The organism is Streptomyces sp. NPDC048424, from assembly GCF_040651555.1.
Lineage (GTDB): Bacteria > Actinomycetota > Actinomycetes > Streptomycetales > Streptomycetaceae > Streptomyces.
In genome coordinates this window covers 112,874-168,621 of sequence record NZ_JBEZKE010000011.1, presented here as the reverse complement: position 1 = coordinate 168,621, position 55,748 = coordinate 112,874, and the positions used below count along the sequence as shown (strand labels likewise).

Annotated in this window: 49 protein-coding genes and 4 pseudogenes (1 of these 53 cut by a window edge); 21 read left to right on the top strand and 32 right to left on the bottom strand. The window is 72.4% G+C overall.

What is annotated here, in order from left to right:
* Window positions 1–1,152: the 5' portion of a beta-ketoacyl-[acyl-carrier-protein] synthase family protein gene (locus AB0D29_RS18460; RefSeq protein WP_362855355.1), read on the bottom strand. It extends 72 nt beyond the left edge of the window; only the first 1,152 of its 1,224 coding nucleotides appear in the window; it begins with the start codon at window positions 1,150–1,152; its stop codon lies off the left edge, out of view.
* On the bottom strand, window positions 1,149–1,418 hold the full coding sequence (locus tag AB0D29_RS18455; protein ID WP_362855353.1) for an acyl carrier protein: 270 nt from the start codon (window positions 1,416–1,418) through the stop codon (window positions 1,149–1,151). The genes AB0D29_RS18460 and AB0D29_RS18455 overlap by 4 nt, the downstream gene beginning before the upstream one ends.
* 220 nt (window positions 1,419–1,638) lie before the next feature.
* On the opposite strand from AB0D29_RS18455, the gene AB0D29_RS18450 reads away from it, so the two are divergent.
* The 5 genes and pseudogenes from AB0D29_RS18450 to AB0D29_RS18430 all read left to right on the top strand — a co-directional run.
* Window positions 1,639–2,553, top strand: coding sequence for an alpha/beta hydrolase (locus AB0D29_RS18450; RefSeq protein WP_362855352.1), 915 nt, complete (start codon window positions 1,639–1,641; stop codon window positions 2,551–2,553).
* Window positions 2,550–2,708: pseudogene (locus AB0D29_RS18445) on the top strand (3-hydroxybutyrate dehydrogenase); the annotation flags it as partial. The gene AB0D29_RS18450 and the pseudogene AB0D29_RS18445, both read left to right, overlap by 4 nt.
* Entirely contained in the window at window positions 2,707–2,919 is a 213-nt protein-coding gene (locus tag AB0D29_RS18440; RefSeq protein ID WP_362855475.1) for an SDR family NAD(P)-dependent oxidoreductase, read from the top strand. The pseudogene AB0D29_RS18445 and the gene AB0D29_RS18440, both read left to right, overlap by 2 nt.
* Window positions 2,920–3,024: 105 nt before the next feature.
* Window positions 3,025–3,153, top strand: coding sequence for a hypothetical protein (locus tag AB0D29_RS18435; RefSeq protein WP_362855351.1), 129 nt, complete (start codon window positions 3,025–3,027; stop codon window positions 3,151–3,153).
* Between the two features lie 360 nt (window positions 3,154–3,513).
* A pseudogene (locus tag AB0D29_RS18430) lies at window positions 3,514–3,627 on the top strand (IS5/IS1182 family transposase); the annotation flags it as partial.
* Between the two features lie 36 nt (window positions 3,628–3,663).
* Here AB0D29_RS18430 and AB0D29_RS18425 read toward each other — a convergent pair.
* The 4 genes from AB0D29_RS18425 to AB0D29_RS18410 form a co-directional block, all read right to left on the bottom strand.
* On the bottom strand, window positions 3,664–4,458 hold the full coding sequence (locus tag AB0D29_RS18425; RefSeq protein WP_362855349.1) for a class I SAM-dependent methyltransferase: 795 nt from the start codon (window positions 4,456–4,458) through the stop codon (window positions 3,664–3,666).
* 66 nt (window positions 4,459–4,524) lie between these two features.
* Complete coding sequence (locus AB0D29_RS18420; RefSeq protein ID WP_362855348.1) at window positions 4,525–5,784, bottom strand: SGNH/GDSL hydrolase family protein; 1,260 nt, start codon at window positions 5,782–5,784, stop codon at window positions 4,525–4,527.
* A gap of 196 nt (window positions 5,785–5,980) precedes the next feature.
* Window positions 5,981–6,325: a DoxX family protein gene (locus AB0D29_RS18415; protein ID WP_362855347.1), complete on the bottom strand. Its 345-nt coding sequence runs from the start codon at window positions 6,323–6,325 to the stop codon at window positions 5,981–5,983.
* A 51-nt stretch (window positions 6,326–6,376) separates the two neighbouring features.
* On the bottom strand, window positions 6,377–7,036 hold the full coding sequence (locus tag AB0D29_RS18410) for a hemerythrin domain-containing protein (protein ID WP_362855345.1): 660 nt from the start codon (window positions 7,034–7,036) through the stop codon (window positions 6,377–6,379).
* Between AB0D29_RS18410 and AB0D29_RS18405 the strand changes: the two are divergent.
* Window positions 7,020–7,799: pseudogene (locus AB0D29_RS18405) on the top strand (LysR family transcriptional regulator); the annotation flags it as partial. The gene AB0D29_RS18410 and the pseudogene AB0D29_RS18405 sit on opposite strands and share 17 nt — an antisense overlap.
* A gap of 219 nt (window positions 7,800–8,018) precedes the next feature.
* On the opposite strand, the gene AB0D29_RS18400 reads toward AB0D29_RS18405, so the two are convergent.
* The 4 genes and pseudogenes from AB0D29_RS18400 to AB0D29_RS18385 form a co-directional block, all read right to left on the bottom strand.
* Window positions 8,019–9,299 carry an MFS transporter gene (locus tag AB0D29_RS18400; RefSeq protein ID WP_362855344.1) on the bottom strand — a complete coding sequence of 427 codons (1,281 nt, stop codon included), beginning with the start codon at window positions 9,297–9,299 and terminating at the stop codon, window positions 8,019–8,021.
* Window positions 9,296–9,559 carry a DUF4158 domain-containing protein gene (locus AB0D29_RS18395; protein ID WP_362855343.1) on the bottom strand — a complete coding sequence of 88 codons (264 nt, stop codon included), beginning with the start codon at window positions 9,557–9,559 and terminating at the stop codon, window positions 9,296–9,298. Before AB0D29_RS18395 ends, AB0D29_RS18400 begins: the two co-directional genes overlap by 4 nt.
* Window positions 9,560–9,688: 129 nt before the next feature.
* Window positions 9,689–10,181: pseudogene (locus AB0D29_RS18390) on the bottom strand (leucine zipper domain-containing protein); the annotation flags it as partial.
* Between the two features lie 5 nt (window positions 10,182–10,186).
* Window positions 10,187–11,002 (bottom strand): NAD(P)H-binding protein, encoded by an 816-nt coding sequence (locus tag AB0D29_RS18385; protein WP_362855342.1) that lies wholly within the window; start codon window positions 11,000–11,002, stop codon window positions 10,187–10,189.
* An 87-nt stretch (window positions 11,003–11,089) separates the two neighbouring features.
* Between AB0D29_RS18385 and AB0D29_RS18380 the strand changes: the two genes are divergently transcribed.
* On the top strand, window positions 11,090–11,512 hold the full coding sequence (locus tag AB0D29_RS18380; RefSeq protein ID WP_362855340.1) for a helix-turn-helix domain-containing protein: 423 nt from the start codon (window positions 11,090–11,092) through the stop codon (window positions 11,510–11,512).
* A gap of 290 nt (window positions 11,513–11,802) precedes the next feature.
* On the opposite strand, the gene AB0D29_RS18375 is transcribed toward AB0D29_RS18380, so the two are convergent.
* The 4 genes from AB0D29_RS18375 to AB0D29_RS18360 form a co-directional block, all read right to left on the bottom strand.
* Window positions 11,803–13,326, bottom strand: coding sequence for an aldehyde dehydrogenase family protein (locus AB0D29_RS18375; RefSeq protein WP_362855339.1), 1,524 nt, complete (start codon window positions 13,324–13,326; stop codon window positions 11,803–11,805).
* Window positions 13,327–13,381: 55 nt separating this feature from the next.
* Window positions 13,382–14,707, bottom strand: a complete 1,326-nt coding sequence (locus AB0D29_RS18370) for a GAF domain-containing protein (RefSeq protein WP_362855338.1) — start codon at window positions 14,705–14,707, stop codon at window positions 13,382–13,384.
* A 120-nt stretch (window positions 14,708–14,827) separates the two neighbouring features.
* On the bottom strand, window positions 14,828–16,171 hold the full coding sequence (locus AB0D29_RS18365) for an SWF or SNF family helicase (protein ID WP_362855336.1): 1,344 nt from the start codon (window positions 16,169–16,171) through the stop codon (window positions 14,828–14,830).
* 3 nt (window positions 16,172–16,174) lie between these two features.
* Entirely contained in the window at window positions 16,175–19,228 is a 3,054-nt protein-coding gene (locus tag AB0D29_RS18360; protein ID WP_362855335.1) for a DEAD/DEAH box helicase, read from the bottom strand.
* Between the two features lie 181 nt (window positions 19,229–19,409).
* On the opposite strand from AB0D29_RS18360, the gene AB0D29_RS18355 reads away from it, so the two are divergent.
* A complete protein-coding gene (locus AB0D29_RS18355) occupies window positions 19,410–19,592 on the top strand; it encodes a hypothetical protein (protein ID WP_351286947.1) in 183 nt (60 codons plus the stop codon).
* 136 nt (window positions 19,593–19,728) lie between these two features.
* Here the strand turns inward: AB0D29_RS18355 and AB0D29_RS18350 are convergent, their stop codons facing one another.
* Complete coding sequence (locus AB0D29_RS18350; RefSeq protein WP_362855474.1) at window positions 19,729–20,727, bottom strand: polyprenyl synthetase family protein; 999 nt, start codon at window positions 20,725–20,727, stop codon at window positions 19,729–19,731.
* Window positions 20,728–21,068: 341 nt separating this feature from the next.
* A complete protein-coding gene (locus AB0D29_RS18345) occupies window positions 21,069–21,848 on the bottom strand; it encodes a hypothetical protein (RefSeq protein WP_362855333.1) in 780 nt (259 codons plus the stop codon).
* A 135-nt stretch (window positions 21,849–21,983) separates the two neighbouring features.
* On the opposite strand from AB0D29_RS18345, the gene AB0D29_RS18340 reads away from it, so the two are divergent.
* Window positions 21,984–22,898: an oxygenase MpaB family protein gene (locus tag AB0D29_RS18340; protein WP_362855331.1), complete on the top strand. Its 915-nt coding sequence runs from the start codon at window positions 21,984–21,986 to the stop codon at window positions 22,896–22,898.
* 51 nt (window positions 22,899–22,949) lie between these two features.
* Here the strand turns inward: AB0D29_RS18340 and AB0D29_RS18335 are convergent, their stop codons facing one another.
* Entirely contained in the window at window positions 22,950–23,549 is a 600-nt protein-coding gene (locus AB0D29_RS18335) for a methyltransferase domain-containing protein (protein WP_362855329.1), read from the bottom strand.
* Window positions 23,550–23,734: 185 nt separating this feature from the next.
* Here AB0D29_RS18335 and AB0D29_RS18330 point away from each other — a divergent pair, with 185 nt between their 5' ends.
* From AB0D29_RS18330 to AB0D29_RS18310, 5 genes are all read left to right on the top strand, one after another.
* Window positions 23,735–24,517 (top strand): MHYT domain-containing protein, encoded by a 783-nt coding sequence (locus tag AB0D29_RS18330; protein WP_362855472.1) that lies wholly within the window; start codon window positions 23,735–23,737, stop codon window positions 24,515–24,517.
* 97 nt (window positions 24,518–24,614) lie between these two features.
* Window positions 24,615–27,269, top strand: coding sequence for an ATP-binding protein (locus AB0D29_RS18325; RefSeq protein ID WP_362855328.1), 2,655 nt, complete (start codon window positions 24,615–24,617; stop codon window positions 27,267–27,269).
* Entirely contained in the window at window positions 27,266–27,709 is a 444-nt protein-coding gene (locus AB0D29_RS18320) for a roadblock/LC7 domain-containing protein (protein WP_319733760.1), read from the top strand. Before AB0D29_RS18325 ends, AB0D29_RS18320 begins: the two co-directional genes overlap by 4 nt.
* 17 nt (window positions 27,710–27,726) lie before the next feature.
* Window positions 27,727–28,107 carry a DUF742 domain-containing protein gene (locus AB0D29_RS18315; protein WP_362855326.1) on the top strand — a complete coding sequence of 127 codons (381 nt, stop codon included), beginning with the start codon at window positions 27,727–27,729 and terminating at the stop codon, window positions 28,105–28,107.
* A 71-nt stretch (window positions 28,108–28,178) separates the two neighbouring features.
* Complete coding sequence (locus tag AB0D29_RS18310) at window positions 28,179–28,790, top strand: ATP/GTP-binding protein (RefSeq protein WP_362855471.1); 612 nt, start codon at window positions 28,179–28,181, stop codon at window positions 28,788–28,790.
* 60 nt (window positions 28,791–28,850) lie between these two features.
* On the opposite strand, the gene AB0D29_RS18305 is transcribed toward AB0D29_RS18310, so the two are convergent.
* Complete coding sequence (locus tag AB0D29_RS18305; protein WP_362855325.1) at window positions 28,851–29,288, bottom strand: PPOX class F420-dependent oxidoreductase; 438 nt, start codon at window positions 29,286–29,288, stop codon at window positions 28,851–28,853.
* Between the two features lie 106 nt (window positions 29,289–29,394).
* Between AB0D29_RS18305 and AB0D29_RS18300 the strand changes: the two genes are divergently transcribed.
* Both AB0D29_RS18300 and AB0D29_RS18295 read left to right on the top strand, forming a co-directional pair.
* The gene (locus AB0D29_RS18300) at window positions 29,395–29,793 is read left to right on the top strand and encodes a roadblock/LC7 domain-containing protein (RefSeq protein ID WP_030709095.1); all 399 of its coding nucleotides are present in this window, start codon (window positions 29,395–29,397) and stop codon (window positions 29,791–29,793) included.
* 118 nt (window positions 29,794–29,911) lie between these two features.
* Complete coding sequence (locus tag AB0D29_RS18295; protein ID WP_362855323.1) at window positions 29,912–30,763, top strand: DUF6397 family protein; 852 nt, start codon at window positions 29,912–29,914, stop codon at window positions 30,761–30,763.
* Here AB0D29_RS18295 and AB0D29_RS18290 read toward each other — a convergent pair.
* Genes AB0D29_RS18290 through AB0D29_RS18280 form a run of 3 tightly spaced genes read right to left on the bottom strand, consistent with a single transcriptional unit; the run spans window position 30,727 to window position 34,626 of the window.
* The gene (locus AB0D29_RS18290) at window positions 30,727–31,128 is read right to left on the bottom strand and encodes a YchJ family metal-binding protein (RefSeq protein WP_362855322.1); all 402 of its coding nucleotides are present in this window, start codon (window positions 31,126–31,128) and stop codon (window positions 30,727–30,729) included. The genes AB0D29_RS18295 and AB0D29_RS18290 overlap by 37 nt on opposite strands.
* Before the next feature lie 8 nt (window positions 31,129–31,136).
* On the bottom strand, window positions 31,137–32,051 hold the full coding sequence (locus AB0D29_RS18285) for an acyl-CoA thioesterase II (protein ID WP_362855320.1): 915 nt from the start codon (window positions 32,049–32,051) through the stop codon (window positions 31,137–31,139).
* A 52-nt stretch (window positions 32,052–32,103) separates the two neighbouring features.
* Window positions 32,104–34,626 carry a DUF3516 domain-containing protein gene (locus AB0D29_RS18280; RefSeq protein ID WP_362855318.1) on the bottom strand — a complete coding sequence of 841 codons (2,523 nt, stop codon included), beginning with the start codon at window positions 34,624–34,626 and terminating at the stop codon, window positions 32,104–32,106.
* A gap of 145 nt (window positions 34,627–34,771) precedes the next feature.
* Between AB0D29_RS18280 and AB0D29_RS18275 the strand changes: the two genes are divergently transcribed.
* From AB0D29_RS18275 to AB0D29_RS18265, 3 genes are all read left to right on the top strand, one after another.
* Window positions 34,772–35,563 carry a metal-dependent hydrolase gene (locus AB0D29_RS18275; protein WP_362855316.1) on the top strand — a complete coding sequence of 264 codons (792 nt, stop codon included), beginning with the start codon at window positions 34,772–34,774 and terminating at the stop codon, window positions 35,561–35,563.
* A gap of 114 nt (window positions 35,564–35,677) precedes the next feature.
* Entirely contained in the window at window positions 35,678–37,216 is a 1,539-nt protein-coding gene (locus tag AB0D29_RS18270) for a carboxylesterase family protein (RefSeq protein ID WP_362855315.1), read from the top strand.
* Between the two features lie 174 nt (window positions 37,217–37,390).
* Window positions 37,391–38,779 carry an AMP-binding protein gene (locus AB0D29_RS18265; protein ID WP_362855313.1) on the top strand — a complete coding sequence of 463 codons (1,389 nt, stop codon included), beginning with the start codon at window positions 37,391–37,393 and terminating at the stop codon, window positions 38,777–38,779.
* Between the two features lie 33 nt (window positions 38,780–38,812).
* Here the strand turns inward: AB0D29_RS18265 and AB0D29_RS18260 are convergent, their stop codons facing one another.
* From AB0D29_RS18260 to AB0D29_RS18245, 4 genes are all read right to left on the bottom strand, one after another.
* Entirely contained in the window at window positions 38,813–40,594 is a 1,782-nt protein-coding gene (locus AB0D29_RS18260) for an ABC transporter ATP-binding protein (protein ID WP_362855311.1), read from the bottom strand.
* Entirely contained in the window at window positions 40,591–42,492 is a 1,902-nt protein-coding gene (locus AB0D29_RS18255; RefSeq protein ID WP_362855309.1) for an ABC transporter ATP-binding protein, read from the bottom strand. The genes AB0D29_RS18260 and AB0D29_RS18255 overlap by 4 nt, the downstream gene beginning before the upstream one ends.
* A gap of 159 nt (window positions 42,493–42,651) precedes the next feature.
* Window positions 42,652–45,588 carry an FAD-binding and (Fe-S)-binding domain-containing protein gene (locus AB0D29_RS18250; protein WP_362855307.1) on the bottom strand — a complete coding sequence of 979 codons (2,937 nt, stop codon included), beginning with the start codon at window positions 45,586–45,588 and terminating at the stop codon, window positions 42,652–42,654.
* A gap of 40 nt (window positions 45,589–45,628) precedes the next feature.
* A complete protein-coding gene (locus AB0D29_RS18245) occupies window positions 45,629–46,081 on the bottom strand; it encodes a MarR family transcriptional regulator (protein WP_362855305.1) in 453 nt (150 codons plus the stop codon).
* Between the two features lie 132 nt (window positions 46,082–46,213).
* Between AB0D29_RS18245 and AB0D29_RS18240 the strand changes: the two genes are divergently transcribed.
* Both AB0D29_RS18240 and mltG read left to right on the top strand, forming a co-directional pair.
* Complete coding sequence (locus tag AB0D29_RS18240) at window positions 46,214–48,076, top strand: ABC transporter ATP-binding protein (protein ID WP_362855304.1); 1,863 nt, start codon at window positions 46,214–46,216, stop codon at window positions 48,074–48,076.
* Window positions 48,077–48,139: 63 nt separating this feature from the next.
* Window positions 48,140–49,003, top strand: a complete 864-nt coding sequence (mltG, locus tag AB0D29_RS18235; RefSeq protein WP_362855303.1) for an endolytic transglycosylase MltG — start codon at window positions 48,140–48,142, stop codon at window positions 49,001–49,003.
* Between the two features lie 73 nt (window positions 49,004–49,076).
* On the opposite strand, the gene AB0D29_RS18230 is transcribed toward mltG, so the two are convergent.
* The 7 genes from AB0D29_RS18230 to AB0D29_RS18200 all read right to left on the bottom strand — a co-directional run bounded on the left by AB0D29_RS18230 (window position 49,077) and on the right by AB0D29_RS18200 (window position 55,735).
* Window positions 49,077–50,171 (bottom strand): FAD-dependent oxidoreductase, encoded by a 1,095-nt coding sequence (locus AB0D29_RS18230; RefSeq protein ID WP_362855302.1) that lies wholly within the window; start codon window positions 50,169–50,171, stop codon window positions 49,077–49,079.
* A 60-nt stretch (window positions 50,172–50,231) separates the two neighbouring features.
* On the bottom strand, window positions 50,232–51,326 hold the full coding sequence (locus tag AB0D29_RS18225; RefSeq protein WP_362855300.1) for an LLM class flavin-dependent oxidoreductase: 1,095 nt from the start codon (window positions 51,324–51,326) through the stop codon (window positions 50,232–50,234).
* On the bottom strand, window positions 51,326–52,369 hold the full coding sequence (locus AB0D29_RS18220; protein ID WP_362855298.1) for an ABC transporter substrate-binding protein: 1,044 nt from the start codon (window positions 52,367–52,369) through the stop codon (window positions 51,326–51,328). The genes AB0D29_RS18225 and AB0D29_RS18220 overlap by 1 nt, the downstream gene beginning before the upstream one ends.
* A 38-nt stretch (window positions 52,370–52,407) precedes the next feature.
* Window positions 52,408–53,136 carry an ABC transporter ATP-binding protein gene (locus AB0D29_RS18215; RefSeq protein WP_362855297.1) on the bottom strand — a complete coding sequence of 243 codons (729 nt, stop codon included), beginning with the start codon at window positions 53,134–53,136 and terminating at the stop codon, window positions 52,408–52,410.
* A complete protein-coding gene (locus tag AB0D29_RS18210) occupies window positions 53,109–53,969 on the bottom strand; it encodes an ABC transporter permease (protein ID WP_362855295.1) in 861 nt (286 codons plus the stop codon). Before AB0D29_RS18210 ends, AB0D29_RS18215 begins: the two co-directional genes overlap by 28 nt.
* Before the next feature lie 209 nt (window positions 53,970–54,178).
* Window positions 54,179–54,247, bottom strand: a complete 69-nt coding sequence (locus tag AB0D29_RS18205) for a putative leader peptide (RefSeq protein ID WP_351286961.1) — start codon at window positions 54,245–54,247, stop codon at window positions 54,179–54,181.
* A gap of 111 nt (window positions 54,248–54,358) precedes the next feature.
* A complete protein-coding gene (locus AB0D29_RS18200; RefSeq protein WP_362855294.1) occupies window positions 54,359–55,735 on the bottom strand; it encodes a cytochrome P450 in 1,377 nt (458 codons plus the stop codon).
* Between the last annotated feature and the right edge of the window lie 13 nt (window positions 55,736–55,748).

The window sequence follows — 55,748 nt, the reverse complement described above, 5'->3', positions numbered from 1 at the left end:
GGGCTGGCGCGAAGCTGTCTTGGAGACGAGGTTCAGGTCGATGCCGGGTGCCGGTTCTTGGAGGTTGGCCGTGGGCGGGACGGTGGACTGCCCCATCGCCAGGACCGTCAGCGCCGCCTCGACCGCGCCGGCTGCCCCGAGCATGTGCCCCAGGACGCCTTTGGTGGAGGTGACGAGAGGGCCGTGGGGCAGCATGCGGCTGATGACGCGTGCTTCGACGTGATCGTTCAGCACGGTCGAGGTGCCATGGGCGTTGACGTGGTCGATGTCGTGAGCGGCGAGGTCCGCGTTGCGCAGCGCGGCCTTCAGTGCCTGCGAGGCGCCGACCCCCTCAGGGTGGGGGGCGGTGGGATGGTGGGCTTCGGAGGCGGAGCCACAGCCTGCCAGTAGTGCCCGAGGACGCCGGCCTCGGGCTGCGGCATGCTCCGCCCGCTCCAGCACCAGAACGGCAGCGCCCTCGGCCATCACGAACCCGTCCCGGTCGGCATCGAAGGGCCTGGACGCGCGTGCCGGGTCCCCGCACCGCTGCGACAGGGTTCCCAGGTTCGCGAACGCCGACACCGTCAGCGGCGTGTTCGCCGCCTCCGTGCCCCCGGTGATCACGATGTCGCACTGCCCGGAGGCGAGCAGGTCGCGGGCCACCACGATCGCGGTCGCTCCGGACGCGCAGGCAGTGGACACCACCATGCTCGGCCCCTTCACGCCCAGTGCCAAGGCGACCTCGCCCGCGACGGAACTCGGCGTCACCATCGGGATCATCAGCGGAGAGACGCCTTGCGGTCCCTGTTCCACGAGTCGGCGGAGCTGTTTCTCCCACGTGGTGACACCACCCATCCCGCAACCGATCACCACACCCACCCGGGGGCCGTCCCATTCGGCCGCGGACAGCCCGGCGTCGGTCACCGCCTCGTGCGCCGCCGCCAGCATGAACTGGACGAACCGGTCCAGCCGATAGAGGTTGCGTCGTCCCACCGCACTGGTGTCGAACTCGCCGACCGATGCGCAGAAGTCGACCGGCATGCCCACGAGCCCGGGATGAGGGGCCGCCTCCGTGGTACCGCCCTCACACACCCTGCGCCAGGTCTCGTCCACGCAGGACCCGGCCGGGGTGACCATCCCCAGCCCGGTCACCGCGATCTGTCGCCCCGTCACTGACGTGCCGCGCCCGCAGATGCCGGCAGGGCGCCGATCCGGTTGTCGATCAGTTCTGCCAACTCGCGCAGTGCCGACCCCTTGCCGACGTCCTCACCCGTGATCCTCACCGCGAACTGCTCCTGCACGATCGCGGAGAGCTCGGCCACCGCCAGAGAATCCAGCTCCATGTCGGCCAAGGTGGCATCGGGGCGGATCATCTCCGGCTCCACCTGAAACGTCTCGTCCAGGATGCCTGCCAGCGTGTCGTAAACGGTGCTCGTCATCGTTCGCCTTCCACTCGGAGCCGGCGTGATGATCATGGTCCGTGGAGAGCCGCTCCGCCTGCTAGAAAGGGATCGCGGCGGCCGCCTACGACGTTGACGGGTGTCCGCTTCCTCGTTATCCGGGCTGTGCCCCAGCCACCTTCGAGCGGCGTCGGCACCCTCTCCCGGCATGCTCTGAACCGACCGACCCCGTACGGCCGTAATGAGGAACGGAACACTTATGGAGCAGCGCGACATCACCACCCGAACGATCCGCACGCGCGGGCTGGTCTTCGAGGCCGAGACCCTCAAGAGTCCTTCTCCGCGCGTCGCCCCCGTTTTGGCCGTCCGGGCGGGCGGCGAGGGCGAATCCACCATCCGCCCGCAGGCGGAGGCCCTGCTGCCGTTGGCCGACGTCATCGGCGTGCGCATCGCCGGTGTGTCCAACCCCGGCTTCCTTCCCCCGCATTGTTGCGTGGGTGATGTGGCGGACGGCTTCGCCGCGGTCCTGGACGAGCTCGACGTACCCCGGGTGAACGTCCTCGGCACCTCCCACGCGGGAGAGATGGCGTACCGCTTCGCGACCGCTCACCCCGACCGAACCGATCGCGTCGTCCTCACCGGCGCGACCGGCCACCGCCCTCACCTGCCCCCCGGTTCCACCGCCGCCAGCATCGCTGCCCGGGTGCAAGACCCGGAGCAGGACGTGGCCGACGAAGTCATCTCCCAGGTGCTGTGCCTGGATCCGGACCGGCCCATTCGCGGACGCACGGCTCTGAAGTGGATCCTCAAAGACCTCTTCCACAGTGCGGACAAGGACCACCTTCGCCAGTGGACCGACTGCATGCAGATGCTGTGCGAGGCGCCCCCGCCCACCGGATTGACGGTTCCCCTCCTCATGGTCACCGGAGAGCACGACATCGCCATCCTCCCCGGCGACAGCCGCGCGCTGGCCACGATGTCGAGCCAGGCCGTGCTCGCCACGGTGCGAGAGGGCGACCACTGGTTCTTCCTCACCCACACCCGTGAACACCTCGACATGACGTGCAGGTTCCTTCTCGACGAGCCGCTGGATCACCTGCCCTACCTCGCCTCGCTCGAATACTTCCCCCAGCCGCGCGTCTCCGATCCGCTACCCGCCGCCTACGCCCCATGACCAGGTCCGCGATCAGCCGCCGTTCGCCGGGCTTGGACGAGACCGAGCTTCTTGGAAAGGTTGCCGCAGTCACCGGCGCAGCCTCGGGAATCCGACGTGCGCTCGCGGTCGAGCTGGCAGGCCGCGGCGCTGCTCTCGCCGTCTGTGACGTCGATGCCGCTGGTCTCGCCGAGACCGTCGCGAGGTGCCAGAGTCTTCGGCCTCATCAGCATCCCGACGCAGTCCGCCTACGCGGCCAAGTTCGCTGTCCGCGGTTTCACCGACGCGCTGCGCATGGAGTTGGAGGTGGCCGGACACCCGGTCTCGTGCACGACCGTGCACCCTGGCGGAATCAAGACCGACATCGTCAAGAACGGCCGTTCCTAGCTCACCAGCAGCCAGGCGGCCGCGGACAGGGACAAGGCCCACAGCGGCTTCCAGCGGACGGCGCGCACCACCCCGGAGAAGGCCGCCCGCACGATCCTCGGGACCGTGCGGGCGAACCAGCGCCGCGTTCTCGTCGGGCCCGACGCCTACGCGATCGACTTCATCTCCCGCCTGCCGGCAGGGTTCTGCCAGCGGATCGTCAGGGTCGGAGCCACGCTCCGGCTCAAGCCCTGAGACCGGATCCGAACAGGAAGACCGGAGCGACCTGCTGGAGGCGTTCGAGGACGAGTAGCGACAGGCCGCGTTGGCTCGACGCGTCGCTTGCGGGGCCGGACCGCTCACGGCAGACAGGCTGCTGACCACCAGGACTGGGATACGCCGTAGGAGCATGTCAACCTAACAACGTCCCTGATCGGACGGGGATCCTGCTAGTCCGGATCTTGCTGCGCGTTGCGCGTGGGTGGGGCGGGGAGAGTGGGAACGTTCGGCGACTGCCGCCCGCCGGGGGGACGCCGACATCGACGTGACCGGACCGCTCCCGCCGGAGGGTGGCACCGCGGGATGACGCCGGACGCGGCCTGGCCGACAAGGCGTACGTCCCGGGCGATCCGCCGCCACCTGCGTCGGCGGGGGATCCGGGTGGTGATCCCGCAGCCTGCGGACCAGGCCGCCAACCGCGAGCGGCTCGGCCGGCACGGCGGGCGCCCGTTCATGTGCCGCCCACAGCCGCGCGCTGAGGGCTGCTCACCGACTACCCGTGGGGGAGCTCTCGCCCCCGGCCGGCTTGATCGCGTGGAGGATGCGCATGCCCCGGGGGCCCGCAGCAGCGTGCTGGACCTGCAGGCCGGCGCGCCGGGCTTCGCCGCTCAGCCAGTCCGAAGCCAGTCGCAGTTTGGGGTAGCTGCCGACCTGGAGACGCCACTCCCCCTCCGAGCGGGTGTGGAGCAGGTCGTGGACCATGACCGTGTCGTCGTCGACGTACTCCAGGAAGCAGGTGAGCAGTTGATCCTCGGTGGAGCGTACGGGGAGGAACCGGTCATCGCCGCGGAGCTCCCCGGTGAGGTCGCGGAAGGTCACCACGAGGTGTCCACCGGGGCGTAGGGCACACGCCACGCTGTCCAGGAGGGAGCGGACGTCGCCGCGGCTGGGCAGGTGGGTCAAGGTGTCGCCCATGCACACGATCGCGGCCGCGGTGCCTGATCCGGCAACGTGGGGGAGGGCATCCAGGATGTCGGCGCGCACGGTGCGTACGGCGCCCGCGAAGCCGGCGGTCTCGGCATGCCCGACGAGTTCGTCGAGCAGGGCCCGGCTGAGGTCCACGGCCGTGACGGTGGAGAAGCCGAGGCGTGCCAGAGCCAGGGTCTGCGGGCCGGGCCCGGATCCGAGGTCGATGGCAGCGTCCCCGTCCGCCAGGGGCCGTACTCCAAGCCCTTGAAGGAGCGCGGCCTGGTCGCGGGCGACCGAGTGAATGTCGCTGCCGAGCATCCACGTGTAGTGCGTGGCGAGCAGCCGGTCGTAGTGCGCATGGGCGGTGGTCATGGGGGTCGTCTCCCTTGGTCGGCGTGCCGGTGGCGCGTGGCAAGTGCGGCGGCTCGGTGAAAGGGGCTACAGGGAATCCAGGTTCACAGCATCGGCCATTGCCCGGTAGCCGGCGTCGTTGGGGTGGAGTCCGTCCTTGCTGGCGTAGGCGGGGAGCAGCTGTTCGGGGTTGAGGGGATCGGCGAGGACGCGGTCGAAGTCCACGACGGCTTCGTACGCGCCGCTGGTGCGGATCCACTGGTTGAGCGCGGCGCGGGTCTCGGCGGGGGTTCCGCTCTCCAGGCCCTTGCCGGGCGGAAGCGTCGCGCCGATGACCGTGACCCCCCGGGCGTGGGCAGCGCGGATCAGCGCGCGGTGGCCCTCGATCAACTCGGCGGCCGTCACGCGCCTGTTCGTGGTGGTGCAGGCGTTCGCGGCGGTCTCGCCCATGAGGATGTCGTTGGTTCCCTCCAGCACGATCACAGTGCCCACTCGGGTCTGGTCGAGGACATCGTGGCGGAACCGGGTCGTGGCCTTCTCACCGAAGCACGCGGAGTCGCTCAGTACTCGGTTGCCGCCGATGCCGGCGTTGAGGACCGGGCGCTGACGCCCCTCGGCCGACAGGCGGCGGGAGAGCTGGTCGGGATAGCGGTTGTCGGCTCCGGGCGTCGAGGCTGCGCCGTCGGTGAGGGAGTCGCCGAAGGCGACGACCGCGTCCCGCCGCCCTCCCGCCGGCTTCGCGGCGACGTCGACGCCTTCGAGGAAGTACCAGGACGAGCTCTCCTGCACGAACGCGTCCGCGCTCACGTCTGCGCGGTGGTCGCCGTCGGCCCGGTACGCGGTCTCCATCGCCACGTTGTGGAAGGTGGCAGGGCCCGAGGGACCGTTGAAGAACAGAGTGACGCTGAGCCGGTCACCCGCCTTCACCGGCAGTCGTACCGGGTCGCTGGCCGGTCGCGCCCCGGGCCGGATCGAGGGAGAGGCGGAACCGTCGAAGGTCAGCGTGCGGACGGTCCCGGGTCGGACAGAGGCGCCCCCGGTGGATATGCCGACCGTGGCACCGGTCAGTCGCAGCGGGGTCGTTCCGAAGGCGTGGGACAGGCGTACGCGCAGGTCGGAACCGGCAGTGCCCACTCTCACGGTCTGACGTACGGATTGGTTGTGGAAGCCCGCCTCCGCCCAGGTCGGGTACCAGCTCTGGGAGGGACGTTGGACGGCCGTGCTCCAGCCGGCCGCCCACTGGTGTGCTCGCGGCGAGGCGGTGGCCGTGTGCGCGAACGCTGGGGTGGCGATCAGGAGAGTGGCCAAGGTGGCGGCAGCCAGAGGCAGGCGTGGGAAAGCGCGCATCGTGTGCTCTTTCGTTGTGGTTGGCAGGGCAGGGCAGGGCAGGGCAGGGCAGGGCAGGGCAGGACGGGGCAGGACGGGCTACGGTGCAGCGGCGGGCCGGTGGTTCGCGGCGCGGTTCAGGCAGCCGCATGGTCGACGCGGCAGCCCCGTGTCCGACGCCTCGTCTCGGCACGGCCTGAGCCGTGTCGTGCGGGTGTCATGCAGTGAGACCCAGGGCAAGGGTGGCCGTGACAGGAGCGAGATAGAGCAGGGGGAAGGCGACGGTCTTGTACGAACGGGCCCGCAACACGGTGACGACAGCGCCGAGGAAATAGAGCACCAGGCCCGCCCCGGCGAGCACCCCGACCGCCGGCAGGGCCAACCCGATCAGCAGGCCGGCCGCGCCGGCGAGCTTGGCCAGGGCGAGCGGGGTCCACCAGGGTCGGGGCACCTCGTACTGCACGAGGGGTTCCACGACGAATTGGGCTCTGCGCATCAGGGACAGGCCGGAGAAGCCGACCCAGACAGCGGTCAGAACGGTGACGACGACGGTGATGGACATGCGGATACTCCAAAGTTCGCTGGGCGCGAGGCGTGTGGGGCGAGCGAGGTTTCAGGCCGGGACCGGGGTGTTCCACCGGTCGAGTGCCGCGTAGGCGGGCTGCCAGTACTGGTCGTACGCGCGCCGTGCGGATGGGGGCAGGGCCGAGAGCAGCGCCGTGGACGTCCGAGGGTCGGCTCCGTCGAGAAGCCACGGGAGTATTTCCGCAGCGTCCGTTCCGATCCGCTGGGTGTGCACTCGGCCGAAGCGCGTCCACTGGTCCGGCGTGAGGAACGCCTTGGCCAGCGGGAGGGCGGCCTCCTCTTCGTGGCGGAGGTGCCCGGCCAGGCCTGTCACAAAGGAGTCGAGGAGATGGCCGAGCAGGTCCGCGCCACTGCCCGAGCCTGTCCGGGCGGCGGCCGCCACCTCGTCGACAGCGTGCACGAGCGGATCGAGGGCGGCGTGCTCGGCTTCCATCGCCTCAAGCAGGGCCAGCTCGCTGGACCGCCCCGCGAGGGCATCGCGCAAGACCGGCCACAACGCCTCGTCCTCGGCCGCGTGGTGGGCGTGCAGGGCCTTCTTCAGAAGGGCCCAGCCCGCCGATCGGGTAGGGCAGTTGCAAGGCTCGCGGACGGGCCGACCGGCGGCTTGCGCGAGATACCGCAGTTCGCGCCGGAGCGCCTCGTGCATCGCATACATCGCCGTCGGGTCGCAGGTGGACGAGTCGTTCATCGTGTCCCTCCTGGATCGTCCGGCCGGGCGGGTGCCGGCAGTTCCCAGGCTCACGCACCCGGTCATCCCCATCAAGATCGGATCGCTTATCGTCCGATCACCTCCGGGTTATCTCACACCGGCCAGGAGGGACGAACGGGTGCCTGGCACGGTGGAAATACGTGACATCGAGATCTTCCTGACCTTGACCGAGGAAATGCACTTCGGCCGTACTGCGGTCCGGTTGCACGTGTCCCAGGCCAGGGTCAGCCAGGCCATCAAGGAACAGGAACGCCGCATCGGCGGTGTGTTGTTCGATCGCTCCGCCCGTCGCAACGTTCGCCTGACCCCTCTGGGGGAGCAACTGCGGGACGACCTGCGGCCGGTCTACGCCGGTCTGCTTCACAGCCTGCAGAGAGCCAGGATGGCCGCCCGCGGCGTGGCCGCTGTGCTCCGCATCGGCATGGTGAACACCAACGGCCACGACCTCAAGCCGTTCTGGGCGGCCTTCCGCTCCCGCCATCCCCACTGCGAACTACGGATGCGCCACAGCGCATCCCAGGACCCCTTCGGACCGCTACGCCGAGGGGATCCGGATGTGCTGATCGCCTGGTTTCCGATGGACGAGGCCGACCTCACCACCGGCCCCGTGCTGTTTTCCGAACCGCAGGTACTCGGCGTGGGCGTTCACCATCCCTTGGCCGGGCGGGACTCGGCGTCGCTGGAGCACCTGGCCGACTTCGGGGTGCTGTCACCGGCGACGCCCGTGCCCGCTCCCTGGGAGAACGCCTTCCAACCGAAGAGGAACGGTCCCTACGGTGGGGCCTGGTATGGCGCACCGAGACGGAGAACGACCTCATGCGCGGTCTCGTACAAACGGCGCGGAGTGTGGGTACGGCGCGTCTGTGAACGCTGTCAGCCGGAGTCGGTCTGTCGGTCGCCGAGTTGGCGGGCGGTGTCGGGGTGGCATGACCTGCATGTGGCGCCCCGTTGTCGAAGCCGTTCAGGACGAGGTAGGGCCGTGGCTTCGAGCCGCAGACCCTTCCTCGTCAGCTGCGCGCTGTGTGAGGCGTGCCGGCCGGGATGCTCGTACCGTGTGCTGCCCGGAGCGGACCCGCATCGGCGCAGCACCCAGGCCGAACAGGGCGATCGCCATGATCAGCACCAGCACTTGCCAGGAGGCGAAAAGGGCGAGCGCCGCGCCCGAGGCGATGGAGATCACCTGGACCAGTCCGAGCACCGAGTACCCCGCCAGGGCTCGACGACCGGTCGACTCCTCGGGACCGTAGATCTGCAGAGCACTGGCGAAGGCGATCAGGATGAGAGGCAATCCGGCACCGACGCCCACGAAGGCGGCCATGGCCGTCGGCAGACTGGGCACGAGGAGGATCGAGTAGCCGACCGCCGCCACCAGCACGCCCGTTCTGGCCAGAGCCGGGGGACTGAGAGCCCTGATCCGCTGGAACCGCGTCATGACGAACGCGGCCGAGGCCTGGACGGTGACGAAGACACCGACGAGACTCGCATCGCGGCCCAGGGCGTCGGCGATCAGGAAGCCGAGGGTCTGCGCGAAGCCCTGAACCAGGTGGACACCCAGTACCAGGAGTACGACGGTTCGCAGACGTCGGTCCGTGAGCAGCGCACGGGCTCCTTCGCCGAAGCCCTGCGGTGGGGCGGAACCGGTTCCCTTCGGTTCGGACGTTGCGCACCGGCTGAACAGGATCGCCGCTGCGGTGAACGAGGCGATGTCCATCAGGACCACGGCCTGTATTCCAGTGAGGGCGTAGAGCCCCGCTCCCGCGGCCGGCGCTGCGATCCGCATCAGCTCCGTGAGCGCCCGGAACTCCACGTTGACGGGAACGGCCAGTTCGGGCGGCACGGTCTCCTTGAGGTAGGCCGTGAGCGCAGCCGAGACCACCGTGCCGATGAGGCCGTACAGGAAGGCGACGGCATAGATGATCCAGACGCCGCCCGCGCTGTGGACAAGCAGCAGGGCGGGAGTGACCGCGGCGCCGGCCAGATTGGCCGCGATGAGCCACCTCCGGGGTGGGTGCGCGTCGATCCATCGCGCGGTCACCGGCCCCGTCAGACTCCCCGTACCGAGCGCGAGGATGACGACGCCCGCAGCCGAACTGCTGCCGGTGAGCTCCTTCGCCCAGATGGCCAGGGTGACGAGGAGGGCCATGTCCCCGAAGACGGAGACCGTCTGGGCGACGAGCGGAAGGCGGACCTTGCGAACGCGCAGGAGGCCGATGAGCCCGGTCTGCTGGGTCACAGCCTTCACCGGGTGGCACCGTCCCGGCGGGCCATGCGGCCGACCGCCGCAGCCGGAGCAGCGGGCTCATCGTCGGGGACGCCGCCCGGCCGGGGCAGGGCAAGGAGCTGTACAGCGGCGCCGAGCACCTTCTGAGCCCGGCGGAACTCTTGCAGGGACGCCCTGTCCGCAGGGGTGAGGGTGAAGCACCGGATCAGCTCGTCCTTGACGATCGTCGGGAACGACCGCAGGGCCTCTGGCGCTTCATCACCGGCACCCCGCGTCGCCACTCGCCGCCCGTCCCCTCGCCGTCACCCGATAAGCCCGACGAGCCACCCTACGCCCGGCAAAGGAGGATCGTCTTGCGGGTGATCCCATGCGCCGCGAACCAGGCGCGGACGATGTGCATGAACGCGATCGCGGTGGCGGCCACGACCGTGCATGCGCCAAGGTGCAGGACGCCGAAGTCCGCCGCCGTTGGGGATCCGGCCGACTCTCTTCACATCGATATGGACCATGTGGCCGGGCCGGCGGGCGATGATCTTGCGCGGCTCGCGGCTCGCGGCTCGCGGCTCGCGGCTCGCGGCTCGCGGCTTGAGTCGCCGTTCGAGTCGATGCACTTGCGGCGGTTCAGCCCGAGGGCGAGCCGGCAGCAGACCACTTCTTTGTGCGCCGCAGGGTGTCGATCCGAGCGACGAAGCCGGCATCGGTCGCAGTCGGCCGGCGGTGAGGAGCTGATGAGCGATCCAGTAGGCCGAGCTCCCCATTTTGTAGGCGGCGGTTGACCCACCCGGATGCGTACGCGCGAGAGATGCCCGTCTCGGCGGCCACGTGCGCGATGGGTCGGGTATGGCAGCGTTCGACCAGCCGGCGGCGCCCTTCGGGGGACAGCGGCGCGTTGCGATGGACCATCCGCGTCAGCGTGCGCCGGGGTGCATCGCCGCTGTCGTGTCCGCGGCGACGGTGAGCGGGTCGGTGAGCGGTCGGTCGAGCAGCTGCACGAGGTCGGGGTTGGTGTTGCTGAGGAACCCATGTCGGACACCGCTCGCAATCGAGGCGAGCATCGGCGGCTGGAACGGCAACAGGGTGCCATCGGTGAGCAGCCGCTTGCGGTACTTGCCGAGTCCGATTGCCCGGTGAGCGACGCCAAGGCGTTCGGCAACCTCGGTGACGGTGATCGGTTCACCGACCAGCTCATGGGTCTTCCCCGCGTGCGCGGTCGGGTTGCCGGCGACGATGGCTGCGGCTGCGGCCAGGTCAGCCCGCGCCACTGCGGAGAGTGCACCCTTGTCGAACGCTGATTCCAGGCCATCGGGTGTCCAGGTCAGCAGCGCACCGAACAGCTCCGCGTAGAGCCCGTTGCGTAGGATCGTCCACACGAGTCCGCTGGCCTTGACCATCTGCTCAGTGGCCCGGTGGGCGAGCGCGAACCCGAGGTGATCACCGGCCCCGGTCAGGCTGGTGTAGATCACGTGGGCGACGCCGTCGCGGCTCGCAGCGTCAAGAACGGCCCGGTGACGAGCAACGACCTGGTCGTCCTCGGCGTACCCCGCCGACACCAAGACCAGCGTGGAAACTCCAGTGAGGTCGAGGGTCGCAAGGTCATCGAAGTCGAGGCGGCGCTGTCCGTCGACGGGCGATCGACTCCCGCCCACTGCGGGCGCATCGCGCTTGGCCAGCTCTTGAAGTGTGAGGGAAGCGAGCTGTCCGTTGGCGCCGGTCACCATGATCATTTTGGCTCTGTCTCCTACCGTGGTTCTCTTCGGTAACTACGGTGAGATCTTCAACCGGCCGCGGTCGGCTCACAAGGAGGCAGTTTCGTGTCAGTGACGCACACCGATGTAACCGCTGGAGCCGCCGAGCTCGAGCCGTGCGGCCAGCCGGACCACCCGGACTGCGGGATCCGGGACGTCCTCGACCGGGTCGGGGACAAGTGGTCGGTCCTTGTCATTGTCGAACTCGCCAACGGGCCGCGGCGCTTTCGGCAACTCCAGCGCGCCATCGATGGGATCTCCCAGCGGATGCTGACACTGACGGTGCGACGCCTTGAGCGAGATGGGCTGGTCCTTCGGACCGTGTATCCGACCGTGCCTGCTCAGGTCGACTACCGACTCACGGAGACCGGCGCGAGCCTCACCCACCTCGTCAAGGCGCTTGCGGACTGGTCATTGGAGCACCGAGACGGCATCGCCCGTGCCCGCCGGGCCTACGACAACCAGCACCCCGAGAACGAGATCCGATGACTTTCGGGCATTGGCGCCGCTGAGCCTTTCCGCTGTCGGGCGATCACCACCCGCCTCTGTATCGACTGTGGTTCACCGATGGCGGAACTGTCGATGAACTTGGGGCGGTCGAGATCAGCTACGCCGATCGGGTCCGAGGTGTTGATGAGCGCCGGTTCACCCAGCTTGGGTCGCGGGATGCGGGTGGGAGGAACTGGGGGGAACGGTGTAAATCGTGACTGGCTGCGAGCGAGTCGAGTCGAAGGCGCCTGACGGGCGAAAGGCCAGGTCAGGCGCCCTACTTCGTGCCTCTAGAAGAAGCCGAGACGCTTCGGGGAGTACGAGACCAGGAGGTTCTTCGTCTGCTGGTAGTGCTCCAGCATCATCTTGTGGGTTTCGCGGCCGATGCCGGACTGCTTGTAGCCGCCGAAGGCGGCGTGGGCCGGGTAGGCGTGGTAGCAGTTCGTCCAGACCCGGCCCGCCTGGATCGCGCGGCCGGCGCGGTAGGCCGTGTTGATGTCGCGGGTCCAGACACCCGCGCCCAGACCGTACGCCGTGTCGTTGGCGATCCGTACGGCGTCGTCGAAGTCCTGGAACGAGGTCACCGACACCACCGGGCCGAAGATCTCCTCCTGGAAGATCCGCATGCGGTTGTCGCCCTCGAAGATGGTCGGCTGGACGTAGTAGCCCCCGGCCAGGTCGCCGCCGTGGTCGATGCGCCCGCCGCCCGTGAGGACCTTCGCGCCCTCCCGCTGGCCGATCTCCACGTACGACAGGACCTTCTTCAGCTGCTCCTCGGAGGCCTGCGCGCCGATCATCGTGTCCGTGTCCAACGGGTGCCCCGGCACGATCAGTTCGGTGCGGGCCACGGCCGCGTCGAGGAAGTCCCCGTACCGGCCCCGCTCGATCAGCGCGCGCGACGGGCTGGTGCACACCTCGCCCTGATTGAGCGCGAACATGGCGAAGCCCTCCAGGGCCTTGTCGCGCAGGTCGTCGTCCGTCGACCAGATGTCGTCGAAGAAGAGGTTCGGGCTCTTGCCGCCGAGCTCCAGGGTGACCGGCTTCAGGTGCTCGGCCGCGTACTGCATGATCAGCCGCCCGGTCGCGGTCTCGCCGGTGAAGGCGATCTTCGCCACGCGCGGGCTGGACGCGAGCGGTTTGCCGGCCTCCTCACCGAAGCCGTTGACGATGTTCACCACGCCCGCCGGCAGCAGGTCGGACACCAGGCTCAGCCAGTAGTGGACGGAGGCCGGGGTCTGTTCGGCCGGCTTCAGGACCACGGTGTTGCCGGCGGCCAGGGCCGGGGCGAGCTTCCACACGGCCATCAGGATCGGGAAGTTCCACGGGATGATCTGGCCGACCACGCCCAGCGGCTCGTGGAAGTGGTAGGCGACCGTGTCCTCGTCGATCTGGCTGAGCGCCCCCTCCTGCGCGCGCAGCGCCCCCGCGAAGTAGCGGAACTGGTCGATCGCGAGGGGGATGTCGGCGGCCAGCGTCTCGCGGATCGGCTTGCCGTTCTCCCAGCTCTCGGCGAGGGCGAGGGACTCCAGGTTCTGCTCCATCCGGTCCGCGATCCGCAGCAGGAGCGTCGACCGCTCGGTGATGGAGGTCCGCCCCCACGCGGGCGCGGCCGCGTGCGCCGCGTCCAGCGCCCGCTCCACGTCCTCGGCGCTGCCGCGCGCGACCTCGGTGAAGGGCTGACCGTTGACGGGGGAGGGGTTCTCGAAGTACCGGCCGCGGGCGGGCTCGACGTACTCGCCGCCGATGAAGTGGTCGTAGCGGGACGCGTACGACATGAGCGATCCCTCGGTACCGGGCGCAGCGTAACGGGCCATGGTGTCCTCCCCTTTGCCGGGCGCCGGCCACCGTCGGACGGCGCTCGAACGGAGGCTAGGAGCGGGCAGGTTGCGGATACGTTGCACGCGGCCCAGGGCGCCGTGCCGCCACCGCCACGCCGTCCCCTCGCGCACCGAGCTCATGGTCCAGGGCGCGTACGCGGGCCAGCGCGGCCGACCGGTCCGCCGGAGGCAGCGCCGCCGCCAGCGCCCGCCACGCCTCCAGGTCGTCCGCGCCCCACGGGCTGCACACCCAGTCGGTCAGCAGACCGGCATCGGCCCGGGCGATCACGGCCGCCCGCGCCTGGTCCTCGATCCGCCGGCGCAGCCGGACGATGCCGGGAGCCGTGGAGGCGGGCAGCAGCGGCCCCGGGTAGTGGTGCAGCGCCGCGGAGACCGCTCCGGCGGCCAACTGCCGGGTCAACGCGGTGAAATCGGCGGCCAGCGGACCGGCCGCGCGGTAGGGCCGCGAGAGCGGCGCCGCGGGCCCGAGCAGGGCGCGCAGCCGGGACACCTCGGCGCGCAACGTCACCGGTGACACCGACTCGTCCTCGTACAGGGCGATGGCCAGCTCCTCGCCCGACAAGCCCTCGGGATGGTGCGCGAGCAGGGCCATGATCTCGCTGTGCCGCCGGCCGAGCCTGATCCTGCGCCCGCTCGTGACCAGCAGCGCCTCGTCCTGGCCGAGCGCCGTCAGGCTGTCCCGGGAGGCCGGCGGGCCGGGGGCGAGCAGCGTCAGCTGGGCCTCCGCCGCCCGGGCCACCGCCTGCACGAAGGCGAGGGAGTGGGGGTGGGCGAGGCCGTCACCGCCGGTGATGTCCACCGCGCCCAGCACCCTGCCCGTCCGCGGATCGCGCACCGGGGCCGCCGCACAGGTCCACGGGTGCACCCGGCGGCTGAAGTGCTCGGCCCCGAAGACCTGCACCGGCTCGCCCACCGCGACCGCCGTGCCCGGCGCGTTGGTGCCCATCGCCGTCTCCGCCCAGCGCGCACCCGGCACGAAACCGAGCCGCTCCGCCCGCCGCAGCGTGCCCGGTTCGCCCTCCACCCACAGCAGGCTGCCCCGCGCGTCACACACCGCCAGGAGATGCGCCCCGTGCGCGGCGAACGCCCCGACGAGGTCCCGGAACAGCGGCATCGCCCGGGCCAGCGGGTGCTCCTCGCGGTACGACCGCAGCTCCGCCTCCGCAAGCTCCACCCGGGGTGCGCACTCCGGGCTGAGCCGGGCCCGCGCGCACCGCCGCCAGGACCGCGCGATGACCGCCCGGACCGGTGCCTCGACCCGCCCGTCGCGCGTGAACGCGGCGTGCGCCCGCCGCAGTTCGCGCGTGCGCAGGGCCGGATCGGCCCCGCCCGGCAGCGCCACCGACGGATCGCCCATGTCACCCTCCCGTCGTGCCGCGGTACCCGGAGCGCTCCATCGTCGTACCGGCTGCGGGCCCCGGCAAGCCGTACGTCGGCCACCGCCTCCGCGCCACGTCGGCCGGGCAGTGGCAGAACCTCACTCGACGGGACCGGCCTCCAGCGCCGAGGCCGGGTCCGGGGCCGACGGGCCCGCCGGGACCCACCGGTCCGCCTCGCGGCGGTACGGCCACCAGCGCCCCTCCCGGCCCAGCCGGAGCTGGCGGCCGCTGCCCGCCTCCGTCCATCGGGCGCGGACCCGGCGGAGAACCGGAGCCTCCTCGTCCGCCCAGGCAGCGGCCAGGGCCGCACGGGCGCGGGCCAGCGTCGTCCGGTCCGGCGTCCAGTCCTCCTCCAGCGCCGCCAGGCCAGGGGCCGCACCGAAGCCCCAGGCGAGTACGGCCAGGCGCATGTCGGCCCGGCTGCGTCCGGTAGCCGCGGCCAGGCGGGAGCGGACCCGGACGTCATCGGCCTCGCGCGTGAGGCGTACGGCGTCTTCGGCAAGCGTGAGCGGGGCCGGCGCGATGCGGTCGGCGTGGCCCGGAGCCAGAGCCTCCGCCAGCAGCCGGTACGCCTCCGTCGCGGCTGCCTGTGCAAGGAACTCCACGGCGTCCACGTCGAGTTCCGGCTCCGCTTCGCCCTCGGTGTCCAGGGTCGGCGGCTGCCCCGGCGCGTCCGGCAGCCGGGGCAGCGGGGGCAGCGGGGGGAGCGGGGGGAGCGGGGGGAGCGCCACCTGCGCCTCGTACGCCTGCGCCGCCGGCACACCCGCGTCGGCGGGCGGCACCCGGGGAGCCTCCGCGCCCGCCGTGCTCCGCTCCTCCAGCTCGTCCACCAGCTCCCGCTCGCCCCGGCCGCGCAGGAGCAGCAGCACGAACGGGTCCTGGTCCAGCAGCCGGGCCACCTGGTAGCAGAGCGCGGCCGTGTGCGGGCAGTGGTCCCACTCGCCGCAGTCGCAGCGCGGATCGAGGTCCCCGATGCCGGGGAGCGGGTCCACCCCGGCGGCCGCCGCGTCCTCGGCCAGCTCGGGCGGCACCTCCCGGTCCAGCAGCGCCGCGATGTACCCCGACTCCGCGGCCGCCAGACCCAGCAGCCGGTCCCATTCCGCCTCCGTGAACTCCTGCACGAGTACGTCCGTCCGGTGTGCCGTGCCGTCCCGGTCGCGCACCACGGCCGTGAGCCCGCCGGGGCGCACCGAGACCGCGCCCACCGCGCCCGAGCGCGCGTACCGGCGCCCCTGCCTGACCTGCTCCCCGTCGAGCGCGCTGTCCTCCAGGGTGCGCAGCCAGGCGTGGCCCCACCAGGTGCGGGCGAAGGAGCGGCCGGGGGCGGGCGGGAGCGCCGGGAACGTCCTCTCGTGCCTCTCGTGCCTCTCGTGCCTCGCGTGTCTCGCGTGCGAGTCGTCCGAGGCCGAGTCGTGCTTGTCGTACGGGTCGCGGGTGTTCATCGCTCACTCCCCGTGGGGCGCGCGGAGCGCCACGAGTTCGGCCAGTTCGGCGTCGGTCAGTTCGGTCAGCGCGCCCTCGCCGCCCGCGAGGACGGAGTCGGCGAGCGCGCGTTTGCGCTCCAGGAGCCGGGCGATGCGGTCCTCGACGGTGCCTTCGGCGATGATCCGGTGGACCTGTACGGGCTGGGTCTGGCCGATGCGGTAGGCGCGGTCGGTGGCCTGTTCCTCGACGGCCGGGTTCCACCAGCGGTCGAAGTGGATGACGTGCCCGGCCCGGGTGAGGTTCAGGCCGGTTCCCGCCGCCTTCAGGGACAGCAGGAAGACGGGGACCTCGCCCGCCTGGAACCGGTCGACCAGCTCCTCGCGGCGCGGCACCGGCGTCCCGCCGTGCAGCAGCTGCGAGGTGATCCCGCGGCCGGCGAGGTGCTTCTCCAGGATCCTGGCCATCGCCACGTACTGGGTGAAGACGAGGACCGAGCCGCCCTCCGCCAGGATCGTGTCGAGGAGTTCGTCGAGGAGCTCCAGCTTGCCGGAGCGGGCGGCGGCGTCGGCGGTTCCCCGGTCTCCGCGTTCCCCGGAGCCGTGCTCGCCGAGGAAGTGGGCCGGGTGGTTGCAGATCTGTTTGAGGGAGGTCAGCAGTTTGACGACGAGACCGCGCCGCTCCATCCCGTCCGCCTCCGAGATGGCGGCGAGCGTCTCGCGTACGACGGCCTCGTAGAGCGCGGTCTGTTCGCGGCTGAGGGACACGGTGTGGTCGGTCTCGGTCTTGGGCGGCAGCTCGGGCGCGATGCCGGGGTCGGACTTCTTGCGCCGCAGCAGGAACGGCCGTACGAGCGCGGACAGTCGGGCCGCCGCCTGCGGGTCGCGGCCGCTCTCGACGGGTTCGGCGTAGCGGGATCGGAAGGTACCGAGGCGGCCGAGGAGCCCGGGCGTGGTCCAGTCGAGGACGGCCCACAGCTCGGACAGGTTGTTCTCGACGGGGGTGCCGGTCAGGGCCACGCGGGCGCGGGCCGGGATGGTGCGCAGGGCCTTGGCCGTGGAGGAATGCGGGTTCTTGACGTGCTGGGCCTCGTCGGCGACGACCATGCCCCAGGAGGTGGCGGCGAGTACGGGCGCGTCCAGGCGCATCGTGCCGTACGTGGTGAGCACGAAGCCCCCGGCGGAACCGGCGGAACCGGCGGGACCAGTGGGTTCGGCGGGACCGGTCAGGCCCGCGAGGCTGCGGCCGGGACCGTGGAAGCGGCGCACGGGCGTGCCGGGCGCGAACCGCTCGATCTCCCGCTGCCAGTTGCCCAGCAGCGAGGCCGGGCACACCACCAGGGTGGGCCCGGCGGTGGCGGGGTCCTCCCGGTTGCGGTGCAGGTGGAGCGCGATGAGGGTGACGGTCTTGCCGAGGCCCATGTCGTCGGCGAGGCAGGCGCCGAGGCCCAGCGAGGTCATCCGGGCCAGCCAGCGCAGGCCGCGCAGTTGGTAGTCGCGCAGGGTGGCCCGCAGCTCGGGCGGTGCGGCGAGTTCGTCGTCGGCCCGTGGATCGGCGGTGAGCCGCGCACGCAGCCGCTCCATCGCACCGGTGGCCTCCACGTCGACCCGCTTGCCCCCGATCTCCGCCGACCCGGTGAGTACGGCGGCCAGCGCGTCCGCGGCCGTGACGTCGAGGTCCTGGCGGGCGCGCGCCCGGCGGGCTTCGGCCGGGTCGATCAGGACCCACTGGTCGCGCAGCCGGACCAGGGGCCGCTTCGCCTCGGCGAGGTGGTCGAGCTCGGCGCGGGTGAGGTCGCCCTGGTCTCCGAGGGCATGGCGCCAGCTGAAGGAGAGCAGGGACCCGGGGGAGAGCAGACCGGACGGGAGGTCGGGTCCCACGGAGTCAGGGGAGCCCACGACGGCGCGGGCGCTCAGGTCGCGGGCGAGTCCGCGCGGCCAGTGCACCTGGACCCCCTCGGCGGCCAACGCGGCGGCGGCCTCGCCGAGCAGCTCCACGACCTCCTCGTCGGCGAGCCCGACGGCGTCCGGCACGGCCGCGCCGAGCAGCGGGGTCAGCGCGGGCCACAGCCGGGCGGCGCGGCGCAGGGCGCGGAGGGCGTCCATCCGGGCGCCGGGCGGGAAGGCGGTCGCGGCGGCTCCGGATCCGGCCCAGACGTCCGCGGCATCGGCGACCACGGCGGAGTCGGCCAGGCCGTGCATCTGGAGGACCGCGCGGAAGGCGGGAGCGCCGGCTGTGCGGGCCCGGCCGTTCCCGCCCTGGTCGCGGGCTGCGTCCGGGGTTCGGCCGAGGGCCTGGTCGAGGCTCTGGTCGAGCTCGATCCGCAGGGAGATCCGTACCCCGGCGTCATGGCCGGCGGCCACCTCGGCGGCCCAGTCGCGCAGCTCGGGATGGAGGCGCGGTGGCCGGGCGGCGAAGGCGGGTCCGCCGGCGGCCTCGGCGGCGGCGGGGGAGCGGGGGAGGGTGTCGGCGACGGCATCGAGGAAGGCGCGCAGCAGCGGCTCCGGGGTGGGCAGCCGGGGCGGCCCGTCCGCGTCCAGCGGGACGCAGTGGGCGCCGGGTGGCATGGCGGCGGCCAGTTCCCGGACCTCGTCGAGGTCGGCCGCGTCCAACGGGCCGATCCGCCAGGCGTCGTGGCCGGCGGGGCTCAGCCCGGGCAGGAGCCGGCCCTGCGCGACGAACCGCAGGGCCAGCAGCGCGGCGGCGCCCCAGAACGCCGCGCCGGAGGGTGCGGAGGTGCCGGAGGTGCCGGTGCGGCTGGTGTCGCCGGTCGCGGCGCCGGCTGCCGACGCCGCGGCGGCCCGGGCCCGCGTGAGCAGGGGCAGGGCCTCGGCCACGGGCAGCACGAGCGCGGTCACGGGGGTCCGGCCCAGGTCGGGGGTGACCACGGTGAGTTCCTCGACGCTGCCGGCACCGGGCTCGGCACCGACACCGGCACGGGACTCGGCACGGAGGCGGGCAGCGTCGACCGACTCCCCGTCCAGCGGCCAGAGGGCGATCCGGCCGGTGCGGGCCGGGTCGCCGGGGAGGAAGACGGCGGAGTGGTGGAAGTGGCCGGAGAGCTCGGAGCGACGCACGCATTCCTCAAAGTTGACTACCGGGGGCGAGGCGGCCGAGAGTACCCCACCGCAGTGGCTCGGCGGCGGGGGCGGGCCGCGAACCAGCCGACTCTGAAGACCGTTGGGGTGTCGGGGGAACGCGTGGTCGTGGCGGCGCGTTGAGGGGGTAGTGGTCGACGGCAGAAGGAGGTGTCCGCAGATGTCCACGAGCGGAAAGATCGCGGTTGCCGGAGTCGTGGCAGCCATCGTGTTGTTCTGGACGGTGGGGTTCTGGGCCGGTCTGCTGGTCCTGATCGGTGTGCCGGCTGCGGCGTACCTCCTGCTCGACTCCTCCCAGCGGCGTCGTCTGCGGGGCATGTCCAGGAAGCAGATCGGCCGCTGACGGCGGCAGCAGTAGCAGTAGCGGTAACGGCAGCGGCAGCGATACGGACACCAGCACGGGCTCCGAGTACGGTGCGGAGCCCGGCAGGTGCGGCCGCGGCGCGGACGTTTCGGGGTGGCCCGCCCTGGCGGCGGGATCAGGCGGCGTCGCTCGCCGCGGCCGGCGCGAGGTTCGATTCGAGCAGCATCTGCGAGGCGTGGTCCACGAGGTGCCGGAGCACCTGCACGTAGGTCCCGTCGCCGCCCAGTTCGTCCAGGATGCGGTGCGCCTCGGCGCGGAAGCCGTCGATCTCCGCCCGGTAGCGGTCGAGGGCAGTGGGTGTCCGCAGGAGGCGCGCGAGTTCCGCCCTGGCCGGAATCGAGCGTCCGGCGGCGGAGCACAGCCCCAGCACGTGCTCGCGGGAAGCGGGTGAGGCGTCCTCGATCACGGAAGCGAGGAGGTAGGTCACCGTGCCGTTGAGCAGGTCCTCGTCACGACCGGACAGGATGTCTTCCTGGTCGTTGAAAATCTGCCACAGGATGCCGAAGACATAGCCGAATTCACGCCACAGCTCCACCTTCTCGGCGGTCGTTCCCGAGAATATCGCGGCCATTGCCGTGATCATTCCGAAAGGTGCGCCGGATTTGCCGCGATACGTCTCGATCACCGATTTCCGCGAGGCGCTGCAGATGTCCCCGCACATGTCGTCGATCTGGCCGTCGACGCCAATGATCCACCCGTTCAGGATCTCCGTTATCAGCGCGCTGCGCGCCTCCTCCGGAAGTTCCTGCGACAGGATGATCTGAATGGGGAGCGCGTTACCCGTGATGACGGAGGCGAGTAACGCCTCGTTCTCGGTCAGTTCGCCGGAGATGGACGCGCCGTCCGCGTCGGCCAGGTCGTCGAGGTAGCAGGCCGAGGTCCACCACAGCAGGTGCACGGCGGACAGCGGGATGGCGGGCCCGGGACTACCCGTCTCTATGGCGTGCGTGAGCAGCGGCAGCACCGAGAGGGGATGTCTCAGTTTCCTTTGCCTCAAGAGCTTGGCCACTGTGTTCCGTGTGGTGACCGCCAGCGGGCCGAGCCGCTCCAGGGCGGTTTCGATCTCCGCATCGATGTCCTGCGCGACTTCCCGGTGCAGGTCCAGGTACGACATGGAATTCAAGAGCGGCCTCCGTCGTGGAATGGGCTGAAGGGGTGAGGTGCACACCCTTTGAGCCGCGTGACTGGCCGATTCGATCATTCCGGAGGGAGGGGATCCAGAGCAATTTTCGGCCCGTCTGGCCGATTCTTTTCGATTGTGCGTCATTGGTGCCGGTGGCGCCGCCGTGCCCGGCGTCGGCGAACTGCCCGGTAATGGCCGTGGATGAAGACCGTCGCCCACTTCGGCTGCCGCGATTCACCCCGTGGCCCGAACTCGGCCACGCGTCCTTTCGGATCGGGGACCGGAGTTCCGCACACCGGGTCCGGTCCCACCAGGTGGACATCCGGACGACTTCACGCCGGGCGGACCGCGACCCGGTCCAGTGCCGTCAGCAGCTCGGGCAGGCCGGGATCCCCCTCCTGGGGGACGGCGAGCACCTCGCTCGGCTCCTCGTCCAGCAGGACGAAGGCAGTGTCGCCGGTACGCCCCACCAGCGACCAGCCCGGCCCGTCCACCCGCAGGGTCCGAGCCCCCTCGCCGGCGAAGGAGGACCGCACCCGGCCCGGCGGCGGCGGGGTCCGCGTGTACTCCACGGCCTCCTCCAGCGCCCGGGCGAGCCCGGGGTGCGCGGCGGCGGCCGCCCCGCCGTCCGTGGCCACGCGCTCGCGCCAGTCCGACCACTCCCGCGCGATCTGGTCCGCGCCCATGCGGCGCTGCACCGGCCCCCACGCCTCCGCGGAGGGCGGCGCCAGCGGCACCCGCCCCGTGCCGTCCGCACCCTGCTCCGGATCGTGCGGCTCGGGGATCCCCGCCGCCGCCACCGACAGCTCCAGCGGCCAGCCCGCCAGCGAGACCACGATCGACCGCTCGTCGGGGGACAGGTCGTACTCCATCCCGCAGTCCCAGGAGGCGATGGCCGTGGCCACGAGCGAGACGTCGTCCACGACGACCGTCCAGCGCGCGCCCTCCTCGTCCTGGCCGAGCACCAGCCCGTACCCGTCCCCGCCCGGGGCCACGCCCAGCAGGGAGCAGGCCTCGGGGAAGTCGTCGCCCAGGATGCTGGGGAACTGCGCGGGCGTCAGCAGTACGGCGGTCAGCACGTACAGGGAGCCGCCACCCTCGTCGTCGGACACCTGGCCTCCTGGTAGCTCTTTCGTCGGCGCACCTTAACCAGCGGGTAACCCGTGCGTCGAGAGCTGGCGGGCGTCGATTTCCAAGGCTGCTACCTGCACGTAGAGTTGGGAACCCGCCACAGAAAGGGACACCCGGTGCAGCGTTACGACCGGCTGAGGGAAATCCTCCGTCTCGACCCCGACAAGGACTTCCTCGCCATCTACCGGCTCACCGCCACCTACGAGTTCCCCTGGGACTTCACCCGGGCCCTGGAACTCGCCCTCTTCCGGACATATGCCGTGCCCAGCATCGGCGGTCTGCTGGCCGAGACCGCCGAGTTCACCGACCGGACGCAGAAGCGGTACGACGACACGGCGCTGCTCCTCGACGCGGTCGTCGAGCACGGCTTCGAGAGCGACACCGCGCGCACCGCGATCCGCCGCGTCAACCAGATGCACCGCAGCTACGACATCTCCAACGAGGACATGCGCTACGTCCTGTCCACCTTCGTGGTGATCCCGACGCGCTGGCTCGACGCCTACGGCTGGCGCGCGCTGACCCACCACGAGCGCCGGGCCTGCGCGAACTACTACGCCACCCTCGGCCGCCACTTGGGCATCACGGACATCCCGGACTCCTACGAGGAGTTCGAGGACACCCTGAACGCCTATGAGGAGGCCCACTTCGGCTGGGACGAGGGAGCCCGCAAGGTCGCCGACTCCACGCTCGACCTGATGGCCTCCTGGTACCCGGCGCCGCTCGCACCCGCCGTGCGCCGCGGGAGCCTCGCCCTCCTCGACGAGCCGCTGCTGCGTGCCTTCCGGTACGAGGCGCCGCGCCCCCGGGTCCGGCAGCTGGTCCGGGGCGCCCTGCGGCTGCGCGGCCGCGCGGTGCGACTGCTGCCGCCGCGCCGGGACCCGCACTACGCCCGCCAGAACCCGGAGATCAAGGGCTACCCCGACGGCTACGACGTCGGTGAGCTCGGGACGTTCCCGGTGCCGGGCTCGGGCGGCTGCCCCGTTCCGCACCCCCGCCGGCCCGCCGGAGCGGAGGCACAGCCTCCGGCCTGATTCCGGGGGCGTCCGCGGATCCCGGGCGCGACGGCGACGTACGAACGCATGTCACGGGTGGTGCACGGCCAGCACCAGGAAGCGGTCGTCCTCGTCGGCGTACGAGGTCATCTCCCAGCCCGAACCCGCCAGCAGCGGCGCGAGGTTGTGCTCGGCCCGCATGTCCTCCGGGGTCAGCTCGCGGCCGTGGCGAGCGGCGAGGGCCGCTCGCCCGATCGGGTGAAAGAGCGCGAGCCGGCCGCCGGGGCGGACCACCCGGGCGAGCTCGCGCAGGTTCGCTCCGGGGTCGGGCAGGTGGGCGATGAGCCCGGCGGCGAACACCGCGTCCAGCACCCCGTCGCGCAACGGCAGCCGGGCCACGTCGGCGAGCAGCAGGGCGCCCTCGGCACCCCGTCCGGCCCGCTGCGCGGCGGCCAGCATCTGCGGGGTGAGGTCGGCGCCGAGCACCGTTCCGGCGGGTCCCACGGCGGCCCGCAGCGCGGTCATGGCCCGGCCGGTGCCGCAGCCCGCGTCGAGCACGCGGTCCCCGGGCCGCAGCCCGAACTCGGCCACGGCGGTGGTGAACGCGGGCCCGTCGCCCGGGAACTTGCGGTCCCAGTCGGCGGCGCGCGCCCCGAAGAACTCCTGCACGTGTGTGTGGTCTTCGCTCATGCGCCCATGATCCCGCACCGGCGTGCGCCCGCGTGCCCGCGTGCCTGCGGACCGTGCGCAAGGTGGCACGTGGTGTGATCGAAGATGAACGTAGCTCTGTCATATTCCAGCAGTTCCAGCGTCTTTCGAAATGCGCCCCCTGTTCGCGCTCTCACCCGGACTAGCGTCCGGTGGCCATGGGACACCTGGGACATCTGGACCACGCCGCCTACGGGTGGCTCACACCCGTGCTGTCATACGTGATGGCATCGATCGGCGCCGCCCTCGGGCTGCGCTGCACCGTCCGCGCGCTCGCCGCGACGGGCGCCTCCCGCCGCAACTGGCTCCTCACCGCGGCCTCCGCCATCGGCACCGGCATCTGGACGATGCACTTCGTCGCGATGCTCGGCTTCGAGGTCAACGGCACCGAGATCCACTACAACGTGCCGCTCACCATCCTCAGCCTGCTCGTCGCCATGCTGGTCGTCGGCGCCGGGGTCTTCGCCGTCGGCTACGGCAAGGACCGCGGCCGCTCGCTCGTCCTCGGCGGTCTCACCACCGGACTGGGCGTCGCCAGCATGCACTACCTGGGCATGGCGGCTCTGCGCCTGCACGGCGAGGTCTCCTACGATCCGCTCACCGTGGGCCTCTCCGTCGCCATCGCCGTGATCGCGGCCACCGCGGCCCTGTGGGCGGCGCTCAACATCAAGTCACCGGTGGCCGTCGCCGTCGCCTCGCTCGTCATGGGCGCCGCGGTCAGCAGCATGCACTACACCGGGATGATGGCCGTCGCGGTCAGCGTCAGCCCCTCGGACGCGGACCTTCCCGGCGCCACCGCCATGCAGTTCATCTTCCCGCTCGCCGTCGGCCTGGGCTCCTACCTGTTCATCACCGCCGCCTTCGTCGCGCTCTCCCCGACGGCCGACGAACGGGCCGCGTCCGCTTCGGCCGCCCGGCATCTCGGGGAGCACACCGTGACCGCGCACTGAGCCCGCCCGGTTCCCGTACTCCCGCCCGGCCCCACCGCCGCTGCACCCGCACCGAACCGCCACCGCACCCGTAGGCACCGCCCGGAACGAGGAGCCCATGCGAACACCCCGCAGAAAACCGGAAGCAGCGGCGCCGCGGCTGCCCGCGCCCCCGGCACGCGGCCGCCGGGCCCACGCCGGACCGCCGGCCGAGGAATCGGCGGAACACCGGTCCCACCAGCCCCTCCCGGGCGCTCAGGCCGCCCCGCCCGCCCGCGGATTCCGGCTGCGGCTGCGCCCCGCCACCGTTCGCGCGAAGATCGTCTCGCTGCTGATGGTCCCGGTCGTCTCGCTCCTCGCCCTCTGGGGCTTCGCCACCGTCACCACCGCCCAGGACATCGCCCGCCTCAGCCGCATCCACCAGGCCGACGCCGAGATACGCACGCCCGTCGCCGCCGCCGTCACCGAACTCCAGGCCGAGCGGCGGGCCGCCGTCCGCCTCCTCGCCGACCCCGCCGCCGACCCGGGCGCCCTGGACCAGCAGGCCCGCAGCACCGACACCGCCGTCCGGCGGCTGCGGCTCGGCGACCGCCACACCGTCGCCGACTCCGGCGACTACCGCTCCGACATCGTGGTCCGCCTGGGCGCGTTCGTCGTCGCCGCCGAGGCCCTGGAATCGGCCCGCAAGGACATCACCGACCGCCGCGCCACCCCCGAGGCGGCCTACGAGATCTACACCCGCGTGGTCGACTCCGCCTTCGCCGTGGGCGGCGCCCTGACCGGCGGCGAGGACGCCGAACTCGGCCCCGACGCCCGGGTCCTGCTCGAATTCGCCCGCGCAGGGGAACTCCTGTCGCGCGAGGACGCCTTGCTCGCCGTACCGGGCCCGCGCAGCGCCGAAACGCTTCGGCAGCTGACCGGCACCATCGAGACCCGCCGTGCGCTCACCGACTCCGCGGCCCGCGACCTCCCCGCCGCCCAGCAGGCCGCATGGGAGTCCGTCGCCAAGAGCGCCGCCTACGCCGACCTCACCGGCGCCGAGGACCGGGCCCTGGCCGCGGGCACCTCCAAGGACGGCCGCGGGGCGCCCGCCGGCTGGGAGGCCGCCCAGACCGGCATCGGTGCCTCGATGCGGGAGATCGAGGAAGCGGCGCACGCCGCTGCCGCCGAGCGGGCCGACCCGCTCGCCGAAGGCGGGCTCAGCCCGGCCGGCGCCGCCGTCCTGCTGGGCCTGGCGGCCGTCGCCGCCTCGCTCGTCATCTCCGTACGGATCGGCCGCGCGCTGGTCGTGGAACTCGTCTCGCTGCGCAACACGGCCCTGGAGATCGCCCACCGCAAACTCCCGCAGGCGATGGAACGGCTGCGCGCCGGCGAGGACATCGACGTCACCGCCGAGACCCCGCCCGGACCGCCCGCCGACGACGAGATCACCCAGGTCGGCGAGGCGCTCGGCACCGTCCACCGGGCCGCGCTGAGCGCCGCCGTCGAGCGGGCGGAGCTGGCCAGCGGGGTCTCCGGCGTCTTCGTCAACCTCGCCCGCCGCAGCCAGGTCCTCGTGCACAAGCAGCTCACCCTGCTCGACTCGATGGAACGGCGCGCGGACGACCCGAACGAACTCGGCGACCTCTTCCGCCTCGACCACCTCACCACACGGATGCGCCGGCACGCCGAAAGCCTGATCATCCTGTCGGGTGCGGCCCCGGGGCGCGCCTGGCGGATGCCCGTCCCCCTCACGAACGTCGTACGGGCCGCGGTCTCCGAGATCGAGGAGTACCCGCGCATCGAGGTCCGCCAGCTCGCCGAGGCCGCCGTGGTCGGGGGCGCCGTCGCCGACCTCACCCACCTGCTCGCCGAACTCATCGAGAACGCCGCACAGTTCTCCCCTCCGCACACCAAGGTCCGGGTCAGCGGCGAACCCGTCGGCGCCGGCTACGTCCTGGAGGTCGAGGACCGCGGGCTCGGCATGGGCCGCGAATCCCTCGGCGACGCCAACCGGCGCATCGAGCAGTCCGAGGCGCTCGACCTCTTCGACAGCGACCGGCTCGGGCTCTTCGTGGTCAGCCGACTCGCCGCCCGCCACGGGGTGAAGGTGCACCTGCGGACGTCGCCCTACGGCGGCACCACCGCGGTGGTGCTCCTGCCGAACTCGATGCTCCAGGGCGCGCTCACGGTCGGCGCCCCCGGTTCAGCCTCGGCCCCAGCTCCCGGCCCAGGCACCGCCCCCGGCCACGAGCGGTCGGCCGCGGCGCCGCCACCGGAGTCGCCGGCGCAGGCGGAGGCCCCGCCCGCCATGACCGTCGTACGGGAGGACGCGCGCGGCTCGGCGGTACGGGAGGACCCGCGCGGCATCTCGGCCGCGGAGCCGACCCCCGCGCCCGAGGAGCCGCGCCCGGCCCCGGTGGCAGCGCTGCGGCCGCGCGCTCCCGGCGGCGCGGCCGCCCGTGGCCAGGCGGCGTCGACCCCTTCCGGAGCCTCTGGCGCCTCTGCCGCCTCTGTCCGCTCGGGCCTGTCGGCTCCTTCAGCTCCTTCAGCCCCTTCAGCCCCTTCGGCCTCGGTGACGGAGCTGCCGCGGCGGGTGCGCCAGGCCAGCCTCGTCCCGCAACTCCGCGAGGCCCCCGCCCCGAAGGCCCCGGCCGGGGTCCGCCTTCCCGAGGACCCGCCGGGCCGCAGTCCGGAGCAGGCCCGGGACCGGATGGCGGCGTACCGGGCCGGCTGGGTCCGCGGCGCCCAGGAGAACTCCCCCCACGCAGGCAGCGAAGGAGAACTGAGATGATCGAACACCAGAGGATCGACCTCGACGGCGTGCGCAGGTCCGGCGAGCTGGACTGGCTGCTGGACGACATGGTGCGCCGGGTCCGAGAGGTCCGGCACGCCGTGGTCCTCTCCAACGACGGGCTGGCGGTCGGCGCCTCCAGCGCCCTCAGCCGGGAGGACGCCGAGCACCTCGCGGCGGTGGCCTCCGGCTTCCACAGCCTGGCCAAGGGCGCGGGCCGGCATTTCCACGCCGGGGGCGTGCGCCAGACGATGGTCGAGATGGACGAGGGCTTCCTCTTCGTGGCGGCCGCCGGAGACGGCTCCTGTCTCGCCGTGCTCAGCGCCGCCAGTGCCGACATCGGCCTGATCGCCTACGAGATGGCCCGGCTGGTGAAGAGGGTCGGCGAGCACCTCTACACGCCGCCCCGGTTCGCGGCGCGGCCGCCGGCCGCCGGCTGAGGGCGGCGGTCCGCGACATGGACGGCCAGTGGTACGACGCCGACGCGGGCCCGCTCGTCCGCCCGTACGCCATGACCGGCGGGCGTACGAAGCCGGGACCCCACGGGGTGCGCTTCGACCTGATCGCCCTGGTCGTGGTGGACCCGGAGGGCACGGACGAGGCGGCCGAGTCGTTGCTCGGCCCCGAACACCGGGCGTTGCTCGGACTCTGCCGGGCCGAGACCCAGTCGGTGGCGGAGCTCGCCGCCGACGCCGACCTGCCCGTGGGGGTGGTGCGGGTCCTCCTCGGGGACCTGCTGGAGGGCGGGCACGTCAAGGTGAGCCGGCCGGTGCCGCCGGCGCAGCTGCCGGACGAGCGGATTCTGCGTGAAGTCATCGAGGGATTGCGAGCGCTTTGATGGGACAGCATGACAACGGACCTGCCGGACCGGTCCCGGGCCCGGACATTGATGTGGACGTGGACACGGACATGGACCCCGGGGAGGACGCCGAACTGGCTTCCCTCGCGCTGAAGATCCTCGTGGCGGGCGGCTTCGGCGTCGGGAAGACCACGCTGGTGGGCGCGGTGAGCGAGATCCGGCCGCTGCGGACGGAGGAGCTGCTGAGCGAGGCGGGCGAACTGGTCGACGACACGGGCGGCGTGGCGCAGAAGACGACGACGACCGTGGCCATGGACTTCGGGCGGATCACCATCCGGTCCGGGCTGTCGCTCTACCTGTTCGGCACTCCGGGGCAGGACCGGTTCTGGTTCCTGTGGGACGAGCTGTCGCAGGGCGCGCTCGGCGCGGTGGTGCTCGCCGACACGCGGCGGCTGGAGGACTGCTTCCCGGCGGTGGACTACTTCGAGCACCGGCGCATCCCCTTCGTGGTGGCCGTCAACTGCTTCACGGACGCGCGACGGTACGGGGCGCACGACGTGTCGCGGGCGCTGGACCTGGACCAGGGGACGCCGGTGGTGCTGTGTGACGCGAGGGACAAGGACTCGGGGAAGGAAGTGCTGATCAGACTGGTCGAGTACGCCGGGCGGGTGCACACCGCCCGGCTGCTCGACTCGGTGGAGCCGCAGGCCGATTCCGTGTGAACGGAGTCCGTGTGAACGGGGTCCGTGGGAACCGGCCGGCTGGTCGACCCGTGGGGCCGGTCAGTCCGCGATTGCGGCGAGGGCGATCACCTTGTCGATCGGGACCCGGACGAGGAGTTCGCTCGGGACGGCATTGCGGCGGCCGAAGGACTCGGCGCGCTCCTCGCCCATGTAGCGGGCGCCGATCCGCGTCGCCCAGGTGAGCAACGCGTCCGCGTCGTCGTCGTATCCGCTGATCTCGGCGCGGCCCTGGAGCACGACGTACGAGAAGGGCGGCTGGTCGTCGTCCACGCAGAGCGCGACCCGGCCGTCACGGGCCAGGTTGCGCCCCTTGACGGTGTCCTTGCCGGTGTTGAACACGAAGGAATCTCCGTCGAGTACGAACCAGATGGGAGCGATGTGCGGGCTCCCGTCCTCGCGGACGGTGGAGAGCTTTCCGGTGCGGGTGGAGTGCGAGACGAACGCCCGCCATTCCTCTTGAGTCATCTTCTTCGCCATGGGGACATCCTCCTTGCCCCAAAGGCGCTGGTGGGGAAGGCTTGCGGCACGAGTACGAGGGGTGGGGCGCGGCCGGGCCGGCCGTGTCAACGGGGAGGGGCTGGGAATGGCACTGGACAAGCAACTGGACTGGCTGCTGGACGACCTGACGCGCAGGGTGCAGCAGGTGCGGCATGCGGTGGTGCTGTCCAACGACGGCCTGGTGACGGGGGCGAGCGCGGGACTGGCGCGGGAGGACGCCGAGCACCTGGCGGCCGTCGCGGCCGGTCTGCAGAGCCTGGCGAAGGGGTCCGGGCGGCATTTCAGGGCCGGTGAGGTCCGCCAGACGATGATCGAGTACGACGAGGGGGTCCTCTTCGTCATGGCGGCGGGCGCGGGGAGCTGCCTGTGCGTGCTGAGCGCGGCCGAGGCGGACATCGGCCAGGTCGCTTACGAGATGACGCTGCTGGTCAATCGGGTGGGCGAGCACCTGGGCGTCGCGGAGCGGCGCATCACCGGCGGCTGACTCCTGCGGGGGTGGGGGCGGGGGCGCTCCGGAGAGTTATCCACAGGCGGCGCGGATGTCGTAGCGCTGGGTTACGGTCTTCACACAGAGTAATCACTGCTCGTGGGGGAGGACCGTGATGATGCAGATGGGGACCGTGCTGCGGGACGTCGAGGTGGCCGTGCGGCGCGCGGGGAGCGAGGCGGCTGCCGAACCGGGCGGCGCAGCCGATGTGCTGGTGGGCGGCGTGCAGGCCGCGGGGGAACTGGGGCTGGCCCGTGGCGAGTTCGCCAGGGCCGTCCAGCTGGGGATGGTGCGGGCGGCGCGGCCGACCGCGGGCGGGGCCGCGCGCTACGCACGGGCGGAGCTGGACCGGGCCAGGTCGGCGGCGGGCGGAGCGGACGCACTGCGCGAGCGGGTCGAGGCCGTGGCCGGAGCGGAGGCGGGAGCCGGGGTGCTGGGGATCGGCCCGAGCCGGTTCACCCGCCTCGCGCGCTGCGGACACGTCACCCCGGTCGGCTACCGGATCAACCGGTACCGGGCCGTGGTGTGGCTCTATCTGGCCGCGGAACTACGGGCCTTCGCGGCACGTGAGCCCGGGATGCTGCGCGGGACCGCGCCCGAGGCGGACCGGGAGCTGATGGCGGCCAAGGAGGACCTGCGCCCGCGCAGGTGGCGAGGGCGGCACGTCGGGCTGCTGCTGAGACGTACCGCCGACCCCTGGGAGCGCGCCGCCGTACTGGCCTCCGTGCTCCCGGAGGAGGAGCTGCGGGCGGCCGTGCCGGACCCGGGGGAGCGGATCGTCCTGGCCGCGCTCGCACCGCCCCCGCCCTACGGGCATCCGCAGGTCCCGGCGTCGGCGGCGGTCGCGCTGCGGCTGCTGAAGGCCGGGCCGCCGGAGGAGGTCCACTGGTACCGCACCAGCCTGGACTTCGCCCTGACGGGGGCTCGGGGTCAGTCGAAGTCGACGGGGGAGAGGGGGCCGACGTAGACCCAGGCCCCGGCCTCGCGCGAGAAGCTGCTGTGCTCGTGCAGCGAGCCGGTGTGCCGGCCCTCGCGGTAGTGGGCGCGGAACTCCACCGAGCCCTCCGTCTCGAACATCCCGCCGCGCTCGGTGGCGAGGATCTCCAGCCGCTCCCAGCGCTGCCCCGGGTCCAGGTCGAGATGGGCGGGACGGGTCGAGGGGTGCCAGGAGCGCAGCAGGTAGGTGGTGTCGCCGACGGCGAAGGCGCTGAACCGGGAGCGCATCAGCCGCTCGGCGGTGGGTGCCTGCTGGGCACCGGAGTGGAAGCGGCCGCAGCACTCCGGGTACGCGGCGGGCAGCCCGCAGGGGCAGGGGAGGGCGGAGGTGGGCATGGGCGTGCTCAGTTCTTCGGGGCGGGCTCGGACGGCCGGGCCGGATCGGCCGGCTTGGCGGGGTACGGACGGAAGAGGCCCTCCTGGACCACGGAGACCAGCAGCTTGCCCTCCACGTCGTAGATGCGGCCCCGGGCGAGACCGCGGCCGCCGTGCGCGATGGGTGACTCCTGGTCGTACAGGAACCACTCGTCCGCCCGGAACGGCCGGTGGAACCACATGGCGTGGTCGAGCGAGGCCATGTCGAAACCGCGCATGCCCCACAGGGGCTCCACGGGGATGCGCACGGCATCGAGGAGGGTCATGTCGCTGGCGTAGGTGAGAGCGCAGGTGTGCACGAGCGGGTCGTCGCCCAGCGGGCCGACCGCGCGCATCCACACCGCGCTGCGGGGGTCGGCGCCCTTGAGCTCCTCCGGAGTCCAGCGGAGCCGGTTCACGTACCGGATGTCGAAGGGCTGGCGGCGGGCCATCCGCTCCAGCGCCTCCGGCAGCGCGCCGAGGTGCTCGCGGATCTCGTCCGCGACCTTGGGGAGCGTGTCCGGGTGGGGGAAGTGGTGAGGAGGCAGCTGGTGCTCGATGCTGCCCTCCTCCGGATGATGGAAGGAGGCGGTGAGATTGAAGATCGTCTTGCCCTGCTGGACCGCGGTGACCCGGCGCGTGGTGAAGGACCGCCCGTCGCGCACCCGCTCCACCTGGTACACGATCGGCACCCCGGGGATGCCGGGGCGCAGGAAGTACGCGTGCAACGAGTGCACCGGGCGGTCGCTCTCGACGGTGCGGCCCGCCGCCACCAGCGCCTGGCCGGCGACCTGGCCGCCGAAGACGCGCTGGAGGGACTCCTGGGGGCTGGCGCCACGGAAGATGTTGACCTCGATCTGCTCCAGATCGAGCAGATCGACCAGTCTCTCGGCGGGGTTCGTCATCAGAGGATCTCCACTGTCGGGTCCGGGCGGGCCGGCGGAATGCCGGAGCAGGTCAGAGGGCGCCGAGCTCGCCGACCGAGGTGACCCGGATGACGGCCCGGCCCTCCTCGTCCGAGGCCGCGAGGTCGACCTCGGCGCTGATGCCCCAGCCATGGTCGCCGTTGGGGTCGGCGAAGGTCTGGCGGACGCGCCACAGGCCGTGCGCCGGGTCCTCCTCGATCTGCAGCAGCTTGGGGCCGCGCGCGTCGGGGCCGGTGCCCAGGTCGTCGTACTCGTCCCAGTACCCGTCCATGGCATCGCCCCAGGCGTCGGCGTCCCAGCCGGACTCGGCATCCAGCTCGCCCAGCACGTTGACGTGGTCGAGGGCGGCCAGCTCCACCCGGCGGAACATCGCGTTGCGGACCAGGACGCGGAAGGCGCGCGCGTTCGCGGTGACCGGCTTGACCTGGTCGGCCTTCTCCTGGGCCTGCTCCGCCGTCTCCACCTCCGGGTTCGCCAGCTGCTCCCACTCGTCGAGCAGGCTGGAGTCGACCTGGCGGACCAGTTCGCCGAGCCATTCGATCAGGTCCTGGAGGTCCTCGGACTTGAGGTCGTCGGGGATGGTGTGGTCGAGCGCCTTGAACGCGCTGGCCAGGTAGCGCAGCACGATGCCCTCGGTGCGGGCCAGCTCGTAGAAGGAGGTGAACTCGGTGAAGGTCATCGCGCGTTCGTACATGTCGCGGATGATCGACTTCGGGGAGACGGGGTGGTCGCGCACCCACGGGTGGCTCTTGGCGTACACGTCGTAGGCGTGGAGGAGCAGCTCTTCGAGCGGCTTGGGATAGGTGACGTCCTGGAGCCTCTCCATCCGCTCCTCGTACTCGATGCCGTCGGCCTTCATCTGGCCGACCTGGATGCCGCGTTCCTTGTTCTGCTGGGCGGCCAGGATCTGGCGCGGGTCGTCCAGCGTGGACTCCACCACGGACACCATGTCCAGGGCGTAGGAGGGGGACTCCGGGTCCAGCAGGTCGAAGGAGGCCAGCGCGAAGGTGGACAGCGGCTGGTTGAGCGCGAAGTCCTGCTGGAGGTCGACAGTGAGCCGGATGGTGCGGCCCTCGGCGTCCGGGGTGTCGAGCTTCTCGACCACACCGCCGTCCAGCAGCGAGCGGTAGATCGCGATGGCCCGGCGGATGTGCCGGATCTGGGCCTTGCGCGGCTCGTGGTTGTCCTCGAGGAGGTGGCGCATCGCCTTGAAGGCATCGCCCGGCCGGGCGATGACCGACAGCAGCATGATGTTGGTGACCTTGAAGCGCGAGGTCAGCGGCTCCGGGTCGGCGGCGATGAGCTTCTCGAAGGTGGTGTCCGACCAGGCGACGAAGCCCTCCGGGGCCTTCTTGCGCACCACCTTGCGGCGCTTCTTCGGGTCGTCGCCCGCCTTCGCGAGGGCCTTCTCGTTCTCGATGACGTGTTCGGGCGCCTGTGCGACCACGTAGCCCGCCGTGTCGAAGCCGGCCCGGCCGGCGCGGCCGGCGATCTGGTGGAACTCGCGGGCACGCAGCGTCCGGACCCGGTTGCCGTCGTACTTGGTGAGCGCGGTGAACAGCACCGTACGGATCGGGACGTTGACGCCGACCCCGAGGGTGTCCGTACCGCAGATGACCTTCAGCAGACCGGCCTGGGCGAGCTTCTCCACCAGGCGGCGGTACTTGGGCAGCATGCCGGCGTGGTGCACGCCGATCCCGTGCCGGACGTAGCGGGAGAGGTTCTGGCCGAACTTGGTGGTGAAGCGGAAATTGCCGATCAGGTCCTGGATCTTGTCCTTCTCCTCGCGGGTGCACATGTTGATGCTCATGAGCGACTGCGCCCGCTCGACCGCCTGGGCCTGGGTGAAGTGCACGATGTAGACCGGAGCCTGCCGGGTCTCCAGCAGCTCGGTGATCGTGTCGGTGATCGGCGTGGTGACGTACTCGTAGGACAGCGGGACGGGCCGGGTCGCGGAGCGGACCACGGAGGTGGGCCGGCCCGTGCGCCGGGTCAGGTCCTCCTCGAACCGCTTCATGTCGCCGAGGGTCGCCGACATCAGGACGAACTGTGCCTGCGGCAGCTCCAGCAGCGGGATCTGCCAGGCCCAGCCGCGGTCCGGCTCGGCATAGAAGTGGAACTCGTCCATCACGACCTGGCCGATGTCGGCGTGCTTGCCGTCGCGCAGGGCGATGGAGGCCAGCACCTCGGCGGTGCAGCAGATCACCGGGGCGTCCGCGTTCACGGAGGCGTCGCCGGTCAGCATGCCGACGTTCTCGGTGCCGAAGAGCTTGCACAGGTCGAAGAACTTCTCCGACACCAGGGCCTTGATCGGGGCGGTGTAGAAGGTGACCTTGTCCTGGGCCAGGGCCGTGAAGTGCGCGCCGGCCGCGACGAGGCTCTTGCCGGAGCCCGTCGGGGTGGACAGGATCACGTTCGCCCCGGAGACGACCTCGATCAGCGCCTCCTCCTGAGCCGGGTACAGGGTGATGCCCTGGTCCTCCGCCCACGAGGAGAAAGCCTCGAAGAGGGCGTCGGGGTCGGCGTTCGGCGGGAGCTGATCAATGAGGGTCACACCCCCCATCTTGCCTGGCTTCCCCCCGGATCAGGGAACCGGCGGACGGGAGGAAGATCATCGACGGTACGCTGTGCCGTCGATGGGGCCCGAACGAAACAGTCGACGGGGCCCGACCACAACACCACCGGGGCGGGAAACGACCATGATGGGTCCGGCGCACTCACTGTCCGGGGCAGCGGCCTGGCTGGGGGTGGGTGCGGCGACCGCGGCGGCCGGACACCCCATGCCGTGGCCGGTCCTCGTCGTCGGCGCGCTCATCTGCGCCGGGGCGGCCCTGGCCCCCGACCTCGACCACAAGTCGGCGACGATCTCGCGCGCCTTCGGCCCGCTCTCCCGGGGCCTGTGCGAGGTGGTCGACAAGATCTCCTACGCCGTCTACAAGTCCACCCGCTCCAAGAAGGACGCCCGCCGCACCGGCGGCCACCGCACCCTGACGCACACGTGGCTCTGGGCCGTCCTGATCGGCGGCGGCGCCTCCGCGCTCGCCGTCACCGCCGACCGCTGGGGCGTGCTCGCCCTGCTCTTCGTGCACCTGGTGCTGGCGGTCGAAGGCCTGCTGTGGCGGGCGGCCCGGATGTCCAGCGACGTCCTGGTCTGGCTGCTCGGCGCGACCAGCGCGTGGATCCTGGCCGGGGTGCTCGACCAGCCCGGCAACGGCGCGGACTGGCTGTTCACCGGCCCGGGCCAGGAGTACCTCTGGCTCGGCCTGCCGATCGTGCTCGGCGCCCTGGTCCACGACATCGGCGACGCGCTGACCGTCTCCGGCTGCCCGGTCCTGTGGCCCCTGCCGATCGCCGGCAAGCGCTGGTACCCGATCGGCCCGCCGAAGATGATGCGCTTCCGCGCCGGCAGCTGGGTGGAGCTCAAGGTCCTCATGCCGGTCTTCGTCCTGCTGGGCGGCTTCGGCGGCGCCTCCGCCCTCGGGTTCATCTAGCCCCCTTTGGCGCCCCCCTTCCGGCCGGCGCCGGCAGCTCCTTAATTCACTGGCGCGCTTCGGGCGGCAGCGGAATGATCCGGGACGTCCGGGCCGCCCAGTGAGGGAGCTGTGATGACCGTTTTCGCGTCCGAGACCGCTGGATCCCCGCCGGAGGTCCGCGTTGCGGGCGGGGCGCTGCGCGGCACCCGGGAGGAGGGTGTGGCGGTCTTCCGCGGCATCCCCTTCGCCGAGCCGCCGGTCGGCCCGTTGCGGTTCGCCGCGCCGCGGCCCGTACGGGGATGGCACGGCGTGCGGCCGGCGGTGTCGTACGGCCCGCCGCCACCGCAGGGCGGCCACTTCGGCATGGACGCGCGGGCACGGGACGCGGCGGGCGACGACTGGCTCACGGTCAACGTCTGGTCGCCCGAGCCGGGCCCGGGCGCGGCGCTGCCCGTGATGGTGTGGATCCAGGGCGGCGCTTACTCGATCGGCATGTCGGGTCTCCCCGAGTACGACGGCGGCCGCCTGGCGCGTGACGGCGGTGTCGTCGTGGTGACGTTCAACTACCGCGTCGGTCTGGAGGGGTTCGGACAGATCGAGGGGGCGCCCGCCAACCGGGGCCTGCTGGACCAGGTCGCCGCCCTGGAATGGGTGCGCGACAACATCCGCGCCTTCGGCGGTGACCCGGGCCGCGTCACGGTCTTCGGCCAGTCGGCGGGCGCCGGATCGGTCGCCGCGCTGTCGGCGATGCCGCGTGCGGCCGGGCTCTTCCGCCGCGCCGTCGCGCAGAGCGTGCAGGGCACCTACTTCTCGCCGGAGCTCGCCGCCGACATCGCAGCCGCCTGCGCCGCCGAGCTGGGACTGCGCCCCACGCTCGCCGATCTCTCCGGGGTTGACCCCGCCCGGCTGTCCGCCGCCGGTGACGCGGTCGGCGCCAAGATGGACCAGTGGGCGGACCGCTGGGGCCCTGTCGCGCACCGGGCGGTCCCGTTCTCGCCGGTCGTCGGAGACGAGTCCCTCCCGGTCACGCCGTGGCAGGCCCTGGCCGATGGCGCCGGCCGGGACATCGACCTCCTCGTCGGCCACACCCGCGACGAAGTACGGCTGCTCACCGCCCTCGACGGACTGCTCGGCCAGGTCACCGCGGAGCAGGCGGAGACCGCCCTGCACGTCTTCGGGCCGGGCCGGGACGCCGCACGCCGCTACCGCGAGGCCCTTCCGGCCGCGGGCCCGGACGAGCTGTACGAGCTGGTCGGCTCCGACTGGCTGTTCCGCATGCCGTCCCTCCACCTAGCCCAGGCCCAGACCGCCGCCGGCGGCCGTGCCCACGTCTACGAGCTGACCTGGTCCGCCCCGGGCATGGGCGGCGCCCTCGGCGCCTGCCACGGCCTCGACGTGCCGCTGGTCTTCGGCAACCTGGAGCGCGGCCAGCCCGCGGTGCTGATCGGCGAGAGCCCGTTCCCGGAGGCGGAGGAGCTGTCCGCGCGCATGCGGGCCGCCTGGACGGCCTTCGCCGCCCACGGCGACCCCGGCTGGCCCGCGTACGGCAGCGGACAGCGCCTCGTACGGCTCTTCGGCTCCCGGCCGGACCTGGCCGCCTACCCGGAGGAGGCCTCCCGCCGGATCTGGCAGGACCACGCCTTCCCCGCCCTGCCGCTGCTCGGCACCTAGCCCGCCGGACCGCCAGCCCGCCGGACCGCCAGGCCGCGACCGTTCCCGCTGGTCAGCGGCGTGCCTTGGTCTTTCAGCTGATCGAATTCAGCGCCCATGGTCGGGAAAGCGCATTGTGCGCAGGGGTGTTGACGGATTGGGTTGCCAGGGTCAGGACGGTGGGGAAGGAAGCGAATGACAGGCATGCTCGACGGCTGTACACCCTGGCCCGAGGAGTTCGTCGACCGCTACTGGGCGGCCGGGCACTGGCGCGGCAACACGCTGGACAACCTGCTGCGCGACTGGGCCCTGCAGTACGGACCGCGGACCGCCCTCGTGCACGGAGCCACCCGCATCACCTACGCGAACCTGAACCGGCGCGTGGACCGCATGGCCGCCGGATTCCGGCTGCGCGGCCTCCGCCCCGGGCAACGGGTCGTCGTCCAGCTGCCGAACGTTCCCGAGTTCGTCATCACGGTCTTCGCGCTGATGCGCGCCGGCATGTTCCCCGTCCTGTGCCCGGTCGGGCACCGCGCGTCCGAGGTGTCCCCGATCGCGTGGGTCACCCAGGCCGTCGGCTACGTCGGTCCCTCGGCGTACCGGGGCTTCGACCACACGGCGATGGCCGCGGACATCGCGGCCGGAGGGCCCTTCCTGCGGCGGGTGTTCCCCCTGGAAGCGCCGGGTGACTCGTCCCCGTACGGCGGCTTCACGACCGACCCGTCGGGCTGCCACTACTTCCCGCTGCGTTCCCTCGACTCCCCGCCCGACCGGCCGCTCGCGCAGAGCGCCGACCAGGTGGCGTTGTTCCTGCTCTCCGGCGATGGCACCGAGGCGCCCGAGCTCATCGCGCGCACCCACAACGACTACGTCTACCAGGCGCGGGCCGCCGCCGAACTGGTCTCGCTCACCGAGGACGACGTGTACCTCGCCGCGCTGCCCGCCGCGTCCCACTTCGCCTTCGGCTGCCCCGGCATCGTCGGCACCCTCTCCGTCGGCGCCACCGTCGTGCTGACCGAGGACCCGGAACCGGCGGAAAGCCTTCCGCTCATCGAGCGGGAGCGGGTCACCCTCACCTCGCTGGTGCCCGCCGTCGCCCGGCGCTGGCTCGACGCGCTGCCCACGGTCCGGGCCGACGTGAGCAGTCTGCGTCTCGTGCAGATCGGCGACGGGCCCCTGGACCGGGCCACCGCCGAACGGCTGGGCCCCGAACTGGGCTGTCGCCTCCAGCAGGTCTTCGGCAAGGCCGAGGGGCCGCTCACCCTCACCCGGCCCGACGATCCGGACGAGACCGTGCTCACCACGCAGGGCCGCCCGCTCTCGCCCGACGACGAGATCCGCCTCGTCGACGCCGACGGCGAGGACGTGCCCGACGGGGAGCCCGGCGAACTCCTCGCCCGGGGCCCCTACACCCCGCGGGGCTACTACCGGGCGCCCGGCCGCAACGCGCGCTCCTTCACCGCCGACGGATACTTCCGCACCGGCGATCTCGCGCGGCGCACCCCGGAAGGCAACCTCGTGGTGACCGGCCGCCTCCAGGACGTGCGGCGGCGGGCCGACCGCGCGGAGCCGTCCGGCCCGTGACGGGCCGGACGGCCGCACAGCCGCCGGCCCGGGTCACCCGTGCCAGGACCGCCACAGCGCCGCGTACGCCCCGTCGGCCGCGACCAGCTCGTCGTGCGAGCCGAGTTCGCTGATCCGGCCGGCCTCGACCACCGCGATCACGTCCGCGTCGTGCGCGGTGTGCAGCCGGTGGGCGATGGCGATGACCGTGCGCCCGTCCAGCACCCGGGCGAGCGAACGCTCCAGGTGCCGCGCCGCACGCGGGTCCAGCAGCGAGGTGGCCTCGTCCAGCACCAGCGTGTGCGGGTCCGCCAGCACCAGCCGGGCCAGCGCGATCTGCTGCGCCTGCGCCGGGGTCAGCGCCGTACCCCCGGAGCCGACCTCGGTGTCCAGACCGGCCTCAAGGGCCCGCGCCCAGCCGTCCGCGTCGACCGCGCCCAGCGCCGCCCACAGTTCGGCGTCCCCGGCGCCCGTCCGCGCGAGGCGGAGGTTGTCGCGCAGCGAGCCCACGAACACGTGGTGCTCCTGGTTGACCAGCGCCACGTGCTCGCGCACCCGCTCCGCGGGCATCCGCGACAGCCGCGCCCCGCCGAGGGTGACCTCGCCGGTCCGGGGCGCGTAGATGCCCGCGAGCAGCCGTCCCAGGGTGGACTTGCCGGCGCCCGAGGGCCCGACGAGCGCCATCCGGGTGCCCGGCGGTACGGACATCGACACCTGGTGCAGGACGTCCACGCCCTCCCGGTAGCCGAAGTGGACCTCCTCGGCGCGGACGTCCCGGCCCTCGGGAGCCACCTTCGCGTCCCCGGCGTCCGGCTCGATCTCCCGTACGCCCACCAGCCGGCCCAGGGAGACCTGGGCGATCTGCAGCTCGTCGTACCAGCGCAGGATCAGACCGATCGGATCGACGAGCATCTGCGCCAGCAGCGCGCCCGTGGTCAGCTGCCCCACCGACATCCAGCCCTGCAGCACGCAGTAGCCGCCGATCATCAGCACCGAGCCGAGGATCGTCACGTAGGTGACGTTGATGACGGGGAAGAGGACCGTCCGCAGGAACAGCGTGTACCGCTCCCACGCCGTCCACTCCTTGATCCGCCGCTCCGACAGCGCGATCCGCTCGGGCCCGAGGCGGTGCGCCTCGACCGTGCGGCCCGCGTCCACCGTCTCGGTGAGAACGGCCGCGACCGCCGCGTAGCCGGCGGCTTCCGAGCGGTACGCCGACGGCGCGCGCCGGAAGTACCAGCGGCAGCCGATCACCAGCACCGGCAGCGCCACCAGCGCGGCCAGCGCCAGCGGCGGCGCGGTCACCGCGAGCGCGCCGAACAGCAGCCCGGCCCACACCACGCCGATCGCCAGCTGCGGGACGGCCTCGCGCATGGCGTTCGCCAGCCGGTCGATGTCGGTGGTGATCCGCGACAGCAGGTCACCGGTGCCGGCCCGTTCCAGCACGCCGGGCGGCAGTCCCACCGACCGTACGAGGAAGTCCTCGCGCAGGTCGGCCAGCATCTCCTCGCCCAGCATCGCCCCGCGCAGCCGGACCAGCCGGACGAAGAACGTCTGGACGGCGAGCGCCAGCGCGAACAACAGGGCCACGCGCCCCAGATGGAGCTCGCGCGCCCCCTGTGCCAGATCGTCCACGACCCGGCCCAGCAGGTACGGGCCGACCATGGAGGCGATCACCGCGACCGCGTTGACGGTCACCAGCACCACGAAGGCCCGCCGGTGGCGCCCGAACAGGCCGCGCACATAGCCCCGTACGGTCGCCGAATTGCCCACGGGCAGGGTCGCGGCCGACTGGGGGGCCGCCGGATCGTACTCCGGCGGCGCCAAGCCGATCATGCGGATTCCTCGATCTCTGTGAGTGCTTCTTCCAGCTCTGTCAGTTCCAGCCGGGCGAGGGGCCGCTGCTGCTCCTCGTCCGTCTCGCGGGTGACCACGGCCCGGTACAGCGGCTCACGGTGCAGCAGTTCGCGGTGCGTGCCGACCGCCGCCACCGTGCCCCCGTCGATGAGCACGACCCGGTCCGCGCGGTCCAGCAGCAGCGGCGAAGAGGCCAGTACCACCGTGGTGCGGCCGGCGCGCAGGGCCGCGACCCCGTCCGCGATCCGCGCCTCGGTGTGCGAGTCGACCGCGGAGGTCGGCTCGTCCAGCACCAGCACCTCCGGGTCGGTGACCAGGGACCGCGCCAGCGCCAGACGCTGACGCTGCCCGCCGGACAGCGAGCGGCCGCGCTCGGTGATCCGCGCGTCCATCGGGTCGTCGACCCCGTCCGGCGCCGACTGCAGCAGTGCGTCCAGCACGTCCGCGCACTGGGCGGCCGCCAGGGCCGCGCCGGTGTCGACCGCGCCGGAGGCCGGTACGTCGAACAGCTCCCGCAGGGTCCCGGACAGCAGCACCGGATCCTTGTCCTGTACGAGGACCAGCGTGCGCGCGGTGTCCAGCGCGAGCTCGTCCAGCGCGACGCCGCCGAGGAGCACCGACGGACCGTCGCCCGCCGCGTCGTCCTTCCCGTCGTCGTCCATGGGGTGGCCGCCGAGGCGTTCGGCGAGCCGGCCCGCCAGGTCCGGGTCCCCGCACACGACGGCGGTGAACCGGCCCGCGGGGGCCAGCAGCCCGGTCTGCGGGTCGTACAGGTCCCCGCCGGCGGCCGGTGCCTCCACCGCCCCGGTCCCGGCCCCGCCCTTGCCGGCGGCTTCGGCTTCGCCCGAGGCTTCGGCCTCGGCGGGACGCTCGGCGGCGTCCGTACGGGTCAGCGACAGCACCCGGGCGGCCCGCTTGGCGGAGGGGCGCGAGAAGGAGTAGGCCATGGCGATCTCCTCGAAGTGCCGCAGGGGATACAGCAGCGTCGCCACTGCGCTGAACGCCGCGACGAGTTCACCCACGGCGATGCGCCCGTCCACCACGAGCGTGGCGCCGTACCAGACCACCGTGATCAGCAGAGCGCCCGGAAGCAGCACCTGGATCGCGGAGATCAGCGCCCACATCCGGGCACTGCGCACGGCGGCCTTGCGGACCTCCTGCGAGGCCTCGCGGTAGCGGCCGAGGAACAGCTCCTCACCGCCGATGCCGCGCAGCACGCGCAGCCCGGCCACGGTGTCGGAGGCCAGCTCGGTGGCCTTGCCCGCCTTCTCCCGCTGGATGTCGGCGCGCTTGGTGGCGCGCGGCAGCAGCGGCAGCGCGGCCAGGGCGATCAGCGGTACGCCGATGGCCACGACCACGCCCAGCTCGGGTGCGTAGAACAGCAGCCCGACGCAGACGAGGACGACGGCGAAGACGGCGGCGAGGAAGCGGGAGACCGCCTCGACGAACCAGCCGATCTTCTCGACGTCGCCCGTGGACACCGCGACCACCTCGCCCGCCGCGACCCGGCGGGTCAGGGCCGAGCCCAGTTCGGCCGTCTTGCGCGCGAGCAGCTGCTGCACGCGTGCGGCGGCGGTGATCCAGTTGGTGACGGCCGTGCGGTGCAGCATGGCGTCGCCGACCGAGATGGCGACGCCGATCAGCAGGAGCAGCGCGCCGACGAGCAGCAGCCGGTTCGCGTCGCGTTCGACGACCGCGTCGACGCCCAGTCCCACGGCGTACGGCAGCCCCGCGATGCCGGAGAAGTGCAGCATTCCCCAGCACAGGCTCTTGAGCTGTCCGCCCAGCTGACCGCGCCCCAGCCACAGGAGGAAACGGGGGCCTGAGCGAGCGTCGGGTACCCCTGGATCCGGATACGGAAGATCGCTGATCTGCATGACGCCCCATGACTGGTCGAGTGGTCCAAACCGTGCAAGGTTCGCCTTCCGGACCGGCCCGGGGCAATCGATTTTCCGTCGGCGGAGGCCTCCCGCGACCAGGTCTGCGGACCCGTGGACGGCGTCGTGCCTGCCCAGGGGGGTCGCGCGCCCCGGCGTTCACGGGCGGGTGGCGTGCTCCAGTTCGATCAGCGCCGAATGATAACTCCGCCCCGTCGCCCGGTCCATGCCCACCTCGCACATCCGGTTCGCCGACAGGTGCGCGTCGAAGGCCCGCGCCGTCACCTCCGCCGCCTCGCGCGCCGTGGCCGAGGCCGTCAGCTCCGGGTGGAGCATCCCCCGGTCGCCCGCGAAGGCGCAGCAGCCCGCATTGTCCGGGACCACCACCTCCTCGGCGCAGGCCCCGGCCACCGCCCGCAGCTGCGCCTCGTCGCCCAAGTGCCGCATCGAACAGGTGGGGTGGACCACGGCCGAGTCGACCGTGCGCCGGACCTCCAGGTGCGGCAGCAGTTCCTCCGCGGCCCACACGACCGAGTCGAGGATCCGCAGCTCCGCGTGGAGCGCCCGGTTGTCCTCCGTCAGGTACGGGACCACCTCCTGCGCGATGCCCAGCGTGCAGGAGGAGGCGTCGACGACCAGCGGCAGCCGTCCGCCGGCCGTCCAGCCCCAGGCCGCCTCGACGATCCGGTTGGCCATCACCCGGTTCCCGGCGTCGTAGCCCTTGGAGTGCCAGATGGTCGCGCAGCAGGTTCCCCTCACGTCGCGGGGGATCCAGACGGGCTTGCCGGCGCGCTCTGACACGGCCACCACGGCCTCCGGCAGGGAGGGCCCGGGACGGCCCCCGGATCCGCCGAAGATCCGGTTGACGCAGGCCGGGTAGTACACCGCCGTGGCGCCCACCCGGCGGGTCGCTGGCAGGTTCCGCGCGGCGGCGCCGGGGATCTGCGGCAGCCACCGCGGCAGCAGGTCCGGTCGTACGGCCTTCCGCGCGGCCCCCGTGACCGCTTCGAGCGCCCGGTCCCCGACCCGACGGGAGAGGTGGTCGGCGGCGGCCACCGTCAGCCGGGCGGCGGCCTCGACGGTCCGGAACCGCCGGGCGGCCAGCGCGGCGGCGGCCTCCTCGCGCGCGCTGTGCCGGCGGTGGCGGAAGTCCTTCATCAGCGCCCCGGTGTCGATGCCGACCGGGCAGGCCAGCCTGCAGGTGGAGTCGCCCGCGCAGGTGTCCACCGCGTCATAGCCGTAGGCGCCGAGGAGCCCGTCGAGCACGGGGGAGCCGGGCGGCTGGCGCACCATCTCGCGGCGCAGCACGATCCGCTGGCGCGGAGTGGTCGTCAGGTCTCCGCTGGGGCAGGTCGGTTCGCAGAAGCCGCACTCGATGCAGGGGTCGGCCACCGCCTCCACCTGCGGAATGGTCTTCAGGCCGCGCAGATGGGCCCGCGGGTCGCGGTCGAGGAGGATGCGCGGGGCGAGCACCCCGTCCGGGTCGACGACGCGTTTGGTGCGCCACATCAGCCCGGCCGCCCGGGCGCCCCATTCCAGTTCCAGGAAGGGGGCCATGTTGCGCCCGGTGGAGTGTTCGGCCTTCAGGGACCCGTCGAAGCGTTCCACGGTGAGCCGGCAGAAGGCCTCCATGAAGGCCCCGTACCGCTCGACGTCGGCCGGGTCGGCGGCGTCGAAGGCGAGCAGGAAGTGCAGGTTCCCGTGGGCGGCGTGGCCGGCGACGGCGGCGTCGAAGCCGTGCTCCGCCTGGAGTGCGAGGAGCGCCTCGCAGGCTTCGGCCAGCCGGGAGGGCGGTACCGCGAAGTCCTCGGTGATCAGGGTGGTGCCGGGGGCGCGGGCTCCGCCGACGGCCGTGACGAAGGCCTTGCGGGCCGTCCAGTAGCCGCCCACGGTCTTCGGGTCACTGGTGAAGGCGTTGGTGACCGAGGCCACCGGGGTGATCAGGTCGAGTCCGGCGAGGGCCCGCGTGGCCCGGCGCTCGCAGGCGGCCCGGCCGGCCTCGTCGGGGGCCCGGAACTCCACGAGCAGGGCGGTCGTGTCCCCGGGCAGGTCCGCCCAGTCGGCGGGAACGCCCGCGACGCTGACCGAGGCGCGCAGGGTGTTGCCGTCCATCAGCTCCACGGCGACGGCGCCCGCCTCGTTGAAGACGGGCACGGCCGCGGCGGCGGCGGGCAGCGAGGGGAAGAACAGCAGGGCGGAGCAGACCTCGCGGTCGAGGGGGAGGGTGTCGAAGACGACCTCGGAGATGAAGCCGAGGGTGCCCTCCGAGCCGACCATCAGCCCCCGCAGGATCTCGACGGGGGTGTGGCCGTCGAGGTAGGCGTCGAGGCGGTAGCCGGTGGTGTTCTTGATCTCGTACTTGGCGCGGATCCGGGCGACCAGTGCGGGGTCGGCCTCGATCTCCTTCTTGATCTCCATCAGCCCGTGGCACAGGGTCGGTTCGGCGCGCGCCAGCTCCTCGTCGGCCAGCGGGTCGGCGGTGTCCACGACGGTGCCGCCGGGCAGTACGACGGTGAGGGAGGAGAGCGTGCGGTAGGAGTTGCGCGTGGTGCCCGCGGTCATGCCGGAGGCGTTGTTGGCGACGACCCCGCCGAGGGTGCAGGCGAGGGCGCTGGCCGGGTCGGGGCCGAGGATCCGGCCGTGCCGGGCGAGGGCGGCGTTGGCCCGCACCACGGTGGTGCCGGGCCGGATCCGGGCCCGCCGGCCCTCCTCCAGCACCTCGATCCCGGCCCAGTGACGGCGTACGTCGACGAGGATGTCCTCGCCCTGGGCCTGGCCGTTGAGCGAGGTGCCGGCGGCGCGGAAGACGACCTCGCGCCCGCGGCCGCGGGCGTACGAGAGCACTGCGGAGACGTCGTCGATGTCCTCGGCGATCACCACGACCTGGGGCACGAACCGGTAGGGGGAGGCGTCGGAGGCGTAGCGGACCAGGTCGGCGACCTTCCACAGCACCTTCTCGGCGCCCAGCAGCCCGGTCAGCTCGCCGCGCAGCGGCTCCGGGGTGCCGGCGGCCCGGTGGGCGGGGACCCGGTCGGGGGAGGGGCCGCCGATGCCGCGCGGGCGCAGGGTCCCCGGGTCCGGTTCCAGCAGCGGCATGTGTGACCCCTCGCCTCATCGAGGCCCACGGGTGGCCTACTCAGCAGGTGCGCTCCGCCGGCGCGTCCGACAGGGCGTTCAGCAGGCCGCCGAGCACGTCGCGCTGGTCGGCGGTCAACGGTGCCAGGATCTCCTCTGCCGCATCGGTTCGCGCGTTGCGCAGACGGCGCAGCGTGGCGCGGCCGGTGTCGGTGAGCTCGATCCGGATGACGCGCCGGTTCGCCGGGTCGGGCGCGCGGCGCACGCACTCGGCCGCCTCCAGGCCGTCGACGAGGGTGGTCACGGCGCGCGGGACGACTTCCAGGCGCGCGGCGAGGTCCGCCATCCGGGGCGGTCGCTCGCCCTCGTAGTGCGAGACGAGGCGCAGCAGCCGACTCTGGGCGGGAGTGATCCCGAGCGGCTCCATGTGGCGCTTCTGGATCCGGTGGAGCCTGCGCGTCAGGCGCAGGAGCTGTTCGGCGAGGAGGCGATCGGTGTCGGAGGCGGAGCTCATGCGGGAACAATATCAGGATGCAGTTCATTGTGAGCATAGGTAACAATGACCTATGCTCCAATGGCCCCGACCTTGCCGAAGGGGACTCCGCGAAGACCTCGACCCTGACTCCCGACCCCTGAGAGGGCGCCCATGCCGCACGACGAACCGAAGTGGATCCCATCGAAAGACCCCCTCGATCCGGCCCGCCCCGCCCCGGCGGAACAGCCGCGGGAGCTGCGCCGCATCGTGACGCTCTTCCGGCCCTACCGGGGCCGGCTCGCCGCCGTCGGCCTGCTCGTCGGCGCCTCCTCGCTGGTCGGTGTCGCCTCGCCGTTCCTGCTGCGGGAGATCCTCGACGTCGCGATCCCGCAGGGCCGTACCGGGCTGCTCAGCCTGCTCGCGCTGGGCATGATCCTCACCGCCGTCGTCACCAGCGTCTTCGGCGTGCTCCAGACCTTCATCTCCACCACCGTCGGCCAGCGCGTCATGCACGACCTGCGCACCGCCGTCTACGCGCAGCTGCAGCGGATGCCTCTGGCCTTCTTCACCCGGACCCGCACCGGCGAGGTGCAGTCCCGCATCGCCAACGACATCGGCGGCATGCAGGCCACCGTGACCTCCACCGCGACCTCGCTCGTCTCGAACCTGACGGCCGTCATCGCCTCCGTCGTCGCCATGCTGGCGCTCGACTGGCGCCTCACCCTCGTCTCGCTGCTCCTGCTCCCCCTCTTCGTCTGGATCAGCCGGCGGGTCGGCCACGAGCGCAAGAGGATCACCACGAAGCGGCAGAAGCAGATGGCCACCATGGCGGCGACCGTCACCGAGTCGCTCTCGGTGAGCGGCATCCTGCTGGGCCGCACCATGGGCCGTTCCGAGTCGCTCACCTCCGCCTTCGCCGAGGAGTCCGAGAAGCTCGTCGGCCTCGAAGTGCGTTCCAGCATGGCCGGCCGCTGGCGGATGTCCACGATCGGCATCGTCATGGCGGCGATGCCCGCGCTCATCTACTGGGCCGCCGGCCTGGCCCTCCAGACGGGCGCCCCCTCGCTCTCCGTCGGTACCCTCGTCGCCTTCGTCACCCTCCAGCAGGGCCTCTTCCGGCCCGCCGTGAGCCTGCTGTCGACCGGTGTGCAGATACAGACCTCGCTCGCGCTGTTCGCCCGCATCTTCGAGTACCTCGACCTGCCGGTGGACATCACCGAGCGCGCCGATCCGGTGCGCCTGGACCGCGCCAAGGGCGAGGTCACGCTGGAGGACGTGCACTTCGCGTACGACACCAAGAGCGGCCCGACCCTCACGGGGATCGACATCACGGTCCCGGCCGGCGGCTCCCTCGCCGTGGTCGGTCCGACCGGATCCGGCAAGAGCACCCTCAGCTACCTCGTGCCCCGGCTCTACGACGTGACCGGCGGACGGGTCGCCCTCGACGGGGTGGACGTGCGCGACCTCGACTTCGACTCGCTGGCCCGTTCCATCGGCGTGGTCTCCCAGGAGACGTACCTCTTCCACGCCTCGGTCGCGGACAACCTGCGCTTCGCCAAGCCGGACGCCACCGACGAGGAGATCACCGAAGCGGCCCGCGCGGCGCAGATCCACGACCACATCTCGTCGCTGCCCGACGGGTACGACACCCTGGTCGGCGAGCGCGGATACCGGTTCTCCGGAGGCGAGAAGCAGCGGCTGGCCATCGCCCGCACCATCCTGCGCGACCCGCCGGTGCTGATCCTCGACGAGGCGACCAGCGCCCTGGACACCCGTACCGAACACGCCGTTCAGCAGGCCATCGACCACCTCTCCGCCGGCCGCACCACCATCACCATCGCGCACCGCCTCTCCACCGTCCGCGACGCCGACCAGATCGTGGTCCTGGACGCGGGCCGCATCGCCGAGCGCGGTACGCACGAGGAGCTGCTGAAGGCGGACGGCCGGTACGCCGCCCTGGTCCGCCGGGACCGGGATGCCGCGCTGGCGCCCGAGCCGCCCGAGGGTCTCCAGCTCGCTCCGGTGAACGTGTGACCGTATGACCGGCGCACAGGCAGGCTGCCGGAAATATGATGATTCGCGGGTTAGCGTTGCCGCATGCGTCATGAGTACCTGCCGCCGCAGCGCCGTTCCCGGCTCACCCGCCGGGGCCGGCTGGCGCTCTTCCTCGGCACGCTGCTGGCCCTCGGTGCCGCAGTCCTGATCCCGCTGTTCAGGGAGGGGGAAGCGCCGGAGAAGCCACGCCAGTTGGTGATCCCCGAAGGGTGGCGCGCCCCACAGGTGTACGCCGCCATCGACCGCGAGCTGAAGCTCCCGCCGGGATCCGCGAAGTCGGCGGTGGCCACTGCCGGACTGGCCCTGCCCGCGGAGGCGAAGGGCAACCCCGAGGGCTACCTCTTCCCGGCGACCTACCCGGTGACCTCGAAGTCCACCCCGGCCACCATCCTCGCCCACATGGTGCGGACGGCGAACGAGAAGCTCGCCACCAGGGCCGTCGCGGACGGCGGCAAGGCCCACGGGATGACCCCGTACCAGACGGCCACCCTGGCCAGCATCATCGAGGCGGAGGCGGAGGGTCGCGCCGACATGGGCAAGGTCGCACGCGTGGTGCACAACCGGCTGGCGAAGTCGATGCCGCTGCAGATGGACTCCACCATCAACTACGCGCTGAACCGCAGCACCGTGGACACCAAGCTGAGCGACACCCGCATCGACAGCCCCTTCAACACGTACGAGCGCCAGGGCCTGCCGCCCACCCCGATCGACAGCCCGGGCCTGGAGGCCATGGCGGCCGCGGTCGCGCCGACGCCCGGCGACTGGCTGTTCTTCGTCACCGTGAAGCCGGGGGACACCCGCTTCTCGACGACCTACGACGAGCACAAGAAGCACGTGGCGGATTTCAACCGGACCCGCGCCCACGCGGGTTCCCGTGCGGGTCAGGGTGGTGCCCCCGGGAAATGAGGGGCGCCGTTCCCGAGATCGGCGCCGTTCCCGAGACCGGAGCCGTCCCCGGGACCGGACGAGGGCGGTCGGGTCAGGCCGCGGGCGCGCCCACCCGTTCGCGCGCCAATAGCCGGCGGATCTCGCGGACCGCGGCCCCGCCCGCACGGTTGGCGCCGATGGTCGACGCCGACGGGCCGTAGCCGACCAGGTGGATCCGCTCGTCGCGCACGGCCGTGGTCCCCTCGACCCGGATGCCGCCGCCCGGCTCGCGCAGGCGCAGCGGGGCCAGGTGGTCGACGGCCGCGCGGAACCCGGTGGCCCACAGGATGACGTCCGCGTCCACGCGGCTCCCGTCCGCCCACACGGCGCCGCCGGCGGTGATCCGGTCGAAGACGGGCCGGCGGTCCAGGACCCCCGAGGCCAGGCCGGCCCGGACGGCCTCGTTCAGCGGGAGCCCGGTCACGCTGACCACGCTCTGCGGCGGCAGCCCCCGGCGCACCCGCTCGTCCACCAGGGCCACCGCGGCCCGGCCCTCGGCCTCGCCGAAGCCGCCGTCGCGGAAGACCGGGGGCCGCCGGGTCACCCAGGTGGTCTCCGCCGCCACCTCGGCGATCTCCAGGAGGTGCTGCACGGCCGATGTGCCGCCGCCCACGACGATCACCCGCGCCCCCGCGAACTCCTGCGGCCCCGGGTAGTTCGCCGTGTGCAGCTGCCGGCCCCGGAAGGTCTCCTGGCCGGCGTAGCGCGGCCAGAACGGCCGGTCCCAGGTCCCCGTGGCGTTGATCAGGGCCCGGGCCGACCAGACCCCGGCCGAGGTCTCGACGCGCAGCCGGCCGCCGTCCCCCTCGCGCACGGCCGAGACGTCCACGGGACGCCGTACGCGCAGGTCGAAACGGTCCTCGTAGGCGCCGAAGTACTCCCCGATCACCTCGGACGAGGGCCGCAGCGGGTCGGCGCCGACCAGCTCCATGCCGGGCAGGGCGTGCATCCCGTGGACCCTGCCGTAGGTGAGCGAGGGCCAGCGGAACTGCCAGGCCCCGCCCGGGCGCGGCGCATGGTCCAGGACCACGTGGTCGAGCCCCGCCCGCGTCAGGTGGTAGGCGCTGGACAGGCCCGCCTGCCCGGCGCCGACGACCACCACGTCCGCCACGTCCACCGTGTCCACGTCCCGCGTCACATCGTTCACGGTTCTACCAACGGGCGGGGGTCGCGGGATCTTCCCCGCCGGCCGTCGCAGGCCGCCGTCCTACGGCGCCAACAGCCCGCGCGCGGCCAGTTCCGGGGTCACCCCCTCGCCGAACCAGTAGGCCTCCTCCAGGTGCGGATAGCCCGACAGCACGAAGTTCTCGATCCCGAGCGCGTGGTACTCCTCGATCCGGTCCGCGACGTCGCCGTGGCTGCCGACCAGCGCCGTGCCGGCCCCGCCCCGGACCAGTCCGACCCCCGCCCACAGGTTCGGCGAGATCTCCAGCTTGTCCCGCGAACCGCCGTGCAGGGCGAGCATCCGCTGCTGGCCCACCGACTCGCTCGCGCCCAGCAGCGACTGCGCCCTGGCGATGTCCGCCTCGTCCAGATCGGCCAGCAGCCGGTCCGCCGCACCCCAGGCCTCCTTCGCGGAATCCCGCGAGATCGTGTGCAGCCGGATGCCGAAGCGGACCGTCCGCCCGCGCTCCTCGGCCAGCGAGCGGATCCAGTCGATCTTCTCCTTCACCTGCTGCGGAGGCTCCCCCCAGGTCAGGTACACATCGGCGTGCTCGGCGGCGACGGGCCCCGCGGCCGCCGAGGAACCGCCGAAGAAGATCTCCGGCAGCGGGTCGGGCGGCAGCGCGGTCAGCCCGCCGTCGATCCGGTAGTGCTCGCCGTGGAAGTCGTACGGCTCCCCGCGCCAAGCCCCCCGTACGACGGACAGGAACTCGGCGGTCCGCTCGTACCGGCGGTCGTGGTCGAGGTGGTCCCCGAACCGCCGCTGCTCCGCCGAGTCGCCGCCCGTCACCACATTGAGCAGGAGCCGGCCCCGGGTGATCCGCTGGTAGGTCGCGGCCATCTGCGCGGCGAGCGTCGGCGAGATCACGCCGGGCCGGAAGGCGACCAGGAACTTCAGCCGCTCGGTGTGCTGCGAGAGCGCCACGGTGGTCAGCCAGGCGTCCTCGCACCAGGTCCCGGTGGGGGTCAGCACCGCCTCGAAGCCGAGCCGTTCCGCCGCCTTGGCGATCTGCGCGAGGTACTCGATGTCCGGTTCGCGCACCCCGGGCGCGGCCGTGTTGTGGGCGTAGGCGTGCCGGTCGACCAGGGTGCGGCCATCGCCGCCGGTCGGCAGGAACCAGTGCAGACGGACCGTCATCAGGAGGCCTTCCCGTACGAGCGCGGGGCGGTGGTGGAGGGCGGCAGGGTGCCGTTGAAGCGGGTGTCGACGAAGTCCTTGAAGACGACCTTGCCGGGGATCAGCTTCAGCTCGGTGAAGGTGTCGGCGATCTTCTGCTCGGAGACCACGGCCGCGTCGTCCACGGCGACCGGGACCCGGGTTCCGTTGCTGCGCTTGACCGCGTCGAAGGCGACCTCGTAGGGCAGGCCGGTCTCCTTCGCCCAGACCTTCGCCCACTCCTCCGGGTGCGCGAACACCCAGTCCTGGGCGCGCTGGAGCCGGGTCAGGTAGTCGCCGATGGCCTTGCTCTTCGCCGGATCCTCCAGGGCGGCGGGCGCCGCCACCTGGAAGCCCAGACCGTTGACCGCGCCCTCGCCCGAGACCAGGACGCGGGCGCCGGTGCGCAGCACCTGGGAGGTGTACGGGTCCCAGACCGCCCAGGCGTCGACCGCGCCGCTGTTGAAGGCGGCCAGCGCGTCGGCGGGCTGGAGGAAGTTGACGGTGACGTCGGAGGGCTTCAGACCGGCCTGTTCGAGGGACGCGATCAGCTGGAAGTGCGCCGAACTGCCCTGTGCCACGGCGATCTTCTTGCCGCGCAGTTCGGCGGGGTTCTGGAGGGCCGAGCCCTTCGGGACGAGGATCGCCTCGCCCGCGGAGGAGCCGTGCGTGGCCGCGACCACGGTGATCTTCGACTTGGCGGCCGCCGCGAAGACCGGCGGGGTGTTGCCCACGCCACCGATGTCCACGGCCTTGGCGTTGACGGCCTCCAGCAGCGGCGGACCGGAGGTGAAGGTCGACCACTTGATCGTGTAGTCGAGCTTGTCCAGCTCACCGGCGGCCCGCAGCAGCGATTCGTAACCGCCCTTCTGGTCGCCGACGTTGAGCGTGACCGCGGTGTCCTTGCCGCCCTTCCCCTCCTGGCCGGCCGCGCCCGTGTCGGCCGCGGAGTTCCCGCCGCAGGCGGAGAGGGCCAGGGACAGCGGGACGAGGGCGGCGAGCAGGGGCAGCGTATGGCGTCTCATGGGTGTCTCTTCGTTCTCTTGAAGGGGAGGAAAGGTGTTCAGCCGACGCCGAGTTCGGCGAGCAGGCGGGAGCGCAGCGCCGCGAATCCCGCATCGCCGACCTCACGCGGCCGCTCCAGCGGGACACGGGTGTCATATGAGATCCGGCCCTCGCTCATCACGAGGATGCGGTCGGCCAGCAGCACGGCCTCGTCCACGTCGTGCGTGACCAGCAGCACCGCGCAGCCGCGCCGCTGCCACAGCCGGGCCACCAGCTGCTGGGCCTTGATCCGGGTCAGGGCGTCGAGGGCGCCGAACGGCTCGTCCAGCAGCAGCAGATCGGGTTCGCGCACCAGCGCCCGGGCGAGCGAGGCCCGCTGTGCCTCGCCGCCCGACAGGGTCTTGGGCCAGGCGTCCGTACGGTGTTCCAGCCCGACCTCGGCCAGGGCCCGTTCGGCGCGCTCGCGGTCCGGCCGCCCGGGCAGGCCGAGCAGGACGTTGCGCCAGACCCGCTTCCAGGGCATCAGGCGGGGCGCCTGGAAGGCCACGGCCCGCCGCTCCGGCACCAGCACCTCGCCCTCGATCTCCCGGTCCAGGCCCGCCAGTACGCGCAGGAGCGTGGACTTGCCGCAGCCACTGCGGCCCAGGAGCACGGTGAACTCCCCGGCCCGCAGGGTCAGATCGAGCCCGTCGATGACGGCCCGGCCGTCGAAGGACCGGGTCAGTGCGGCGACCCGGACGGCCGTACCGGGCTCGGTGGCTACTGCCCCGTGAACGTCGGTCGCCATTGCAGCAGCAGCCTTTCGAGAGTGCGGACGACGAGGTCGGCGGTCAGGCCGAGGAAGGCGTAGACGACGAGGCAGACGACGATCACGTCGGTACGGAAGAACTCGCGCGCCTGGTTCATCAGGAAGCCGATCCCGGCATCGGCATTGATGGACTCGCCGAAGACCAGGGCCAGCCAGGCGGTGGCGAGCGAGTAGCGCAGCCCGGTCATGAAGCCGGGCAGTGCCCCCGGCAGCACCACGTGCCGCACCAGCCCCCAGCGGCCGAGCCCCAGGGCGCCGCCCGCCTCGATGAGTTGCTCGTCCACGCCGCGGATCCCCGCGTACACGTTCAGGTAGAGGTGGAAGGCCGTGCCGAGTGCGATCAGCGCGACCTTGGGGGCCTCCCCGATGCCCATCCAGATGATGAACAGCGGGATGAGGCCGACCCACGGAACCGTGCGCAGCATCTGCACGCTCGCGTCGATCAGGTCCTCGCCGAGCCGGGAGAGCCCCGACAGCAGCGCGAGCACCGTTCCCGCCGTACCGCCGATCAGCAGCCCGATCGCGACGCGCTGCAGGGACACGGCCATCGCGCCGGGCAGCGTCCCGTCCGCGATCAGGTCCGCTCCGGCGGAGGCGATGGTCGACGGCGGCGCGAGGGTGTCGGCCGGAAGCCACCCGAGACTGCTGGCGACTTGCCACAGGATGAGCAGCAGCAGGGGGCCGGCGGTCCGGCGGATCCAGCGCGGCACGGGCCGCCGCCGCGCGGAGGTCGGCACGACGGCGACCAGAGCCGATGGTGATTCAGGGGATATGTCGGGCGCGGGCGGCGCAGGGCTGAGGCTGATGGTCATGGGGGCTCCACGGAAGGCGAGGCAAGGAGGCGGGGCGCACGCGGCGGGGCCGTACCCGCATCCGTACGCACCGGTACCGGTACGGCGGGACGGGGTCCGGCTACGGAACCGAGAGGGTCGGCGGAACCGGGAGGATCAGCCGAACCGGCGGGTTCGCGGCATGCGGGAGAAGAGCGCGGAGCGCTCGTGACACTTCGGGGAAAAGGGCGTCAGCAGCCGCGGCGACACGCGGCGGAGGCCACCCGCAGCAGGTCGATGTGACCGCGCGTGGTGAGCATGGCTGAACGCAACATGCGGCGAAACGTAGCCACCCGGCCGGGCGGGGGTCAATGGCGTCTCGCCAGCTGGACTCGCCGTCTCCGATATCGGGACACCGGTGTGCGCGTCCGTCAGTTTCCGCCCGGTTCGGGGCCGGTTGCGCGCAGCGTCGCCAGGACCGGCCCGACCGGCTGCAGGGTGAGGCCGGGGAACACCCCGGCCCGTCCGCTCCCGCTGTCCAGGTGGAACCGCTGCCCCAGCACGGCCAGTACGAGCGCGGCCTCCACCAGCGCGAACCGCGCCCCCAGGCAGGCCCGCGGGCCCCCGCCGAAGGGGAACCAGGCGTGCTCGGGCACCGGATGGGGAGCGTCCGCGTCCCACCGCTCGGGGCGGAAGGCCTCCGGGTCCGGGAACCACCGCGCGTCCCGGTGCATCGACCAGGGGCTGGTCCACACCGCCGTTCCCGCCGGAACCGCCCGCCCGCCGATGGTCGCGCCCGGCGCGGCCACCGCCGAGATCAGCCAGATCGGCGGATAGATCCGCAGCGCCTCCTTGACCACCTGCTGCGTCCAGGGCAGCCGCGCGTAGTCGTCGTACGTCGGCAGCCGCCCGCCGAGCACCCGGTCCAGCTCCTCCGTCAGCCGGGCCCGCGCGTCGGGGGCGCCCGACAGCAGCTGCCAGGCCCAGGTCAAGGTGGTCGACGTGGTCTCGTGGCCGCCGATGTAGAGGGTGATGGACTCGTCCCGCAGCTCCTTGCGGGAGAGCGGCCGGCCGTCCTCGTCGCGGGCCGCGAGCAGCCGGCTCAGCAGGTCGTCCCGCTCCGCGCCGGCGGCCGAGGCCGCCTCGTGCTCCCGTATGACGTGCTCGATCTCCCGGTCGAGGACCGCCACGGCCTCCCGCATCCGGCGCCGCCCGGGAGTGCGCACCCACGGCGGCAGGAACAGCGTCAGCCCCCGGAACTCCGCACCCAGCTCCCGCTGCGCCGTGGCCATCGCCGCGCTGATGGGCGCCTCCCGGCCGGCCGCGTCGCTCCCGAACAGCGTGCGCACCGCGATCCGCTGGGTGAGCCCGGCCATCTCCCGGTGCACGTCGATGCGTTCGCCCTCGCGCCAGCCGCCGGCCAGCGCGTCCGCGCACTGCACCATCGTGGCGGCGTACGAGCGCACCTGCCGCGGTCGCACGGCGGGCTGGACCAGTGCCCGCTTGCGCCGCCAGTCGTCCCCGGAGGCGACGACCACCCCGTCGCCCAGCAACTGGTGGAAGGCCCAGCCCAGTTCCATCGGCTTGAAGGTGGACTCGACGGCGCCCAGCAGTTCACCGGCGTGCTCGGGCCGGGAGACCAGCACGTTGCGCTGCGGGCCGAGGGCCCACGGCACCCAGTCGCCGTAGTCGTCGCGCAGGGACTCGAAGAAGGCCAGTGGATCGCGGGCGAAGGCGGGCAGGTTCCCGAGCAGGGGCCACCGGCGGGGGCCGCCGTTCCGGGTGCCCGGGGGCAGGGTCGCGGTCACGCAGGCATGGTGA

What these genes read in the sequence shown, in the direction of transcription:
- AB0D29_RS18455 (WP_362855353.1), bottom strand. Translation starts at nt 1,418, where the DNA reads ATGACGAGCACCGTTTACGACACGCTGGCAGGCATCCTGGACGAGACG.
- AB0D29_RS18450 (WP_362855352.1), top strand. Translation starts at nt 1,639, where the DNA reads ATGGAGCAGCGCGACATCACCACCCGAACGATCCGCACGCGCGGGCTG.
- AB0D29_RS18440 (WP_362855475.1), top strand. Translation starts at nt 2,707, where the DNA reads ATGCCGCTGGTCTCGCCGAGACCGTCGCGAGGTGCCAGAGTCTTCGGC.
- AB0D29_RS18425 (WP_362855349.1), bottom strand. Translation starts at nt 4,458, where the DNA reads ATGACCACCGCCCATGCGCACTACGACCGGCTGCTCGCCACGCACTAC.
- AB0D29_RS18420 (WP_362855348.1), bottom strand. Translation starts at nt 5,784, where the DNA reads ATGCGCGCTTTCCCACGCCTGCCTCTGGCTGCCGCCACCTTGGCCACT.
- AB0D29_RS18415 (WP_362855347.1), bottom strand. Translation starts at nt 6,325, where the DNA reads ATGTCCATCACCGTCGTCGTCACCGTTCTGACCGCTGTCTGGGTCGGC.
- AB0D29_RS18410 (WP_362855345.1), bottom strand. Translation starts at nt 7,036, where the DNA reads ATGAACGACTCGTCCACCTGCGACCCGACGGCGATGTATGCGATGCAC.
- AB0D29_RS18385 (WP_362855342.1), bottom strand. Translation starts at nt 11,002, where the DNA reads ATGATCATGGTGACCGGCGCCAACGGACAGCTCGCTTCCCTCACACTT.
- AB0D29_RS18375 (WP_362855339.1), bottom strand. Translation starts at nt 13,326, where the DNA reads ATGGCCCGTTACGCTGCGCCCGGTACCGAGGGATCGCTCATGTCGTAC.
- AB0D29_RS18370 (WP_362855338.1), bottom strand. Translation starts at nt 14,707, where the DNA reads ATGGGCGATCCGTCGGTGGCGCTGCCGGGCGGGGCCGATCCGGCCCTG.
- AB0D29_RS18365 (WP_362855336.1), bottom strand. Translation starts at nt 16,171, where the DNA reads ATGAACACCCGCGACCCGTACGACAAGCACGACTCGGCCTCGGACGAC.
- AB0D29_RS18355 (WP_351286947.1), top strand. Translation starts at nt 19,410, where the DNA reads ATGTCCACGAGCGGAAAGATCGCGGTTGCCGGAGTCGTGGCAGCCATC.
- AB0D29_RS18350 (WP_362855474.1), bottom strand. Translation starts at nt 20,727, where the DNA reads ATGTCGTACCTGGACCTGCACCGGGAAGTCGCGCAGGACATCGATGCG.
- AB0D29_RS18335 (WP_362855329.1), bottom strand. Translation starts at nt 23,549, where the DNA reads ATGAGCGAAGACCACACACACGTGCAGGAGTTCTTCGGGGCGCGCGCC.
- AB0D29_RS18325 (WP_362855328.1), top strand. Translation starts at nt 24,615, where the DNA reads ATGCGAACACCCCGCAGAAAACCGGAAGCAGCGGCGCCGCGGCTGCCC.
- AB0D29_RS18320 (WP_319733760.1), top strand. Translation starts at nt 27,266, where the DNA reads ATGATCGAACACCAGAGGATCGACCTCGACGGCGTGCGCAGGTCCGGC.
- AB0D29_RS18315 (WP_362855326.1), top strand. Translation starts at nt 27,727, where the DNA reads ATGGACGGCCAGTGGTACGACGCCGACGCGGGCCCGCTCGTCCGCCCG.
- AB0D29_RS18310 (WP_362855471.1), top strand. Translation starts at nt 28,179, where the DNA reads ATGGACCCCGGGGAGGACGCCGAACTGGCTTCCCTCGCGCTGAAGATC.
- AB0D29_RS18305 (WP_362855325.1), bottom strand. Translation starts at nt 29,288, where the DNA reads ATGGCGAAGAAGATGACTCAAGAGGAATGGCGGGCGTTCGTCTCGCAC.
- AB0D29_RS18300 (WP_030709095.1), top strand. Translation starts at nt 29,395, where the DNA reads ATGGCACTGGACAAGCAACTGGACTGGCTGCTGGACGACCTGACGCGC.
- AB0D29_RS18295 (WP_362855323.1), top strand. Translation starts at nt 29,912, where the DNA reads ATGATGCAGATGGGGACCGTGCTGCGGGACGTCGAGGTGGCCGTGCGG.
- AB0D29_RS18290 (WP_362855322.1), bottom strand. Translation starts at nt 31,128, where the DNA reads ATGCCCACCTCCGCCCTCCCCTGCCCCTGCGGGCTGCCCGCCGCGTAC.
- AB0D29_RS18285 (WP_362855320.1), bottom strand. Translation starts at nt 32,051, where the DNA reads ATGACGAACCCCGCCGAGAGACTGGTCGATCTGCTCGATCTGGAGCAG.
- AB0D29_RS18275 (WP_362855316.1), top strand. Translation starts at nt 34,772, where the DNA reads ATGATGGGTCCGGCGCACTCACTGTCCGGGGCAGCGGCCTGGCTGGGG.
- AB0D29_RS18270 (WP_362855315.1), top strand. Translation starts at nt 35,678, where the DNA reads ATGACCGTTTTCGCGTCCGAGACCGCTGGATCCCCGCCGGAGGTCCGC.
- AB0D29_RS18265 (WP_362855313.1), top strand. Translation starts at nt 37,391, where the DNA reads ATGACAGGCATGCTCGACGGCTGTACACCCTGGCCCGAGGAGTTCGTC.
- AB0D29_RS18260 (WP_362855311.1), bottom strand. Translation starts at nt 40,594, where the DNA reads ATGATCGGCTTGGCGCCGCCGGAGTACGATCCGGCGGCCCCCCAGTCG.
- AB0D29_RS18255 (WP_362855309.1), bottom strand. Translation starts at nt 42,492, where the DNA reads ATGCAGATCAGCGATCTTCCGTATCCGGATCCAGGGGTACCCGACGCT.
- AB0D29_RS18250 (WP_362855307.1), bottom strand. Translation starts at nt 45,588, where the DNA reads ATGCCGCTGCTGGAACCGGACCCGGGGACCCTGCGCCCGCGCGGCATC.
- AB0D29_RS18245 (WP_362855305.1), bottom strand. Translation starts at nt 46,081, where the DNA reads ATGAGCTCCGCCTCCGACACCGATCGCCTCCTCGCCGAACAGCTCCTG.
- AB0D29_RS18240 (WP_362855304.1), top strand. Translation starts at nt 46,214, where the DNA reads ATGCCGCACGACGAACCGAAGTGGATCCCATCGAAAGACCCCCTCGAT.
- mltG (WP_362855303.1), top strand. Translation starts at nt 48,140, where the DNA reads ATGCGTCATGAGTACCTGCCGCCGCAGCGCCGTTCCCGGCTCACCCGC.
- AB0D29_RS18225 (WP_362855300.1), bottom strand. Translation starts at nt 51,326, where the DNA reads ATGACGGTCCGTCTGCACTGGTTCCTGCCGACCGGCGGCGATGGCCGC.
- AB0D29_RS18220 (WP_362855298.1), bottom strand. Translation starts at nt 52,369, where the DNA reads ATGAGACGCCATACGCTGCCCCTGCTCGCCGCCCTCGTCCCGCTGTCC.
- AB0D29_RS18215 (WP_362855297.1), bottom strand. Translation starts at nt 53,136, where the DNA reads ATGGCGACCGACGTTCACGGGGCAGTAGCCACCGAGCCCGGTACGGCC.
- AB0D29_RS18210 (WP_362855295.1), bottom strand. Translation starts at nt 53,969, where the DNA reads ATGACCATCAGCCTCAGCCCTGCGCCGCCCGCGCCCGACATATCCCCT.